Origin of the sequence: Nocardiopsis sp. NPDC006832 (assembly GCF_040635885.1) — a bacterium.
Taxonomy (GTDB): Bacteria; Actinomycetota; Actinomycetes; order Streptosporangiales; family Streptosporangiaceae; genus Nocardiopsis.
This window is the reverse complement of record NZ_JBEYLC010000004.1, coordinates 113,414-171,084: the sequence shown is the minus strand read 5'-3', so window position 1 is coordinate 171,084 and position 57,671 is coordinate 113,414. Positions and strand designations below refer to the sequence as shown.

General features: G+C 69.5%; 48 protein-coding genes and 3 pseudogenes (2 of these 51 running past the window's edge). 32 read left to right on the top strand and 19 right to left on the bottom strand.

Annotated features, from left to right (window positions below):
• Positions 1-976: the 5' portion of a GNAT family N-acetyltransferase gene (locus tag ABZ717_RS03560; RefSeq protein ID WP_358504944.1), read on the bottom strand. Its footprint begins 14 nt before the window's first position; the window shows 976 of its 990 coding nt (coding positions 1-976); it begins with the start codon at positions 974-976; its stop codon lies beyond the left edge, outside the window.
• A 192-nt stretch (positions 977-1,168) separates the two neighbouring features.
• Here ABZ717_RS03560 and ABZ717_RS03555 point away from each other — a divergent pair, with 192 nt between their 5' ends.
• From ABZ717_RS03555 to ABZ717_RS03545, 3 genes are read left to right on the top strand one after another with little or no spacing between them, the layout of a single operon-like run.
• A complete protein-coding gene (locus tag ABZ717_RS03555; RefSeq protein WP_358504942.1) occupies positions 1,169-2,539 on the top strand; it encodes a nitrate/nitrite transporter in 1,371 nt (456 codons plus the stop codon).
• The gene (locus ABZ717_RS03550; protein WP_358504939.1) at positions 2,536-4,653 is read left to right on the top strand and encodes a molybdopterin oxidoreductase family protein; all 2,118 of its coding nucleotides are present in this window, start codon (positions 2,536-2,538) and stop codon (positions 4,651-4,653) included. Before ABZ717_RS03555 ends, ABZ717_RS03550 begins: the two co-directional genes overlap by 4 nt.
• The gene (locus tag ABZ717_RS03545; RefSeq protein WP_358504936.1) at positions 4,650-6,107 is read left to right on the top strand and encodes an FAD-dependent oxidoreductase; all 1,458 of its coding nucleotides are present in this window, start codon (positions 4,650-4,652) and stop codon (positions 6,105-6,107) included. Before ABZ717_RS03550 ends, ABZ717_RS03545 begins: the two co-directional genes overlap by 4 nt.
• Before the next feature lie 53 nt (positions 6,108-6,160).
• Here the strand turns inward: ABZ717_RS03545 and ABZ717_RS03540 are convergent, their stop codons facing one another.
• Complete coding sequence (locus tag ABZ717_RS03540; RefSeq protein WP_358505037.1) at positions 6,161-6,649, bottom strand: anthrone oxygenase family protein; 489 nt, start codon at positions 6,647-6,649, stop codon at positions 6,161-6,163.
• A gap of 305 nt (positions 6,650-6,954) precedes the next feature.
• On the opposite strand from ABZ717_RS03540, the gene ABZ717_RS03535 reads away from it, so the two are divergent.
• On the top strand, positions 6,955-8,556 hold the full coding sequence (locus ABZ717_RS03535; protein WP_358504933.1) for an OmpA family protein: 1,602 nt from the start codon (positions 6,955-6,957) through the stop codon (positions 8,554-8,556).
• Positions 8,557-8,722: 166 nt separating this feature from the next.
• On the opposite strand, the gene ABZ717_RS03530 is transcribed toward ABZ717_RS03535, so the two are convergent.
• Genes ABZ717_RS03530 through ABZ717_RS03520 form a run of 3 tightly spaced genes read right to left on the bottom strand, consistent with a single transcriptional unit; the run spans position 8,723 to position 9,897 of the window.
• The gene (locus ABZ717_RS03530; RefSeq protein WP_358504929.1) at positions 8,723-9,361 is read right to left on the bottom strand and encodes a DsbA family oxidoreductase; all 639 of its coding nucleotides are present in this window, start codon (positions 9,359-9,361) and stop codon (positions 8,723-8,725) included.
• 12 nt (positions 9,362-9,373) lie between these two features.
• Positions 9,374-9,622, bottom strand: a complete 249-nt coding sequence (locus ABZ717_RS03525) for a hypothetical protein (protein ID WP_358504926.1) — start codon at positions 9,620-9,622, stop codon at positions 9,374-9,376.
• A 53-nt stretch (positions 9,623-9,675) separates the two neighbouring features.
• Positions 9,676-9,897 (bottom strand): DUF6194 family protein, encoded by a 222-nt coding sequence (locus ABZ717_RS03520; protein WP_358504923.1) that lies wholly within the window; start codon positions 9,895-9,897, stop codon positions 9,676-9,678.
• Between the two features lie 157 nt (positions 9,898-10,054).
• On the opposite strand from ABZ717_RS03520, the gene ABZ717_RS03515 reads away from it, so the two are divergent.
• Entirely contained in the window at positions 10,055-13,093 is a 3,039-nt protein-coding gene (locus tag ABZ717_RS03515) for a Tn3 family transposase (protein WP_061081151.1), read from the top strand.
• Between the two features lie 267 nt (positions 13,094-13,360).
• Positions 13,361-14,386, top strand: a complete 1,026-nt coding sequence (locus tag ABZ717_RS03510) for an L-threonylcarbamoyladenylate synthase (RefSeq protein ID WP_358504919.1) — start codon at positions 13,361-13,363, stop codon at positions 14,384-14,386.
• Here ABZ717_RS03510 and murF read toward each other — a convergent pair.
• From murF to ABZ717_RS03485, 5 genes are all read right to left on the bottom strand, one after another.
• Positions 14,373-15,761 carry a UDP-N-acetylmuramoyl-tripeptide--D-alanyl-D-alanine ligase gene (gene murF / locus ABZ717_RS03505; protein WP_061081149.1) on the bottom strand — a complete coding sequence of 463 codons (1,389 nt, stop codon included), beginning with the start codon at positions 15,759-15,761 and terminating at the stop codon, positions 14,373-14,375. The two genes, ABZ717_RS03510 and murF, sit on opposite strands and share 14 nt — an antisense overlap.
• Before the next feature lie 138 nt (positions 15,762-15,899).
• Entirely contained in the window at positions 15,900-16,199 is a 300-nt protein-coding gene (locus tag ABZ717_RS03500; RefSeq protein WP_061081148.1) for a winged helix-turn-helix domain-containing protein, read from the bottom strand.
• 443 nt (positions 16,200-16,642) lie between these two features.
• Entirely contained in the window at positions 16,643-17,662 is a 1,020-nt protein-coding gene (locus ABZ717_RS03495; RefSeq protein WP_061081147.1) for a TerC family protein, read from the bottom strand.
• Positions 17,663-17,746: 84 nt separating this feature from the next.
• Positions 17,747-18,619 carry a DUF6671 family protein gene (locus ABZ717_RS03490; RefSeq protein ID WP_061081146.1) on the bottom strand — a complete coding sequence of 291 codons (873 nt, stop codon included), beginning with the start codon at positions 18,617-18,619 and terminating at the stop codon, positions 17,747-17,749.
• Positions 18,616-18,924, bottom strand: a complete 309-nt coding sequence (locus ABZ717_RS03485) for a MarR family transcriptional regulator (protein WP_358504913.1) — start codon at positions 18,922-18,924, stop codon at positions 18,616-18,618. The genes ABZ717_RS03490 and ABZ717_RS03485 overlap by 4 nt, the downstream gene beginning before the upstream one ends.
• Positions 18,925-19,041: 117 nt before the next feature.
• Between ABZ717_RS03485 and ABZ717_RS03480 the strand changes: the two genes are divergently transcribed.
• The 5 genes and pseudogenes from ABZ717_RS03480 to ABZ717_RS03460 all read left to right on the top strand — a co-directional run.
• Positions 19,042-19,368, top strand: a complete 327-nt coding sequence (locus ABZ717_RS03480; protein WP_358504910.1) for a hypothetical protein — start codon at positions 19,042-19,044, stop codon at positions 19,366-19,368.
• 5 nt (positions 19,369-19,373) lie between these two features.
• Entirely contained in the window at positions 19,374-20,945 is a 1,572-nt protein-coding gene (locus ABZ717_RS03475) for a proton-conducting transporter membrane subunit (protein WP_358505034.1), read from the top strand.
• 140 nt (positions 20,946-21,085) lie between these two features.
• Positions 21,086-23,707: a DUF2309 domain-containing protein gene (locus tag ABZ717_RS03470; RefSeq protein ID WP_061081144.1), complete on the top strand. Its 2,622-nt coding sequence runs from the start codon at positions 21,086-21,088 to the stop codon at positions 23,705-23,707.
• A gap of 49 nt (positions 23,708-23,756) precedes the next feature.
• Positions 23,757-24,278 carry a hypothetical protein gene (locus tag ABZ717_RS03465; protein WP_358504906.1) on the top strand — a complete coding sequence of 174 codons (522 nt, stop codon included), beginning with the start codon at positions 23,757-23,759 and terminating at the stop codon, positions 24,276-24,278.
• A gap of 517 nt (positions 24,279-24,795) precedes the next feature.
• Positions 24,796-25,344, top strand: a pseudogene (locus tag ABZ717_RS03460) (IS30 family transposase); the annotation flags it as partial.
• A gap of 48 nt (positions 25,345-25,392) precedes the next feature.
• Here the strand turns inward: ABZ717_RS03460 and ABZ717_RS03455 are convergent.
• Both ABZ717_RS03455 and ABZ717_RS03450 read right to left on the bottom strand, forming a co-directional pair.
• Positions 25,393-25,512, bottom strand: a pseudogene (locus ABZ717_RS03455) (hypothetical protein); the annotation flags it as partial.
• A complete protein-coding gene (locus ABZ717_RS03450) occupies positions 25,509-26,162 on the bottom strand; it encodes an ABC transporter ATP-binding protein (RefSeq protein WP_106247094.1) in 654 nt (217 codons plus the stop codon). The gene ABZ717_RS03450 and the pseudogene ABZ717_RS03455, both read right to left, overlap by 4 nt.
• A 104-nt stretch (positions 26,163-26,266) precedes the next feature.
• Here ABZ717_RS03450 and ABZ717_RS03445 point away from each other — a divergent pair, with 104 nt between their 5' ends.
• The 6 genes from ABZ717_RS03445 to ABZ717_RS03420 all read left to right on the top strand — a co-directional run bounded on the left by ABZ717_RS03445 (position 26,267) and on the right by ABZ717_RS03420 (position 31,099).
• On the top strand, positions 26,267-27,232 hold the full coding sequence (locus tag ABZ717_RS03445; protein ID WP_358504903.1) for a DUF1259 domain-containing protein: 966 nt from the start codon (positions 26,267-26,269) through the stop codon (positions 27,230-27,232).
• A 49-nt stretch (positions 27,233-27,281) separates the two neighbouring features.
• Entirely contained in the window at positions 27,282-27,497 is a 216-nt protein-coding gene (locus tag ABZ717_RS03440; protein WP_168443873.1) for a DUF378 domain-containing protein, read from the top strand.
• On the top strand, positions 27,494-27,991 hold the full coding sequence (locus tag ABZ717_RS03435) for a Chromate resistance protein ChrB (protein WP_358504899.1): 498 nt from the start codon (positions 27,494-27,496) through the stop codon (positions 27,989-27,991). The genes ABZ717_RS03440 and ABZ717_RS03435 overlap by 4 nt, the downstream gene beginning before the upstream one ends.
• Positions 27,988-28,419, top strand: a complete 432-nt coding sequence (locus ABZ717_RS03430; RefSeq protein WP_061081138.1) for a chromate resistance protein ChrB domain-containing protein — start codon at positions 27,988-27,990, stop codon at positions 28,417-28,419. The genes ABZ717_RS03435 and ABZ717_RS03430 overlap by 4 nt, the downstream gene beginning before the upstream one ends.
• A complete protein-coding gene (gene chrA / locus ABZ717_RS03425) occupies positions 28,416-29,843 on the top strand; it encodes a chromate efflux transporter (RefSeq protein WP_061081137.1) in 1,428 nt (475 codons plus the stop codon). Before ABZ717_RS03430 ends, chrA begins: the two co-directional genes overlap by 4 nt.
• Before the next feature lie 299 nt (positions 29,844-30,142).
• On the top strand, positions 30,143-31,099 hold the full coding sequence (locus tag ABZ717_RS03420; protein WP_358504894.1) for a tyrosine-type recombinase/integrase: 957 nt from the start codon (positions 30,143-30,145) through the stop codon (positions 31,097-31,099).
• A gap of 103 nt (positions 31,100-31,202) precedes the next feature.
• On the opposite strand, the gene ABZ717_RS03415 is transcribed toward ABZ717_RS03420, so the two are convergent.
• Entirely contained in the window at positions 31,203-31,484 is a 282-nt protein-coding gene (locus ABZ717_RS03415; RefSeq protein ID WP_358504891.1) for a DUF6194 family protein, read from the bottom strand.
• A gap of 336 nt (positions 31,485-31,820) precedes the next feature.
• On the opposite strand from ABZ717_RS03415, the gene nirB reads away from it, so the two are divergent.
• The 10 genes from nirB (at position 31,821) to ABZ717_RS03365 (ending at position 45,933) form a co-directional block, all read left to right on the top strand.
• On the top strand, positions 31,821-34,328 hold the full coding sequence (gene nirB / locus ABZ717_RS03410) for a nitrite reductase large subunit NirB (RefSeq protein ID WP_358504888.1): 2,508 nt from the start codon (positions 31,821-31,823) through the stop codon (positions 34,326-34,328).
• Positions 34,325-34,687 carry a nitrite reductase small subunit NirD gene (gene nirD / locus ABZ717_RS03405; protein ID WP_358504885.1) on the top strand — a complete coding sequence of 121 codons (363 nt, stop codon included), beginning with the start codon at positions 34,325-34,327 and terminating at the stop codon, positions 34,685-34,687. Before nirB ends, nirD begins: the two co-directional genes overlap by 4 nt.
• Positions 34,684-35,796: a uroporphyrinogen-III synthase gene (locus ABZ717_RS03400; RefSeq protein ID WP_358504882.1), complete on the top strand. Its 1,113-nt coding sequence runs from the start codon at positions 34,684-34,686 to the stop codon at positions 35,794-35,796. The genes nirD and ABZ717_RS03400 overlap by 4 nt, the downstream gene beginning before the upstream one ends.
• Before the next feature lie 375 nt (positions 35,797-36,171).
• Positions 36,172-37,305 (top strand): dual specificity protein phosphatase family protein, encoded by a 1,134-nt coding sequence (locus ABZ717_RS03395; RefSeq protein WP_358504879.1) that lies wholly within the window; start codon positions 36,172-36,174, stop codon positions 37,303-37,305.
• Between the two features lie 265 nt (positions 37,306-37,570).
• Positions 37,571-38,317, top strand: coding sequence for a septal ring lytic transglycosylase RlpA family protein (locus ABZ717_RS03390; RefSeq protein WP_358504876.1), 747 nt, complete (start codon positions 37,571-37,573; stop codon positions 38,315-38,317).
• 212 nt (positions 38,318-38,529) lie between these two features.
• Positions 38,530-42,099 (top strand): TM0106 family RecB-like putative nuclease, encoded by a 3,570-nt coding sequence (locus ABZ717_RS03385; protein ID WP_358504873.1) that lies wholly within the window; start codon positions 38,530-38,532, stop codon positions 42,097-42,099.
• A gap of 173 nt (positions 42,100-42,272) precedes the next feature.
• Positions 42,273-42,596, top strand: coding sequence for a hypothetical protein (locus ABZ717_RS03380; protein ID WP_358504870.1), 324 nt, complete (start codon positions 42,273-42,275; stop codon positions 42,594-42,596).
• Between the two features lie 10 nt (positions 42,597-42,606).
• On the top strand, positions 42,607-43,140 hold the full coding sequence (locus ABZ717_RS03375) for a hypothetical protein (protein WP_358504868.1): 534 nt from the start codon (positions 42,607-42,609) through the stop codon (positions 43,138-43,140).
• Between the two features lie 53 nt (positions 43,141-43,193).
• Entirely contained in the window at positions 43,194-44,432 is a 1,239-nt protein-coding gene (locus ABZ717_RS03370; RefSeq protein WP_358504866.1) for a site-specific integrase, read from the top strand.
• Between the two features lie 115 nt (positions 44,433-44,547).
• A complete protein-coding gene (locus ABZ717_RS03365) occupies positions 44,548-45,933 on the top strand; it encodes a hypothetical protein (protein ID WP_358504864.1) in 1,386 nt (461 codons plus the stop codon).
• A gap of 78 nt (positions 45,934-46,011) precedes the next feature.
• Here the strand turns inward: ABZ717_RS03365 and ABZ717_RS03360 are convergent, their stop codons facing one another.
• Together ABZ717_RS03360 and ABZ717_RS03355 are read right to left on the bottom strand one after the other, a co-directional pair.
• Entirely contained in the window at positions 46,012-46,551 is a 540-nt protein-coding gene (locus tag ABZ717_RS03360) for a hypothetical protein (RefSeq protein WP_358504861.1), read from the bottom strand.
• 212 nt (positions 46,552-46,763) lie between these two features.
• Entirely contained in the window at positions 46,764-48,197 is a 1,434-nt protein-coding gene (locus tag ABZ717_RS03355; protein WP_358504858.1) for an amino acid permease, read from the bottom strand.
• Positions 48,198-48,455: 258 nt separating this feature from the next.
• On the opposite strand from ABZ717_RS03355, the pseudogene ABZ717_RS03350 reads away from it, so the two are divergent.
• A pseudogene (locus tag ABZ717_RS03350) lies at positions 48,456-48,638 on the top strand (LuxR C-terminal-related transcriptional regulator); the annotation flags it as partial.
• Between the two features lie 94 nt (positions 48,639-48,732).
• Positions 48,733-49,515 carry a class I SAM-dependent methyltransferase gene (locus ABZ717_RS03345; RefSeq protein WP_358504855.1) on the top strand — a complete coding sequence of 261 codons (783 nt, stop codon included), beginning with the start codon at positions 48,733-48,735 and terminating at the stop codon, positions 49,513-49,515.
• Positions 49,516-49,582: 67 nt separating this feature from the next.
• Here the strand turns inward: ABZ717_RS03345 and ABZ717_RS03340 are convergent, their stop codons facing one another.
• The 3 genes from ABZ717_RS03340 to ABZ717_RS03330 are packed head-to-tail and all read right to left on the bottom strand — an operon-like array spanning position 49,583 to position 52,239.
• Positions 49,583-50,386: an alpha/beta hydrolase gene (locus ABZ717_RS03340; protein WP_358504852.1), complete on the bottom strand. Its 804-nt coding sequence runs from the start codon at positions 50,384-50,386 to the stop codon at positions 49,583-49,585.
• A 14-nt stretch (positions 50,387-50,400) separates the two neighbouring features.
• Positions 50,401-51,222: an exodeoxyribonuclease III gene (locus ABZ717_RS03335; protein WP_358504849.1), complete on the bottom strand. Its 822-nt coding sequence runs from the start codon at positions 51,220-51,222 to the stop codon at positions 50,401-50,403.
• 30 nt (positions 51,223-51,252) lie between these two features.
• Positions 51,253-52,239, bottom strand: a complete 987-nt coding sequence (locus ABZ717_RS03330; RefSeq protein ID WP_358504845.1) for a tyrosine-type recombinase/integrase — start codon at positions 52,237-52,239, stop codon at positions 51,253-51,255.
• 139 nt (positions 52,240-52,378) lie between these two features.
• On the opposite strand from ABZ717_RS03330, the gene ABZ717_RS03325 reads away from it, so the two are divergent.
• Positions 52,379-53,311: a phosphotransferase gene (locus ABZ717_RS03325; protein ID WP_358504842.1), complete on the top strand. Its 933-nt coding sequence runs from the start codon at positions 52,379-52,381 to the stop codon at positions 53,309-53,311.
• A 1,305-nt stretch (positions 53,312-54,616) separates the two neighbouring features.
• Here the strand turns inward: ABZ717_RS03325 and ABZ717_RS03320 are convergent.
• Positions 54,617-55,630 carry an acyltransferase domain-containing protein gene (locus ABZ717_RS03320; RefSeq protein ID WP_358504839.1) on the bottom strand — a complete coding sequence of 338 codons (1,014 nt, stop codon included), beginning with the start codon at positions 55,628-55,630 and terminating at the stop codon, positions 54,617-54,619.
• A 97-nt stretch (positions 55,631-55,727) separates the two neighbouring features.
• On the opposite strand from ABZ717_RS03320, the gene ABZ717_RS03315 reads away from it, so the two are divergent.
• Positions 55,728-57,350 carry an AMP-binding protein gene (locus ABZ717_RS03315; protein ID WP_358504836.1) on the top strand — a complete coding sequence of 541 codons (1,623 nt, stop codon included), beginning with the start codon at positions 55,728-55,730 and terminating at the stop codon, positions 57,348-57,350.
• A 144-nt stretch (positions 57,351-57,494) separates the two neighbouring features.
• On the top strand, positions 57,495-57,671 hold the 5' end (the start) of the coding sequence (locus ABZ717_RS03310) for an excinuclease ABC subunit UvrA (protein WP_358504833.1). 2,196 nt of this gene lie beyond the right edge of the window; the window shows 177 of its 2,373 coding nt (coding positions 1-177); its start codon is at positions 57,495-57,497; its stop codon lies off the right edge, out of view.

Here is a 57,671-nt window from a genome sequence, read left to right as displayed (position 1 = left end):
GGCACTCCTCCACCAGCAAACGCTCGGCCACCCGCTCATACATCAACGACCGGTTGACCGCGAGCATCGCCGCGTTCTCCTGGTTGATGGTCACCGCCAGCGCCCGCACGTGCGGGAACAGATCGTGCACCCGCAGCGCCTGGGTGGCCTTGACCCGGCTGGCCAGCTTCCGACGACGATGGGCCGGCATCACCGCGGTGTCGTGCTGATCGGCCACCACACCACCGGTGACCGTGCACACGGTGGCCGCCACCACCTGATCCGACATCCGATCCAGCGCCGCGCCCACCACCAGACGTGAACCGTCCTCGGTGATCTTGCGTTCCCACTCGCGCACCTGCGCCGGCCCCCAGGACCGGGCCACCATCTGCAACGCCGCTCCGGGCGCGTCCAACAGATGCCCCATCACCCTCCCGAACGAGCGCACCAACTCCTCGGGGGCGGGCCCCTCCCAATGGGTGAGCCGATAACCGCGTGCCGGGGTGGCCGCCAGCGACCAACAGCGCCGCAGCGTGGCCTCGTCCAGGTACTGCTTTTGCAACTCCAACCGCAACAGGGTGCGCAGGTAGGGGCTGGCCCGAGCGAAGGGCTCACCCGGCTCACCGGCCAGCACGGTGCTCTGGAGCCGCTCCATGCCCAACGCCCGAGCCCGCTCGACCACCGTCTCGCGCAGCTCGCTCCCCATACCCATGCGGCGGGCCAGGGGGGCCACGAACAGTCGCAGGAACCCGATCCGCTCATCGTGGGGTTGTCCTCGCAGCTCGGCCACCCCCACCACCGGATCCCCCGCCGACAGACGCGAGGCCCACCGCCACCCCTGACCGGCCCGCCGCGAACGCAACCGCACCGCCAGGTCCTCGGCCCGAGGGGCCCCACCCGACAGCTCGCCCTGCCCCGCGGTGAAGATCGCCGTCCAAGCGGCCAGGTCAGGGTGGGAGGCCGTGACGGGGTCGAAGGATTCCACGAATGGGCTCACCCCGACACCGTTTCACATCCGGCCCCGCGCTGTCCCCCTCCCACAAGGGGCACGCCACCACCGTTCTCACCACCGGCGCCCAGACCGGGTGAGCCCACTGTTTCCCGCGCGTTACCTCACGACACGTCCCGGTAACCCCCGCTTCCTACCGTCGGCCACGACAAGCAGCCCTCGCACAGGAAGGCACCGATCATGAGCGCTCACACCGGCGTGCGAGCCCCACGCATCGGACCCGGCCCGATCACCCACTGGGACCCCGAGGACCACACCTTCTGGGAGAGCGCCGGCCGCAGGGTGGCCCACCGCAACCTGTGGGCCTCCATCGCCTCCGAACACGTCGGCTTCTCGGTCTGGTCGATCTGGTCGGTACTGGTGCTGTTCATGACCCCCGAGCACGGTTTCTCCACCACACCGGAGCAGAAGTTCCTGTTGCTGTCGGTGGTCACCCTGGTCGGCGCCCTGCTGCGGGTGCCCTACACCCTGGCCGTACCCCTGTTCGGTGGACGCGACTGGACCATCGTGTCCACCACACTGCTGATCGTGCCCACCACGGCCGCGTTCTTCCTCATCCAGGCCCCGAACACCCCGTTCTGGCTGATGTTGACCCTGGCCGCCACCGCGGGGCTGGGCGGCGGCAACTTCTCCTCCTCCATGGCCAACATCAACTCCTACTTCCCCGAACGCGAAAAGGGGCGGGCCCTGGGGTTGAACGCCGGAGGCGGCAACATCGGGGTGGCCACCGTCCAACTGGTGGGACTGGCGGTCATCGCCCTGTTCACCACCTCGGCCGCACACCTGGTGCCCCTGTTCTACGCCCCGCTGATCCTGCTGGTGGCCTGGTGGGCACTGCGATCGATGAACAACCTGCCCCACGTCCCAAGCCACACCCGCGCCCGACTCTCGGCCATCCAGGACCGCCACTTCTGGATCATGTCGGTGCTCTACATCGGCACGTTCGGATCCTTCATCGGCACCGGCTTCGCCTTCGCCCTGCTGTTGCAGACCCAGTTCGGACTCACCCCCCTCACCTCGGCCGCGATCGCCGTCCTGGGCCCGATCATCGGCTCCCTGCTACGCCCGGTGGGCGGCAGATGGGCCGACTCCCTGGGCGGAGCCCGCCTCACCCTGTGGGTGTTCACCGCCATGGCCGTGTGCGCCGGAGTGCTCCTGCTCGCCGCCCAGGGCTCCCACCTCACGCTCTTCGTCGGCGCGTTCGCGGTGATGTTCACCCTCACCGGCCTGGGCAACGGCTCCACCTACAAGATGATCCCCACCATCCACGCGGCCAGGGCCAAGGACGCCATCGCCGCCGGAGAACCCCGCGAACAGGCCCTGGAACGCACCAGGGACACCTCCTCCTCCATGCTCGGACTCATCGGAGCGGTCGGCGCCCTGGGCGGGGTGGGCGTCAACGTCACCTTCCGCGAGTCCTTCGCCGCCACCGGATCCACCGCACCCGCCTTCGCGGCCTTCGCGGTGTTCTACCTGGTGTGCGCGGCCCTGACGTACCTGGTCTACTTACGCCCGCACACCACCTCGCCCACCGGAACGGCCACACGATGACCGCCCCCTCCGACCAGGCCACCCGCACCCACTGCCCCTACTGCGCCCTGCAATGCGCCATGGACCTGAGCCCCACCCCTCAAGGGACCCTGACCGTGCGACCCGCCCCCTTCCCCACCAACCGGGGAGGCCTGTGTCGCAAGGGTTGGACCTCCACCGAGGTCCTCAACACCCCCGACCGACTCACCCGCCCCCTGATGCGCAAGGACCGCACCTCACCCCTGCGCGAAGTGGACTGGGACACCGCCCTGGACCACATCGTCCAACGACTCCTCTCGTTGCGCACCGAATCGGGCCCCGACAGCGTCGCGGTCTTCGGCAGCGGAGCACTGACCAACGAGAAGTCCTACCTCCTGGGCAAGTTCGCCCGACTGGCCCTGGGCACCTCCCAGATCGACTACAACGGCCGCTTTTGCATGTCCTCCGCGGCGGCCGCCGGCAACCGCGCCTTCGGTCTGGACCGCGGCATGGCCTTCCCCCTGACCGACCTCGCCCACGCCGACGTGGTCCTGCTGGCCGGCGCCAACCCGGCCGAGACCATGCCACCGATGATGGGACACCTGAGCGCACCCCGCCTGGTGGTCATCGACCCGCGCCGCACCGCCACCGCACGCACCGCCCTGGACAACGGCGGACTCCACCTGGCCCCACGCCCGGGAACCGACACCGCCCTGGCCCTGAGCCTGCTGCACGCCACCCTCACCAGAGGATGGGGCGACCCCGACTTCGTCCAGACCCGCACCAGCGGCTTCGACACCGCCTGGCAGCGAGCCGCCGCCTGGTGGCCCGAACACGCCGAACCCGTCACCGGGGTACCCGCCGCCCAGATCCGCGCCACCGCCGACCTGCTCGGCCGAGCCGCACGCGAGCGATCGGCCTACGTCCTGACCGGACGCGGCACCGAACAGCACACCAAGGGCACCGACACCGTCTCCGCCTGGATCAACCTGGCCCTGGCCCTGGGCCTACCCGGCCGCACCGGCTCCGGCTACGGGTGCATCACCGGCCAGGGCAACGGCCAAGGCGGCCGCGAACACGGACAAAAAGCCGACCAACTACCCGGCTACCGTCACATCGACGACCCCACCGCACGCGCCCACGTGGCCCAGGTGTGGGGCATGGACCCCCAAGACCTGCCTGGAGCGGGTCGCAGCGCCTTCGAACTCCTCGACGCCCTGGGCACCCCGGGCGGACCCCGCGCCATGCTCCTCTTCGGCGCCAACCCGGCCGTGTCCGCACCCCACACCACCCACGTACACCAACGCCTACGATCCCTGGACCTACTGGTCACCGCCGACTTCGTCCTGTCCGAGACCGCCGCCATGTCCGACGTGGTCCTGCCCGTGACCCAATGGGCCGAGGAATCGGGCACCATGACCAACCTCGAAGGACGCGTCCTACGCCGACGCCGCGCCACACCGCCACCACCGGGGGTACGCACCGACCTGCACGTCCTCAACTCCCTGGCCACCCGTCTGGGCCACCCCCACACGGCCTTTCCCACCGACCCCGACACCATCCTGAGCGAACTGGGCGCCGCCTCCGCCGGCGGAGCGGCCGACTACTCCGGGCTGAGCCCCCAACGCCTGGACGGCGAGCAGGCACTCTACTGGCCGCTTCCCCAAGACGGCTCCACCACCCCCCGCCTGTTCCTGGACTCCTTCGCCCACCCCGACGGGCGCGCCCGTTTCACCCCCGTCGATCACCGCCCACCGGCCGAGGAACCCGACCAGGACCACCCCCTCATCCTCACCACCGGCCGCCTCATGGGCCACTACCAGTCCGGCGCCCAGACCCGCCGCGTTCGCGAACTCACCGACGCCGAACCCTCGGCGTATGTGGAGGTGCACCCCGACACCGCGGCGCGCGCCGGACTCACCCACAACGACTGGGCCCACCTGACCTCCCGGCGCGGCACCACCCTGGCCCGGGTACGCCTTGACCCCACCGCCCGCCTGGACACGGTGTTCATGCCCTTCCACTACGCCGGGGCCCAGGCCGCCAACAACCTCACCCACCCCGCCCTGGACCCCACCAGCCGCATGCCCGAGTTCAAGGTCGCCGCCGTGCGCCTGGAACCGGCCCCGACCCCACCGACCGGAGGAACCCCGTGAGCCCCCACCCGTCCCCGCGCCGGATCGTGGTCATCGGCAACGGCATGGTCGGCGCACGTCTGGCAGAGGAGATCGCCCGCCTGGACCCCGACGGCACCCGGGTGGACCTGCGCGTGGTGGGCGCCGAACACCACCCCGCCTACAACCGGGTCCTGCTCCCACAGGTCCTGGCCGGCACCCACACCCCCGAACAGATCCGACTGCCCATACCCCACACCCCCGGGGTGAACGTGCGCACCGGCGTGACCGCCACCCGCGTCGACACCACACGAGGACGCGTGGAACTGGACGAGGGCACCCACCTGGACTTCGACGACCTGGTCCTGGCCACCGGAGCCCGCGCCGCCCTGCCACCCATCCCAGGCGTCAACACCCCCGACAACACCCCCGGCACGGGGGTGTGCGCCCTACGAGACCTGGACGATTGCGAACGCGCGCTGTCCCTGGTCCGCCCGGGCGCACCCGTGGTGGTCCTGGGCGGCGGCGTCCTTGGATTGGAAACCGCCCGCGGCCTGGTCGAGCGCGGCGCCCGGGTGAGCCTGGTGGAGTCCTCGCCCTGGATCATGCGCCGCCAGATCGACCGACCGGCCGCCCACATCCTGGCCCGCCTCTACCAGGATCTGGGCGTGAGCGTGCACTCCTGGCGGGTGGCCCACCGATGGATCCCCACAACCGGCCTGGAACTGGACGACGGCCGTGTCCTGGCCGGTGACGCCCTGATGGTCACCGCGGGGGTGCGCGCCAACGTCGAACTGGCCAAGGACGCCGGTATCGAGGTCGAACACGGTGTCGTGGTCGACGACCACCTGACCACCTCGCACAGCCGTGTCCACGCCATCGGCGACTGCGCCCAGCACCCCGGGGGAGGGGCCGGGCTGATCCGACCGGGCTGGGAACAGGCCGCGGTACTGGCCCATCGCCTCACCGGAGCCGAACCGGGCGCCCGCTACCGGGGCGCCCGCCCACAGACACGCCTCAAGGCCCAGGGCATCGAACTGACCGCGTTCGGCCGCGTCCAAGAAGAGGACGAGGGCCCCCAGGTGGAGACCGTCACCGTCAGCGACCCCCACGGGGGCCGCTACGCCAAGTTGTCGGTGCGCCACGAGCGTGTGGTGGGCGCGGTCCTACTCGGCTTCCCCGAGGCCGCGGCCACCCTGTCCCAGCTCTACGACACCGCCGCGCCCGTACCCGCCGACCGCCTCGCCCTGGTCCAGGGACGCCCCCTGCCGACCACCGATGAGCGAACCCCCGCCCCGGCCCCGGTGTGCCGGTGCAACGCGGTGGGAGCAGAGGAGATCGAACAGGCCTGGTCGCAGGGGGCCCGCACCCGCCAGGCCATCGCCGAACACACCCGTGCCACCACCGGCTGCGGAGGCTGCGTGCGCGACGTCGACGCCCTGTTGGCGGGGCTGGGCCGGGCCGGCCCCATCCCCACTCCCGCCTCCGTGCCCTGAACGACCACACCCCCGGGGTTTCGGTCCACTCACGCAACTGTTCAGGGCCCACCTCAGCGCAGGGACAAACCCACCACACAGCACACCAAAGCGACCACCGACATCAGGGTGCGCACATTGTTCCAGCGCACCCACACCGGCTCGAAGGCGGACCGCGCCGCCGCCACATCCTCCGCCTTGGCGGCCGGCCCCACGGCGTCCAAGGCATTGTTGCGCGGAACGTTCACCGTGAAGGTGACGGCCACCGCCACCACCAACGCCGCCAACCCCACCCCCGTCCAAAGCGCCGAGTGGTGCGCGCCGGCCGCGAACAAGAGCGCCGTAGAGCCCAGCACCGCCACCGGCGCACCCACGAACACCAGCGCGAACATCGGATTGAGGATGGCGGAGTTGATGCGCTGCATCGACTCCACCATCGCCTGGTCCCGCGCCCTGGCCAGGCCGGGCATCACCGCCATCGAAAAACCCAGGAACAACCCCGCGAACAGGCCCGTCAACACCACGGCCAGCACCGGAACGAACCCGAACACCACCTGTGTCACATCCACACGCCCACCCTCCCTCGCCGGGGACGACCCACCCGGGGGAACCGCCCCACAACATCGAAGCACCTCCCCGCCCGGCGCGCCATGGCCCACCACCACCGCCCACCCCAAGGCCGCGACCGAAACCGGTCACCCTCCCAACCGAATACCGTGTCTTCGGTGCGGGCCCCGGGGCCACCATCGGCCCGAGCCCTTTTGCCCGCTTACCGAACCAGAATCGGCTCCCAAGCGTCTGAGCGGCAAAGCGATCCACAACCCCCGGCCCTCCCCAACGGCCGAAGACGCACAAGGAGCCCCCGCACATGTCCCAACGAGCCCTCGGCGCGATCGGCGCGGCTCTGGCGCTGAGCCTGGCCCTGAGCTCCTGTGGTCTGGTCCGCGACCTCACCGACGGTGAGGACGGGCCCCCGACCCAGGAGAGCCCCGAACAGGCCCAAGAGAGCCCCGCACCGGAACTTCCCTACACCCGCCAGGGCCGCATGTTCGTCGAAGACGGCAACGACGTCGCCTTCGAGGTCGTCATCAACGCACTCGAATCCAACGGCGAGTACATGATGATCGACGTCACCCACAACATCCTCGAACCCCTGCCCGGCACCGTCACCAGCGCCGTGGCCCCCATCCGCATGGTCGACCCGCTCTCCGGCGAGGTCCTTCGGGTGTTGAACAACGAAGAGCACGGCGAGAACTACGGCACCTACTTCGAGGAGGGCGACCCCTTCCTGCCCACCCACGAAGGTCTGCCCCTGCCCATGCGCCGCTACTTCCCCGCCCCCAGCGAGAACGTGCGGACCCTCACCTTCACCGGCGCCGGACTGGGTTACGTCCCCGGGGTCCCCATCACCCACGTCGACGAGTTCACCGAAGCACCCGAACCCAACGTCTACGACCACATCGACCCCGACACCTGGGAACAGGGCGAGCTGCCCGAGGAGATCTTCTACCCCGAGGACGTACCCGAACCGGGCCTGGACGTGGACGCCTACCGCCAGTCCATGGAGAGCTTCGTCGACAGCCCCATCGCCTCCACCACCCGCTCCGGTGACCAGGAGACCATCGCCCTGCACTCGGACAACATGTTCGAGGTCGATGAGGCCGACCCCACCGACGAGGCGGCCGAGACCATCCGCCAGACCGCGGCCTCCCTGCGCGAGAACCTGGCCCAGGGCACCGAGATCACCGTCATCGGCCACACAGACTCCACCGGCTCCGACAGCCACAACCAGACCCTGTCCCAGGAGCGGGCCCAGGCCGCCCGTGAACTCATCGAAGAGGAACTGGGGCAGGGCTTCACCTTCGCCACCGAGGGGCGCGGCGCCGACGAACTCCTGGCCCAGGAGGGCGGGGACGACGACGAGGAGGCCCGCGCCCGCAACCGCCGCGTGGAGTTCTTCTACGAGGTGCCCATGGACGCCACCGACAGCGAGGACACCGAAGGCCTGGACGCCGCCCAACGCCACGTGGCCGACCCGGCCCCCTACTTCGAGGAGATGGACGTGCACACCACCGTCTCCCACAACGACATCGACCTGAACGTCTACCCGCTGGTGCGCGACGGCGCCTACCTGTTCCAGGTGGTGGGGTTCCAGAACTCCACCCTGAGCGATCTGGAGGCGGACCTGGAGGGTGACGAGGCGCGCCTGCCGGGCAGCCCCGCCCAGTACGCCGAGGGCACCATGGGCGGTTTCCGTCTGGAGGAGGCCGACTCCGGACTGATCCGCTACGTGATCCGCATCAGCACCGGCGAGGAGGAGTACGAGGACTTCGCCGACGAGATCCACACCCTCAGCCCGGGCGAGGAGTACCTGGCCCTGGCGGTCTTTCCCGCCCCGGCCACCGACGTCGCCGAGATGACCCTGTACGCGGGCGCCTTCGGTGAGATCCCCCAGATCCCCATCCAGTAGGGACCCGGGCCACATGGTCCGGTGCCCCGCCTCCCCGCACGGGGACGGGGCACCGCCCCCATCCGAGCGAAAGCACCCTCGCCCCCCGGGACCGGATACGACGAAGGGGGCCGCCGCCCTGCCCGGGACGCCGGCCCCCTCACGCGTTCGCAGGTGAACCCCTCGATCAGCCCTTTTGGGCGTAGGCCTTGTCCAACGCCGCGCTGAAGACCTCCAGCGGCTGGGCTCCGGAGATCCCCAAGGCCCGGTCCAGCACGAAGAAGGGCACACCCGTGGCGCCCAGGCGGCGGGCCTCCTCGATGTCGGCGCGCACCTGGTCGGCGTATTGGTCGCCCTCCAACACGGTGCGGGCCCGCTCGGTGTCCAGACCGATCTCGCCGGCCAGCTCCACCAGGGTGTCCACGTCGTTGAGCACACGCCCCTGCACCAACTGGGCGTTCATCAGCCGCTCGTGCGCCGCATCACCCAGACCGTGCTCACGGGCCAGGTGGGTCAACCGGTGGGCGTCGAAGGTGTTGACCATGACCCCGCCCGCGAAGTCATAGCGCAACCCCTCCTGGGCGGCCACCTGCTGGACCTGCTCGGTCATGGCCTGAACCTGCTCGCGTGGGGCGTTCATCTTCTTGGCCAGGGAGTCATAGACCGGCTCGCTCACCCCCTGGGGGAAGGTGGGGTCCAGCTGGAAGCTACGCCAGAGGATCTCGACCTCCTCGGCGTGCTCGAAGTCCGCCAACGCCCGCTCCAGACGACGCTTGCCGATGTAGCACCACGGGCAGACGATGTCGGACCATACTTCGATTCTCAATGTCATCCCCGCTCAGAGACAGATTCCGTCCGAGCACACCGGCGCGTCCTCGGAACCCAACGTCACCAGACCCTCGACCAAAGGCAGGGCCAAGACCCGCTCCCTGTCCTGGCCCCGGTCCCGGGGGAGCGTTTCATCCGGGACCCGCTCATCCTGTTCGGGCTCGCCATCGTTCAACTCCAAGGCCCCTTCCCGGTCGATGAGCGCCGACTTCGACGACGCCGGACGACCACCGCCGCACACACTCGATTCGGCGATCACAACACCGAGCGAAGCCGGTTACTTCCCACCACTCACCCCATTTGTAACTTTTCCTAGGGTACCTGCCCAGTGGTTCGCGCCTGATGGCGCGCCACCGCCCGCCGCCAGGCCGCACCCACCAGTTCACGCAACCGGTCACCGGTGCGCGGGCCCGGGCACACCACCGACACCCACCCCTGCACGGCGTAGACCGGATGCGGCAACAACCGATCCGACTCGGTGAAGTCGACGTCGGCGCCGACCGCGGCGTGCTCGGCGGGGGAGTGGCCCACCACCTCGGTGAACAGGGGGGGCGACCGGAATACGTGACGGATCGGCAATAGGCCCTGGGCTTGAACCTGATGGTGACGGTTTGACTACTTCCCGGACACGCTGCACCGAGTAGCGCTAGGTTGTCCGCGCCACTTCCGCTTCGTAGTCAAGGCAGGACCGATGGCGTCGATCGACCGCACCGCCTACCCCCGGTTCAAGAAGAGCGTGCCGCCCCAGGAGCTGTACGACGTCTTCACCCCCTCACCAAAGGAGATCGAGTGGGCCCAGCGCGCCACCCGCTCCGATGAGCACCTGCTCGCGCTGGTGGTCCAGCTCAAGGCCTTCCAACGGCTGGGGTACTTCCCCCGCATGGACGAGGTCCCCGACGCTGTAGTTGGTCATGTGCGCAGCCGCCTGGACCTGGCCGCCGATGTGGAGTGTGCCCACGATTCGGACCGGACCCGGCGCCACCACCGGGCACTGGTCCGCGACCGCCAGGGCGTCAACAGCGACCGCGAGGCCGCACGTGTCCTGGCCGAGGAGACCATGCGCGCCGAGGCGCGGGTCAAGGACAACCCGGCCGACCTGATCAACGTCGCCTTGGAGGAGCTGACGCGCAACAGCTTCGAGCTGCCCGGGTTCACCGTCTTGGACAAGATGGCCGCGCGGGTGCGAGCCGAGGTCAACTACGAGTTCTTCTTCGGCATCACCAAGCGCATGGGGGACGACGACATCGCCCGGATGGAAGGGCTGCTCCAGGTCCCTGCGGGACGGCGCACCTCCCCGGCCGACGACCTCAAACAGTCCGCGCGCCGCCCGTCGCTGTCGCGGTTCAAGCAGCACCTGCGGCACCTGCGCGACCTGGACCTGCTCGGGCCGACCCAGGTGTGGCTGGAAGAGGTTCCCAAGGCCAAGGTCGAGCACTTCGCCGCTGAGGCGCGGGTGCTGGATATCTCCCAACTGCGCAAGTTCAACGATGACAAGCGGATCGCGTTGGTGGTCAGCCTGGTCCACGTGGCCCGGGTGCGGGCTCGCGATGAGGTCGCGGGCATGTTCTGCCGCCGGATGGCGGCGATCCACAAGAAGGGGCGCGAGCGCCTGCAGGAGATCCGCGAACGCCAGCGGGCCGAGACCGAACGGCTGTGGGGCGTGTTCGGCCGTATGCTCTCGGGAGCCCGGGAGGCCCACGCCCACGGCGAGGCCGCCGCGTGGGCGGAGTCGGCGGTGTGCGAGCGGGCCGGGGAGCTGATGCTCAAACCGCTCGCCGACGCCGGCGGCGTCGCCAAGGTCTCGCAGGAGCACGAGGAGATCTCCGCCCACCACGGCAACAACTACACGGGCCTGATGGCGGGGTTCTACCGCTCCCACCGGGCAGCGCTGTTCGAGCTGCTGGAGGTGTTGGAGCTCAAGCCCACCAGCGCTGATGACTCGGTGCTGCGGGCGGTGGCGTTCATCCGCGCCAACCGGCACCTACGCGGTGAGTATGTCCCTGACCATCTGGAGGGCTGCGAGGCGTTGGATACCTCCTTCGTCTCCGAGCACTGGGCCAAGACGATCCGCGAGCGCGGTCGGCCGGGGGTTTTCGTGCGCCGCCAGTTGGAGGTGTGCGTGTTCTCCTACCTGGCCTCGGAGCTGCGCACGGGGGACGTGGCTGTGGTGGGGGCCGACTCCTACGCCAGCTTCCTGGACCAGCTCATGAGCGCCGAGGAGGCCCAGGGCAAGATCGCCGCCTACTGCGCCGAGGCGGGCATCCCCGACACGGCCGACGGGCTGTGCGACATGGTCCGGGGCCTGCTGGACGCGCACGCCGCGCGCACGGACGCCGCCTACCCTGACAACGCCGACCTGGCGATCGACGAGGACGGGGTGCCCACGCTCAAGCGGCGCCGCGGCCGCGAGCGCACCGCCTCCGCGCTCGCGCTGGAGGCCGCGGTCACCGAGCGCATGGACGAGGTCGGGCTGTTGGACATCGTCACCCGGACCGCGCACTGGATCGGCTGGTACCGCCACTTCGGGCCCTTGTCGGGGTCGGACCCCAAGATCAAGGACCCGTTGGGCCGCTACTCGGTCATCGGCTTCACCTACGGCACCAACCTGGGGCCGCACCAGATGTCGCGTCACCTGCGCGGCGGGCTCTCGCCGCACGAGATCGCCGGGCCCGCCCGCGAGCACGTCACCGCGCACAAGCTGAACCGGGCCAGCGCCGATGTGGTCAACGCCTTCAGCTGCCTGGACGTCACCTACTGGTGGGGCGATGGCTCACGGGTGGGGGCGGACGGCACCCAGATCGACACCTGGGACGACAACCTCCTGGCGGAGACGAGCGTGCGGTATGGCGGGTACGGGGGGATCGCCTACCGGCACATCGCCGATTCCTATATCGCGCTGTTCTCCCACTTCATTCCGTGCGGGGTGTGGGAGGCCGTCTACATCTTCGAGGGACTGCTGCGCCAGGAGAGCGGCCTGGAGCCCGAGACGCTCCACGCCGACACCCAGGGCCAGTCCCTGCCGGCCTTCGGACTGGCCGCTTTGCTGGGGGTGGAGCTGCTGCCCCGTATCCGCAACTGGAAGGACCTGGTCTTCTACCGCCCCAGCGCCAACGCCCGCTACCGCCACATCGATGCGCTGTTCGGCGAGGACGCGGTCATCAACTGGAAACTCATACGCACCCACTGGATCGACCTGATGCGCACCGTGCTGTCCATCAAGGAGGGACGGCTGTCCAGCTCGGTGCTGCTGCGCCGCCTGAGCAACGAGTCCAAGAAGAACCGGCTGTACCGGGCGTTCCGTGAGTTGGGGCGGGCGATGCGCACCACCGTGCTGCTGCGCTACCTCAACGAACCCGAGCTGCGCGAGGGCATCACCGCCGTCACCAACCGGGTGGAGGCCTTCCACGGGTTCTCCTCCTGGCTGCGGTTCGGCAACAACGGCACCCTGGCCGACAACGACCCCGACCACATGGAGCTGCTGGTCAAGTTCAACGAACTGCTGGCCAACTGCGTGATCTTCTACAACGCCGTGGCCATCACCGCGGCCCTGACCCAGCTCAGGAACGAGGGCCACCGCGTCTACGGGCCCGACGTGGCCTGTCTGGCCCCGTACATGAGCGCGCACATCCGCCGCTTCGGCGACTACGTGCTCGATGTGTCCCCGCCCGGCGCGGCCCAGGCCCACCTGGAACTGGACGAGACCGACCAGACACAAGAGAGCACGCGGTGAAGACTCACACCCCGAAGATGCAGGGCTCCCCGAGTCGTGAGGCGGCCCGACAGGTCGGCGGCCCCCGCGCGGCCTCTGTCACTTCTTGGGCGCGTCGGCTTCGGTGTCGCCGGAGCGCAGGGGCGGGGCCGTCGTCCGTCTGGACGCTGCAGCGCCCAGCGAGGATAGGCTGAGAGCGCTACTCCCCGGGAGAGCCGACGGCATACAGCACGGTAACCGATCACGCTGAATGTCGGTGTGTCAGATTGTTGTTACGAGGGGTGAACGGTGATTTCGGACCAACCCGAACTCGTACTCGACCACATCGAGTGCGCCGCTCGCACCTTGGGTGCGGGCGGTCTGGTCGCGTTCCCCACCGAGACGGTGTACGGGCTCGGCGCCGATGCCGAGAATGTCGGCGCCGTGGAACGTGTCTTCACGGTGAAGGGGCGGCCGACGACGCATCCGCTGATCGTGCACCTCGGCGGCGCGCACCAGCTCGCTGAATGGGCGGCCGACGTGCCCGACACGGCGCACCTCATCGCCGAACGCTTCTGGCCGGGCCCGCTGACGCTGGTGCTTCGGCGGGCGGCCCGTGTTCCCCGTGTGGTCACCGGTGGCCTCGACACCATCGCGCTGCGGGTGCCGAACCATCCGGTCGCCTTGAAGATGCTGACGGCTTTCGGCGGCGGGGTGGCGGCGCCCTCGGCCAACCGCTTCGGCGAGGTCAGCCCTACGACGACCCGTCATGTCCATGCGGGATTGGGCGCGGACGTCGACTATGTGCTCGACGGTGGCCCGTGCTCGGTCGGCGTCGAGTCCGCCATCGTCGATCTCACGGGTGAGCCGGCGATCCTGCGCCCCGGTGGTGTGAGTCGAGAGGACCTCGAGCACGTACTGGGCCGTGCCGTGTCGGTGCGGGCCAAGAGCGCTGTCCGGGTTCCAGGCCAGTTCCCGTCGCACTACGCGCCGCGGGCCCGGGTGCTCCTGGTCGAACCGGACCGGGTCCTCGACGAAGCCGAACTGCTGGCGGCGCAAGGGCAACGGGTCGGTGTCCTTCTTCCCCCCGAGTTCGCGGGTGATGCCGTGTCGTCTTCCGCGCAGCACGTGATCGCGGTACCGGACTCGGCCGCACAGTACGCGCAGCGGCTCTATGGGTTCCTCCATGACTTCGACCGGCACGGATGCGAGGTCATCGTGGCATCACTTCCCGCCCTGGAGGGGATCGGATCGGCGATCGCGGACCGGCTCGGCCGGGCGGCCGGGCCCCGCGATCAGGCGAGTCGTGGCTCCGGCCGGTTCAGCGGTCGTTGAGGGCGGCGACGAGGTCTTCGAGGCGGGCGGCCCGGGAGGCCTTGATCAAGACGAGGTCGCCGGGGTGAAGGCCGCGGTGGAGGACGTCGTGGGCCTGCCGTGCGTCACGGACGGAGACGATGTCGAGGTGGTCGCATGCGGCGCGGGCGGCGTCGGCGATCAGGGCGGCGTGGTCATCGCCGACCACGACCAGGAGGTCGAGAGCGGCCTGTGCGGCGAGCACGCCCAGGTGGCGATGGGCTTGAGCGGCGTGCTCTCCGAGCTCGGCCATCTCTCCCAGGACCGCGATGCGGCGACGCGCGGTCACCGAGGTCAGCGCGGTGAGAGCGGCCGACATCGAGTCCGGATTCGCGTTGTACGCGTCGTGGATGAGGGTAATACCGTCATCCCGGACGATGGTCTGCATACGTCCGGCGGACCTGGGCCGTGCCTCGGTCAGCGCCTGGGCGATCATCGCGGTGTCCAGACCCAGGCCATGAGCGGTCGCCGCGACGGCGAGTGCGTTGCCGATGTGATGCCGACCGGTGAGCGAGAGCGTGACGGGCGCGGTGCCCTCGGGGGTGCACAGGGTGAATCCCGCGCGACCGTCCTGGGTGAGGCGCACGTCGCGGGCGTGCACGCGCGTCGGATGGGGGTGGTGGCTCCACCACAGAGGGCGGGCACGGGTGCGGTCCGCCATGGCTGAGACGAGCGGATCGTCGGCGTTGAGGACGGCGAGGCCGCCGTGGTCGGCGTCGGGGAGTCCGGCGACCAGTTCGCTCTTGGCCACGGCGATCCCGGCCTGTCCGTCGGGGTACTGGCCGATGTGGGCGGTGCCGACGTTGAGCACCAGGCCTACATGGGGCGTGACCAGGTCGCACAGGTAGCCGAGGTGCCCGCGGCCCCGGGCACCCATCTCCAGGACGAGGTAGCGCGTGTCGGGGGTGGCGTGCAGGATCGTGAGGGGGAAGCCGAGTTCGTTGTTGTACGAACCGCCGGTGGCGGTGACGGGTCCGTGGTGCGCCAGCACCTGGGCGGCGAGATCCTTGGTGCTGGTCTTGCCGTTCGATCCGGTGATGCCGATGACGGTCGCCGACAGGTGGCCCGCCACGTGGCGGGCCAGCGCGCCGAGCGCGACGGTGACATCGGCGACCTGGACGGCCGGGGCGGCCACCGGCCGTGAGGCGAGCACCAGCGCCGCGCCCGCGGCGATGGCGGCCGGGGCGTGGTCGTGCCCGTCGGTGTGCCGGCCGGAGAGCGCGGCGAACAGGCCGCCGGGGTGGACCCGGCGTGAGTCGATGCTTGCGGGTGCCGTGACCCACAGGAGGGGGTCGGTGCCGGCGGTCAGGCGACCTCCAGTGGCCTCGGCGATGGCGGTTGCGGTCAGAGGTATCACGTGGTTGGACTCCTGCGCGCGAAGGCTCTTGCCCGTCGGTGTCGACGTCGTCGGCGAGGACCAGGCCCGGGGTCCGCTGTTCGGCGTGTCCGGTGGCCAGTGCGACGCGTGCGTCCGTACAGGGGTGGGCGGTGGCGGTCACGCCACCTGGTCAGGGTCGATGCGGGTGCCGATGAGCACGGCCAGGAGTTCTCCGATGGCGGTGTCGCGGTCCATCGGATGGCGCAGCGGCAACTCCGCGTGCATCCGGTACCGGTTGCGGCGCCCCTCGCGCTCTCGTTCCAGGTACCCGGCTTCGACGAGATCCGCCACGATGCGCTGTGCGGCCCGCTCGGTGATGCCCACCTGCTCGGCGACATCCCGCAACCGGGCCTGGGGATCCCGCACCACGCACAGCAGTACGTGGGCGTGGTTGGTGAGAAACGTCCACTCCTGCATGCCAGTACCTTACCCCACCTTCCCGTAGTGCGTATCGCGTTTTTCGGCACGCGTATTTCATGTCGTATAACTCGTCCGGCTCTGTGGTCGCCCTCGGCTGGGCCGCCGCGGAGGTCCGTTCGCGTCGCTCGAATCTGCGCCTGATGAACGCCTCGCATGTGCCGCGCACCATCCGCTCCTTCGGTGAACCGGACGTCGTGCCATCTTCGGCTGTTCTTCGGGAACGTGCGAAGACCGCACTGGCGGAGGCCCGTCGTCGGTCGCCCTTCAGGAACCCGGGGTCGAGGTCGAGACGTCGGTGGCGTCGCCGCCCGTGTTGGATGCCCTGGAATTCGCGCCCCACGACGCCGGACTCGTGGTGTCGTCCGCGCCGGCTCGGGCTCGTGACCGCGCCGGCGGCAGGCCTTGGCCGGCGATGGATGTTCTTTGACGCTCGGCCCGGCTCACGGCTCTTCGGTGGTGTCCTCGCGCCCGGCCTCGGCGTCGTGCGCGCGAAGTGAGCCCGCGTGGGCCTTGGCCGTAGGGTCGCGGCGGGTCTTGGCCAGGCTCGCCACGGTGACCACGACCAGGATCACGATGATCACCACCAGGCTCGCCAGCGTCGGGATCTCCGGGACCCGTTCGTCCAGGTCCACGTGGGCCCAGTGCAGAAGCAGCTTCGCGCCGATGAACATCAGGATGAGCGCCAGCCCGGTCGAGAGGTACACCAGCCGGTCGAGCAAGCCCTTCACCAGGAAGAACAGTGCGCGCAGCCCGAGCAGGGCGAACGCGTTCGCGGTGAACACGATGTAGGGCTCCTGGGTGATCCCGAAGATCGCCGGGATCGAGTCCACGGCGAACAGCAGGTCGACGGTGCCGATCGCGATCAGCACGATGAGCATCGGCGTGACCACACGGCGGCCGTCGACCCGGGTGAAGATCCTGCCACCGACGAACCCGTCGGTGACCGGCAGGACCCGCCGGGCCAGACGCACCACGGAGTTGTCCTCGATCGCGGGGTCCTCGTTGCGGTGCCGGAACAACTGGATCGCCGTGTAGATCAACAGCAGGCCGAACACGAGGAACATGAAGGAGAACAGTGCCAACAGCGCGGCTCCGAGTGCGATGAACACCGCCCGCATGGCCAGGGCGAGCACGATGCCGAACGTCAGCACCTTGTGCTGATGCTCGACCGGTACCGCGAAGGTGGTGATGATGATGACGAAGACGAAGAGGTTGTCGACGGACAGGCTCTTCTCCACCAGGTAGCCGACGAAGTACTCGGTGCCGAGCTCACCGCCGTGAGCCAGGGTGAACCACACGCCGAAGATCAGGGCCACCGCGATGTAGAAGACCGACCACGCGGTCGCCTCCCGGAACCCGACGCGGTGCGGTTTCAGCGCGGCGATGGTCAGGTCTGCGGCGAGCAGGGCCACGATGACGGCGATCGTGACGATCCACGTGGTAAGGCCGATGTCGAGCACGTCAGTCCTTTCGTGCTGGGGTCTGGTCTGCGCCGGTGGGCCCTGCCGACGGTCGCGTCGGTGATGTCGGACCGCGGGGTTCGATCACGGATTGCACCCGTCGCAGAACGTGGGGTCGGTGCTGACCCGACCGTCGTCTCTGGGGTGGCTGCTGCGATGAGGACACCGCTGGCATCCGTGGATGACGGCGAGGGTCTGTGATGTGGGCTCAGAGCAACTGTCGCACGGAAGGCCGGGTTCTCGGTCGACCTGGCCGTATCCGGGGGTGCCGCAGGCGGGGCACAGCGTGGCGAGGCGGTCGGTGAGCCGGTCGGCGAGCAGGCCGATCTCGCGCATGCGCGTGGGATTGAGGTGGGCGCGCATGTCGGTCTCCAGCCGGGCCAGGCCGTCCGCCGACCGTAGGGCGCACTCGTTGATCGCGGCGGCCAGTTCGGCGCGGGTCCGGATGCCTTTGCTGATAGGGCCGGGGTCCTGCGGATCGATTGGGGTGTGGGGGCGCACGATCATCGCGTGGGGGCCGAAACCGGTTCGGCCCAAGAACGCCTCGGTGGTCTCATCGAGGCGTCGGGCGGTGGTGTGGGCGAAGTTCGTGAGGCCCAGGCGGCGCTCCACGATGCACAGGTCCCGGGTGGTGTCGAGGAAGGCGAGGATCTCGTCGCCGGCACTGAGCATCGGAGCCATGGGATGCGGACCGAAGGAGCCTTCGCTGGCCACGGCGAGCCCGAGGCCGGTCGACCGTAGACCGAGGCGTGCCTTGCGCACGGCGGTCACGGACGGCGATGCCGCGCGTGGGACCTCACCGGTGAAAGTGCCCAGCTCGTCGGTGTCGACGTCGTCGGCGAGGACCAGGCGCAGACCCGGGATGCGGGCCAAGGCCGGGCCCAGGACCCTCTCCTTGGCGTGTCTGGTGGCCAGTGCGACGCGTGCGTCCGCGTAGGGGTGGGCGGTGGTGGTCACAGGGCCTCGTCAGGGCCGTTGCGGGTGCCGATGAGCACGGCCAGGAGTTCTCCGATGGCGGTGTCGCGGTCCATCGGATGGCGCAGCGGCAACTCGGGGTGCATCCGGTACCGGTTGCGGCGCCCTTCGCGCTCTCGTTCCAGGTACCCGGCTTCGACGAGGTCCGCCACGATGCGCTGTGCGGCCCGTTCGGTGATGCCGACCTGCTCGGTGACATCCCGCAACCGGGCCTGGGGATCCCGCACCACGCACAGCAGTACGTGGGCGTGGTTGGTGAGAAACGTCCACTCCTGCATATCCACCATGGCACCCCGTGGCAGGTGACTGATAGCACGATTTTCATTACGCGCTATTGATGTCGTACGATCCATGTCGTGTATACTAACACGCGTTATCAGTGACGTGTTTGGGAGGTGAGTGTCATGGGTGGCATCGAGATGGCGCGTGTGCCGACCGGTGGTGAGCCGACGGCCGACGAGGCTTCGCGGGGTCGGATGCGCCGGTGGTCCCCGTCACCGGACGCGACGATCAACACCGGCTCGCCGGGCTCCATCGGTGCCCTCGGAGCGGGACGGGGACGGCCGCTCCGCCGCGTGACCCGCGGTGAGTCGGCACGGGTGCGGATCAGTGGTTTCCACGGACGTGCCCTGCCCGCACATTCCTCGGAAACCATCGCCATCGACGTCACCGCGGCCCCGGTCTCGGGTCGCGCCGCGAAGGGCGCTGAGACGGAAGGTGCGGCCGCGTGACGGGGATGATGCTGGTGGCCTTGGCGGCCCTTCCCGCCGTCGCGGCGATGACCGGATCGATCCGGAGCCTGCGACCCCTGGCACCCGCGCTGGGCGCGGGCGCGGCACTGTCGACGACCGCACTGGCCGGGGCTCTGGCCGTGACGGTGGCCCTCGGCGGACCGGTGGCGATGGTGTTGGCCGCTCCGGACGGGCACGTCTGGACCGGGTTGGCGGCCGACCGCCTCGAGGCGATCGTGCTGTTGTTGGTGTGCGCGATCAGCGCGGTGGTCCAGGTGTTCGCCCTGCGCTACCTGCGCGGCGACCCGGCCGCGGCCGGGTTCGCCATCACGGCCGGGGCGCTGACCGCCGCGACCGCGGTGATGGTGGCCGCGGTCACGATGGTCACCCTGGCGGTGGCGTGGTCGCTGACCGGTGTCGCCCTGTGGCGACTCGTGGGGATGTACCGACCCGCCCCTTCGGCCATCGACGCCTCCCGCCGTACCGCACGTGTGGTCATCATCGGAGACGTCGCATTGTGGTCCGGGGTGGTTCTCGCGGTCGCCGCCTGGGGCGATCTCGACTTGCGCGACCAGAACGGCGTAGCCTTCGGCGGCGCGGTGGGCACGGCGGTGGCCTGCTCGCTGGTGATCGCCGCAGCCGCACGGTGTGCGCAGTTGCCTTGGCACCGGTGGCTGTCGGCGACTTTGGCGGCGCCGACCCCGGTCTCGGCGCTGCTGCACGCCGGCGTGGTCAACGCGGGCGGAGTGCTCCTGGTGAAGCTGTCGCCGATCTTCGGTGCAGCCCCGGCGGCGACACACCTGGCGTTCGCCATCGGCGCCGTCAGCGCTGTGGCCGCCACGGCGATCATGCTGACCCGCCCCGACGTCAAGGGCTCGCTGGTGCACTCCACGATCGGGCAGATGGGGTTCATGCTCATGACCTGCGCGCTCGGCCTCTACGCGGCGGCGGTGGTGCACCTGGTGGCGCACGGACTGTTCAAAGCCACCTTGTTCCTGGGCTCGGGGTCGGCGGTGCAGCGCCACACCCACCGCATCCTGGCTCCGCCCGCGCCCCGGTCGACCCCCGCGCGTTCGGCGCAGGTGGCCGTCCTCGCCGGAGTCGTCGCGGTTGCGGCCGTGGCCGTCGCGATCTGGTGGCTGCCTCCGCACGCCGGAGGCTCGGCGCTACTGATCTTCGCCGCGGCCACCGCCGCACGGCTGGCGTGGGGATGGCTGCGGCGCCACCCGACCGTGGGGGCGCTGGCCACCGTGGTGGTCGTGCTGCCGGGTGCGGTGATCGGCTACCTGGGCGTGGTGGCCGTGGTTACGGAGTTCCTGGCCCCGAGCGTGCCCGTTGCCGCCACCGCCGCAGTTCCGGCCTGGTTGCCGGCGATCGTGGTGGCGGTGCCGGTGATCGGAGCGCTGTTGGTCCACCGGGCATCCGCACTCGGTCTCGGCCGCTGGCGCGACCGCCTCTACGTGTTGGCGTTGTCCGCCGGACAGCAGCGCACGCACACCACTCCGGGTCTCCCGTCACGTGCGGTGCCCGCACCGCACCCACGGCCGGTGCCCCTACCTGAGGGAGCCGGGGCGTGATCGCCGGCCCCTCGACGGGACCGCCGGACGGCGTCCGGCGCTCTGACCGGAGCCACCCGGGCCTCCCGGAAGCGCGGACCCAGGGCTTCACGCGGTCGCGCGTTCCGCCACCGTCATCACAGCAGGAGGAGTCGCAACCCATGACCATCGGACCCATCACCAAGGCCGCTCCCGAGACCGCCACCTCGGCGGCCGCCGTGCGTGCCGTGATCGCCGATGCCGCCGCGTTCTTGGCGCCGACCTGGCCGCTCGCCGACTTCATCGCGGTCAACCCACTGTCCGGCCTGGTGGACCGCCCGTTCGCGGACGCGGCCATCACCGCCGCGGACCTGCTCGGAGCGCGGGTCACCCCGGACGAGAGCTGGCTGCGGGCGGCCTGGCGGCACGGGCGGATCACCGACGACGACGTGCGTGCCGCGCTGATCCGCCGCCACCCCGAGGTGCTGCGATGCCGACCGCTCACCCTCGGCGGCCGGCCCTACGACCCGGTCGAACTCCTGTCGGCCGATCTGCACCAGGGCATCACCAACCCCCCGCCGATCCGCCAGGCACGCACAGCGACTGAAGCGCTGGCCCCGGACATGGCCGCCCTCCTCGACACCCACACGATCCAGTGGTGCTCGGCCTATTTGGACGAGGGCCAGTCCACCTGGCGGATGCCCGGCCGCGACCGAGGCTTCTACCACGCGTGGCGGGCTCTGGCCGCACACGACACGACCCTGCCGCGGCGCGTGCGTACACGTCTTCGGGACCTGCCCGAACGGGCCGAGCAGGCCGTTGCGGAGGCTCTGGCCGCCCTCGGTGTCCCGGACGACCAGCGCACCCGCTATCTCCAGGCCCATCTGGCATGCCTTCCCGGATTCGCCGCCCACATCCGCTGGCGGGGCGAACTGCAGGGCAGTGGTATCGACCTGGTCGCCTACCTCGCCCTGCGGTTGACCACCGAAGCCGCCGCGCTCACCGAGACCCATACCCACGGTACGGCGTGGAACTCGGCCTCCGCCGACCTGCTCGACACCGGGCAGGCCACCACCGAACCCGACGATCGGGCCCGCCACCTTCTGGCGGCCCTGGAGATCACCGACACCGACGCGGCACAGCGCACCGAATTGGCGCGGTTCCTCGACCGACTCCCGGTGGAGCAACGAGCCCTCGTCTGGCTGGACGCCTACGAAGACCACTACCGGAGCCGACTGCTGCGCACCCTGAGCCGCTCGGTGCCCGAGTGGACCGACGCCCCTCCGCGGGCACAGGTGGTGTGCTGCATCGATCCCCGTTCCGAGGGACTGCGTCGCCACCTGGAAGCGCTCGGTGACTACCAGACCCTGGGCTTCGCCGGATTCTTCGCCGTCGCCATGCGCTACCGCGACCTCGCCGGAGGAACCGCTCGTGCCCAGTGCCCGGGCCCGATCACGCCCCGGCACACCGTCACCGAACGCCCCAGCGAGGGTCGACGGCGCGCGGCCGAACGGTCGCTGACCGGCCGCCGGGTACTGGCCGCGGCCGACCACTCCCTGCACGCCGCCAAGGACGACCTGGTGGCGCCGTTCGTGCTCGCCGAATCGGCCGGTTGGCTCCTGGGCCCGTTGGCCGCGGCCAAGACCTTCGCTCCCGGTGCCGTCGGCGCCGCCCGCGCGTGGTGGACCCGCCGTATCACCCCCGACCCTGCGACCGAGATCTCCCTCGAGGACGCCTTCACCTCCGAGGAGCGCACCGCGACCGCCGAAGGCATTCTCACGTTGATGGGTTTGACCCAGGGGTTCGCACGCCTCGTCGTATTCTGTGGGCACCGTGCCCACACCGACAACAACCCCTACCAGGCCGCGCTGGACTGCGGTGCATGCGGGGGGCACCCCGGCGGTCCCAACGCCCGCGCCGCCGCCGCCCTGCTCAACGATCCGCAGGTTCGCCGACATCTCGCCGAACGCGGCATCGGCATTCCCGACGACACCCGGTTCGTTCCGGCCGAACACGACACCACCACCGACACCGTGCGCCTGTTGGACACCCACCTCCTGCCCGACACCCACCGCCGGGACGTCGACCGGCTCACCGCCGATCTTCGCACGGCCGGCGCACACCTGGCCGCCGAGCGCTGCGCCACCCTACCGGGCGCACCTTCCCGGCCCCGCCCACGGCACGCGGCGCGCCACACCCGCACGCGCGCCCGTGACTGGGCCCAGGTCTTCCCCGAATGGGGTCTGGCCGACAACGCGGCCTTCCTCATCGCACCCCGCGCCCTCACCCGGGGCATCGACCTGCACGGCCGTCTGTTCCTCCACGACTACGACCCCGACCTCGACCCGGCCGGCACCGTCCTGGAGACCATCCTCACGGCGCCGCTCGTCGTCGCGCACTGGATCAACAGCCAGTACTACTTCGCCGCCACCGACCCCCAGGCCTTCGGCGCCGGCAGCAAGGCCCTCCACAATGTCGTCGGCGGTGGCCTCGGTGTCATGACCGGTCACACCGGCGACCTTCGGTCCGGCCTGCCCTGGCAGTCCCTCACCGACGGCCACCACACCAGGCACGAACCGCAACGCCTGCTCGCCATCGTGCAGGCACCCTTGCAGCGGTTGGACACCCTCATTGCGCGTCACACCGTGCTGCGCCACATGTTCGACCACGACTGGGTCGGTCTCGCCGCACGCGAGCGCCCCGATGAACCCTGGCTCCGTTACACCTCCACCGGTTGGCGGCCCTGGCTTCCGGCCACGGTCACCCCCGAGGGCAGCTGTCCGTCCGCACCGCTGAGCACATGACGATCGGGCACGTGCAGCGCCACTTCACTCCAGGAAAGGGAAGTACCCGATGAACATGCTCCTGTTGGTTCGAAGCGTGGACGACGTCAGGTCCGCGGTCGAGAACGTGAGCGACTATCTGGTCAACCATCGACGGCAGTTCGGGGATGAACCGGGATCGAACCGGCTGCTCGGACTGTGGATCCGCCCCGAGCTCGAAGCCGGGCTGCCCGTCCTGCTCCCTGGCGCCGCTGACGTCACCCCCTCTCAACCGCCCTCTGAAGCGGTGGGGATCGAGAGGTCGTTCTCGCTGGCGGGCATCTGGACCCTGTGCTGGACGGACGGGCCCGCCCTGCGGGAAACACAGGACCCGTTCGAGCTGCGCAACCGGATCCTCGATGCCCTGGTGGCGGACGCAGCGCCCGAACCGGCCGTTCCGGAGGCGTTCGTTCCCGTATTCGCCGAGGACGATGCCGTGGAGACGAGCATGGCGGCGCTACAGGCCCGGTATCCGCGGCTGATCACCGAGCACTGGTACGTCGATGACCGAGAACGAGGAATCGTCGGGCCGCTGAAGACCACGGAAGGGTGATCGCCTTTCCGTGCACCGCATCACCCAGCGCATCAGGGCAGGCGACCGGGGTGCCCGTCCCGGTCATCGATCACGAGTCGAGGAGATTCCCGATGGAGTTGTCAAGCCGGAGCGGTGACACGCCGTGAGGCCCTCAGGCCACCGCGGCCAGCTTCACAGGTCCTTGACCTTCAGTCCACGTCCCGCTGGCCTGAGGGAACGTCACCGCCTAGAGAAACGCCCCCTAGCTGGCCCTTGAGTTCTAGTGGTCGTTGCAACACCCCATCTCTGAAGGGGTGCGATGGACGACGAGATCCGCAAAGAACGCCGGATACCGCAGGGGCGCAAGAAGCTCGTCCGTGAGCGGGAGGAATACTTCCGGCTCACGGACCAGGGCTACAGCAGCAGAGAGGCCTGCCGGATCGTCGGCATCAACCGGCGTACCGGCAAGGTCTGGCGCAACGGTCGCAGAGCGCACAAGAGCTTGGAGAGGCCCGTGGCACCCCTCAGGGGCCCCGGGGCCTCTCCGGGCTCTTCGCGTTTCCTGAGCCAGCAGGAGCGGACGCAGATCGCCGACATGTTGCGTCTGCGGTCCTCGATCCGCTCGATCGCCGCCGAGCTGGACCGGGCCTCGTCCACGATCAGCCGCGAGGTCCGCCGCAACCGCTCCTACTACGCCTCCATCAAGAAACACCGGTACGGCCCCTACGCCGCCCAGGTCCGCACGGACGAGCGCAGGAAGCGACCCAAGACCCGCAAGCTCGACGCCAACTCGCGGCTGCGCGAGTATGTCCAACAGCGCCTGGATCAGCGCTGGAGCCCCGAGCAGATCGTTCACCTGCTCCGCCGGGACTTCCCCGACGACCAGGAGATGCGCGTGGGCCACGAGACGATCTACCAGGCCCTCTACGTCCAGGGCCGCGGCCAGCTGCGCCGCGACCTGGCCAAGCTGCTGCGCACCGGACGCACCATGCGCCGGCCCCGCCGCTCCGCTTGCACCCGCCAGCCCCGCATGTCCAAGAACATGGTGATGATCAGCGAGCGCCCGGCCGAGGCCGCCGACCGGGCGGTGCCCGGCCACGGCGAACAGCACACCCAGCACCGCGCCGACAGCGGCCAGTTGCAACGCGGCGCGGACCGCCGCCCACAGCAGATCCCGGCTCAGGGCCAGACGCTGGGCATGGGCCAGTGCCAGGGCCAGCGCGACGAAGACGGTGCACAGCGCGACCACGCCCCATGACGGTGCCGCGGTCATGGTCCCTCCATCAGGTAGTCCAGGCTCTGGGGTGGCCCGTGTGCGGCCAGGCGGCCGTGGTCGAGGACGAGTACGGCGTCGGCGGCGCGGATCCAGGAGCGGCCGTGGGTGGCGGCGAGCACACTGGTTCCGGCAGCCGTGAGGGTGCGGGCCACCTCGGGCACGACCCGGGCGGCGGCCCCGTCCAGCGCGCTGGTGGGTTCGTCCAACAGCAGCACCTCGGGCTGCAGGGCCAGGGCACGCGCCAGGCACAGGCGCTGGGCCTGGCCTCCGGACAGGCCCGCGGTGGGGCGGTGGAGAAGACCGGTCGGCAGGCCGAGGCGACCCAGAAGATCGGCGGCAGCCGCCTGGCCGAGGTCGGGGCGCCCGACGCGCAGTTCGGCGGCGACGCTGTCGGTGAGCAGTACCGGGTGCTGGGCGACCAGCACCACACGGCGGCGCGGGGCGAGCACGTCGGTCTCGGCCAGCGGGCGGCCGTGGAAGGCGAGGTGCCCGCGGGTGGGCTCCGCCAGACGGTTGAGCAGGCGCAGCAGTGTGGTCTTCCCGGCGCCGCTGGGGCCGGTGACGATGGTCAGGCGCCCCTGGCCGACCTCGGCGTCGATCCCGTCGAGGAGGGGAGCCCCCTGCTGGTCGAATCCGACACCGGTCATGGAGAACACCACGCCCGCACACTCCCTGTTTCCTACACCCCACATACGGATAGTTATGAAACCATGGTTACATGTTCGGTGGAGGTACGGGGGAAGGAGTGGATGTGATCACGCACCACAGCAGGTCGAAGGCGGCCCTGGCGCTGGGGTTGGTGGTTGTGCTGAGTGCCTGCTCGGCGGGCCAGGCGGACCAGCAACAGCAGGACCAGCAATCGTCCGAGGCCCTGGTCGAGCCGGCCACCACACAGGCCCAGGACTGGGCGCAGGTGGCCGACGCGCTGGGACGGGAGGGACAGCTCTCCGATGACACGGTCTACCGGGTGGGCTTTCCCCGCTCCGACCTGGACGTGACCTCCCGGGGGGTGCAGATCGGAGCGGGGTTCGCCCTGGGCTCCTACGCGGCCTTCACCCGCTATGAGGACGGCACGACGATGATGATGGGCGATCTGGTGGTCACCGAGGAGGAGCTGCCCGGGGTCACCGACGCCCTGCAGGACAACGGCATCGACCAGACCGCGGTGCACCAGCACCTGCTCGACCACGAGCCCGCGGTGTGGTGGACCCACTTCCACGCCCACGGCCAGGACGCGGCCGCGCTCGCGCGAGGGGTCGACGAGGCGTTGGAGGCCACCGCCACCCCGCGCGAGGCCCAGGACGGGCCGTCGCAGGAGCTGGATCTGGACACCGCGGCCGTGGATGAGGCGATGGGCACCCAGGGCCGCGCCCAGGGCGGGGTGTACAAGTTCTCCTTCGCCCGCACCGGCCAGGTCACCTCCGGTGACCACGTGCTGCCCTCAGGCATGGGGGTGGCCACGGTGATCAACTTCCAGCCCACCGGCGGGGGTAAGGCGGCGGTCAACGGCGACTTCGTCATGACCGCTGACGAGGTCCAGGGGGTGATCCAGGCGCTGCGGGAGGGCGGCATCGACATCGTCGCGCTGCACAACCACGCCCTCAACGACCAACCGCGTCTGTTCTACATGCACTTTTGGGCCAACGATGACGCGGCCACGCTCGCCAGGGCGTTGAGGAACGCGGTGGACCAGCACCAGGTCGAGCCCACCGGCTAGCGGCCACTTCCGATCGATCGAGGACCACACCAGGAGAGGAGTCCCTGCGTTGCGACCGCAAAACGCGCTGGACTGGGTTGCTTTCGTGTTGCTGTTGATCGGCGCGTTCGCCTGGGGGGCGTTCGTCACCGACGTCAACGTGCTGGACCGCCTGCTCGAACCCATCGCCGACCCACTCGACGACACGGTGTTCATCCTCATCGCCGCAGCCGGACTGTACTGGATCGCCCGCGTGATCGGTGTGGGCAGACGGGCCCGGCAATGAACGCTGAGCCCGCCGCGCAGGGGCCGGGCGAGTGGGTGCTGTTGAGCTACCGGATCCCGCGCGAGCCCTCCACCCCCCGCATCAGCGTGTGGCGCAAACTCAAACAGCTCGGGGTCGCCCAGATCAGCGACGGCCTGGTCGCGCTGCCGGCCGATGCGCGCACCCGCGAACACCTGGACTGGATCGCCGAGGAGGTCGTGGAGGCCGGAGGGACGGCCACCGTGTGGCTGGCCCGGCCCACCGCCCGGGCCCAGGAACATCACCTGGCCCAGACCATGGCCCAGGCCCGCGCGGCCGAATACCGCGCCGTGCGGGCCGAGGCCGCCCACGCCCGTAGCCTGCCCGAACCCGAACGCCTCCGGGCGATGCGCCGGCTGCGTACCCAACTGCGCCGCATCGCCCGCCGCGACTACTTCCCCCCGCCCGAGCGCCGCACCGCACGCGAGGCCGTCGAGGCCCTACATCCAGACCACACCGAACAGGAGAGCGCATGAAGTGGTCCACCCGCGCCGGTATCCACATCGACCGAGCCGCCTGCGCCTGGCTGATCCGCCGCCGCATCGACCCCGAGGCCGAGTTCGTGTTCGTCACCGACCCCGCCGACGTGCCCGAGCAGGCCACCGCCTTCGACATGCGCGGCGTCGAGTTGGGCCACCACGGCGGCGACTGCAGCTTCGAGACCATCCTGCGCCGCTACGACCTCACCGACGCGGCGCTGTGGAAGATCGCCGAGGTCGTCCACGAGGCCGACCTGGACGACGAACGCTACGACGCCCCCGAGGCCCCCGGCTTGGACGTGGTCCTGCGCGGTTTGTCGATGACCGGTAGCGACGAGCGCACCCTGGCCGTCACCGGTCCCCTCTTCGATGGCCTGTACGAGTACTACCGGCGCCAGAGCCTCCTGGGACGGGAACCCGCATGAGCACCGACCCCCACCACCCCACCACCGAATCCGACGACGCCCCCGGCGGCGCCGGGGAAGCGCGGAGAGACGCCGCGCCCGTGGGCGACCTGGTCCCCTTCCGCACGGCCCTGCGCGTGTGGTTCCTGGTCTCCCTGCAGACCTTCGGCGGCCCGGCCGGGCAGATCGCCGTCATGCAGCGCACCCTGGTCGAGGAGCGGCGCTGGATCGGCCAGCAGCGCTTCAACCACGCCCTCAACTACTGCATGCTGCTGCCCGGCCCCGAAGCCCAACAGCTCGCGATCTACCTCGGCTGGCTGCTCAACGGCACCCGCGGCGGCATCGCGGCCGGCACCCTGTTCGTGCTGCCCGGCATCCTGGCCCTGGGCGCCCTGTCGGCGATCTACGTCGCCTTCGGCGACACCACCGCCGTCACCGCCACCTTCGCCGGACTCGCCCCGGCCGTGCTGGCCATCGTCGCCCAAGCCGTCCTACGGGTGGCCAAACGATCACTCACCCACCCGGCCCTGATCACCCTGGCCGTGGCCGCCTTCGCCGCACTCGCCCTGTTCGCCGTGCCCTTCCCACTGGTGATCGCCCTGGCCGCCCTGGTCGGCTGGCTGCTCTCACGCCGCGACCCCGACTTCGCCCGCCCCGCCCGCGTGGGCGACGCCGCTGACGGGCCCGCGCCCCTGATCTCCGACGAGGCCCTGCACCACGACCGGCCCACCGCGAGCCGTTTCACCAGGATCCTGGCCATCGGGTTGGGGCTGTGGGCGGCGCCGGTAGCCGTAGTGGCCCTGCTGTTGGGATCCGAGAGCATCTTCACCACCCAGGGCCTGTTCTTCTCCCTCACCGCGGTGGTGACCTTCGGCGGCGCCTACGCGGTGCTGTCCTTCATCGCCCAGCAGGCCGTGCAGACCTTCGGGTGGTTGGCGCCGGGAGAGATGGTGCGCGGCCTGGCCCTGGCCGAGACCACCCCGGGCCCGCTGATCATGGTCGTGCAGTTCGTGGCGTTCCTGGCCGCCTACCGCGACCCCGGCACCCTGGACCCCTGGGCCGCCGCGACCCTGGGGGCGCTGTTGACCACGTGGGTGACCTTCGTGCCCTGCTTCCTGTTCATCCTGCTGGGCGCCCCCTACGTCGAACGCCTGCGCCACAACACCGCGATCTCGGCGGCGCTGACCGGTATCACCGCCGCCGTGGTCGGCGTCATCGCCAACCTCGCCCTGTACTTCGCCCTCAACACCTTGTTCACCACCACAGGCACCTGGGACTGGGGCCCCCTGCACATCACCGTGCCCGAGGTCGCCTCGGTGAGCCCGGTCGCGGTGGTCATCACCCTCATCGCGCTCATGCTGACCTTCGCCCTGCGCTGGCCGATCCTGCGGGTGCTGGGCGTATGCGCCGCCCTGGGCCTGGCCAGCACCCTGCTGCCGCTGTGAACCGGGCCAGACGGACTCCACCGACGGCTGCGCGTGCACCGGCAGAGACGTCCTGGCACGTGGAAGTCAGCGCACTGACCTGAAATCCCGGAGGCGCGACGAACCGCAAAGACATGTGAGCATGACGGCACGCACTTCCAGCCCTGATGCTGCATCGCTGACACCGACAAGCCGTGTGACAGAGAATCAAATATTCTCTGTCACACGGATCCGGGTGTGCCCGGCGCGGCCTGCGTCGAGGTGTTCGCCGGCCGCAGGTGACTCCGTAACATTCTCTGTCACACCAGCCGGGAGGTGTTGTGACCGTCCACCCCCTGCCCCGCCCCGGCGCCCTCACCCTCGCCCAGGCGAGCGCCGAGTTCCTGGACCGGTTCCGCGGCCAGCCGCACACCCGCCGCGCCTACGCCCAGACCCTTGTTGCCCTGGAGCAGGCGGCCGTGTGCGGACCCTCCGCGCCGGTCGAGGTTGCCTTCACCCCCGACGCGGCGGCCGCCGCCCTGGCCCGCTGGGAGAGCGCGGCCCCGGCCACGTGGAACAAGCACCTGGCCGCCCTGCGCTCCTTCGCCTCCTACTGCGCGCGCCGGGAGTGGCTCACCACCGACCCCACCCATCTGTTGGAGCGGCGCAAGGAGCCCCGCCGCGGTGACAAGTCCGTCCCCGCCGCCCGGCTGGAAGCCCTGTTCACCGACCCGGACGTGAGGCTGCGCGAGAAGGTGCTGTGGCGGATGCTGTACGAGACCGCGGCCCGCGCTGAGGAGATCCTCACCCTGGACGTGGGTGACCTGGACATGGCCATGCGCCGGGCCCGGGTTCGCTCCAAGGGCGGTGCGATCGAGTACGTGCACTGGGCCACCCCCACCGCCCGCCTGCTGCCCCGGCTGTTGAACGGGCGCACCACAGGCCCGGTGTTCTGCTCCGAGTACCGCTCCCCTGCCGCCGGCGCCCGAGCCCGCGCCCTGGGCGACGTCGACCCCGCCACCGGCCGGGGACGGCTGTCCTACCCGCGCGCGGAGTACCTGTTCAAGCAGGCCTCGAAGAAGTACGACCCGCACGGGCAGGGGTGGACGCTGCACCAACTGCGCCACTCCGCCCTCAAGCACCTGGCCGCCGAAGGCCGCAGCGCCCCCGAACTCCAGGCCAAATCACGCCACGCCCACCTGGCCACCCTGGGCAAGTACGTGCGCCTGGGCGAGGAGACCGCTGCCCGGATCACCGCCGAACACGACCCGTACAACCGGCGCGCTCCACGCCGCTGAACAGCGATCAACGTCGTGCCCTTCTCACCGTCGTCGACGGCCAGCCGGACGGCGTGCCGGTGGAGGAGCCTCACCAGGGGACATAAGCTCTGTTGCCGCTTCGTCACGTATTCCGGTCGCCCCCCAACAGGGCCCTTCCCACCGCGACGTTGACCCGGAACACCCCTTCCCGGTCCAGGTCGGAGACGGTGTCAAAGCCCGGATAGTCCTTGGTCACCACCGTCACGAACGGCTGGAACCCCCGCCCACCGGCCCGCCCGTGCGGCTCATAGGTGAGGAAGGTATCGCCCCAGGCCACCTGGGGCGCCCCACTCTCCTTACTCGCCCGATCCACCCGCACCGACCCCAGAGCGGCCACCAAAGCGATGACCTCCTCCTCGTTCATCGCACACACCCCTTCCTCGGCACACAGGGCCGACCCGGACGCCCGCCCCACTCCTACCTTCGAGTGTGTCATTGAACTGCTTTGTGAGACCTGGAGCAGAAAAACCACGCACCATCAGCGATCAGGGGAGAACAACCCTCAAATCACTTCACCCGACCCGCGCTCCACAACACCCACCCCCGGCGCACCCACCCTGTCCACGCCACCGATCACACACCCCCGGCCCTGCACCGACAGCACAACGAAACACCCACGAAACCACCATCTGACCCCGGGGAAACACCCGACCGGTTGCCTGAAAAACACCTCCCACCCCGACCACGCAGGAGACCACCCGTGGAAGAACTCGTCGTCATCGGCAACGGCATGGTCGGCCACCGACTCATCGAAGCCCTCAACGACCGCGACCACGACCACCGATGGCGCATCACCGTCGTGGGCGAGGAACCCCACACCGCCTACGACCGTGTGGCCCTGTCCACCTACCTCGAAGGCGCCACCACCCAAGACCTGTCCCTGGGCCGAGTGAGCGGCCCCCACGTCCACGTACACGTCGACGAACGCGCCACCGCCATCGACCGCACCCAACGCACCATCACCACCCACACCGGCCGCACCCTGCCCTACGACCGCCTCGTCCTGGCCACCGGCTCCAGCCCCTTCGTGCCACCCATCCCCGGCCACGACCTACCCGGCTGCCACCTCTACCGCACCATCCAGGACCTGGACGACCTCACCACCGACGCCCAAGGCGCCCACACCGGCGTGGTCATCGGCGGCGGCCTCCTGGGCCTCGAAGCCGCCAACGCCCTTCGCCTACTGGGCCTTGAGGCCCACGTGATCGAACTGGCACCCCACCTGATGCCCACCCAAATCGACCAGGGAGCCGGAGCCCTCCTCCAACGCCTGATCACCGACCTGGGCGTGCACGTACACACCAACACCGCCACCACCGCCATCGAACCCGGACCCAACGGCCGCGCACAACGCCTCCTCCTGGACGACGGCACCCACCTGGACACCGACCTGGTCGTGTTCTCCGTCGGCATCCGCCCCCGCGACGAACTCGCCCGAGCCGCCGACCTGCGCCTGGGCCCACGCGGAGGCGTGGACATCGACCACACCTGCACCACCAGCGACCCCACCATCCACGCCATCGGCGAGGTCGCCCACCACAACGGCACCATCTACGGCCTCATCGCCCCCGGCAACGCCATGGCCGAAGTCCTCACCGACCGCCTCCTGGGCGGCGACGCCACCTTCACCGGCGCCGACACCTCCACCAAACTCAAACTCCTGGGCGTGGACGTGGCCAGCTTCGGCGACGCCCACGCCGGCGCACCCCAAGCCCTGGACGTGGTCGTCAACGACGCCGCCAAAGGCCGCTACGCCAAACTCGTCCTGTCCGACGACGCCACCACCCTGCTCGGCGGCATCCTGGTCGGCGACGCCTCCGCCTACGCCACCCTGCGCCCCCTGGTCGGACAACCCCTGCCCGGCGACCCACTGGCCCTGATCAGCCCCTCGGGCGAGACCGGCCCGGGCACCCACCAACTGCCCGACCACGCCCAGATCTGCTCCTGCAACGCCGTCACCAAAGCCCAGGTGTGCCAGGCCATCGACGACGGCGCCCAAGACGTGCCCGCGCTGAAGTCCCGCACCCGCGCCGGCACCAGCTGCGGCTCGTGCGTGCCCATGCTCAAGCAGATCCTGGCCCGCTCGGGCATCACCCAATCCAGCGCCCTGTGCGAACACTTCACCCACTCGCGCACCGAACTGTGGGAGATCGTCCGCTCCACCACCATCACCACCTTCTCCGAGCTCATCGCCACCCACGGCACCGGCCGCGGCTGCGACGTGTGCAAGCCCGCCATCGCCTCCATCCTGGCCTCCCAAGGCCACGGCCACATCCTCAACGGCGAACAGGCCACCCTGCAGGACACCAACGACCGCTACCTGGCCAACCTGCAACGCAACGGCAGCTACTCGGTGGTGCCACGCATCCCCGGCGGTGAGATCACCCCCGACAAACTCATCGTCATCGGCGAGGTCGCCCGCGACTTCGACCTCTACACCAAGATCACCGGCGGCCAACGCATCGACATGTTCGGCGCCCGCCTGGAACAACTCCCCGCCATCTGGACACGCCTGGTCCAGGCCGGTTTCGAGTCCGGACACGCCTACGGAAAGTCCCTGCGCACCGTCAAATCATGCGTGGGCACCACCTGGTGCCGCTACGGCGTCCAAGACTCGGTGGGCCTGGCCATCCGCCTGGAGGAGCGCTATCGGGGCCTGCGCTCACCCCACAAACTCAAGGCCGCCGTGTCCGGATGCGCCCGCGAATGCGCCGAAGCCCGCAGCAAGGACTTCGGGGTCATCGCCACCGACACCGGCTGGAACCTGTACGTGGGCGGCAACGGCGGCTTCACCCCCCACCACGCCGAACTGCTCGCCACCGACCTGGACACCCACACCCTCATCCGCCACATCGACCGGTTCCTGATGTTCTACGTCCGCACCGCCGACCGTCTCCAACGCACCGCCACCTGGATCCAGGCCATGGACGGCGGCCTGGACCACCTGCGCGCCGTCATCGTCGACGACCACCTGGGCATCGCCGCCGACCTGGAAGCGGCCATGGCCGACCACGTGGCCTCCTACACCGACGAATGGGCCGCCGTGCTCTCCGACCCCGACAAACTCGCCCGCTTCGTCTCCTTCACCAACGCCCCGCACACCCCCGACCCCACCATCGCCTTCACCACCACCCGCGACCAACCCGTCCCCACACCCACCCCCCTGGGCATGCCCACCCTCCCACCCACCAAGGAGACCACCCCATGACCACCCTGGCCCCACCACCGACCTGGATCGACGCCTGCCCCACCCACCACCTCGAAACCGAGATCGGCCTGGCCGTCCTGCTACCCGACCACCACCAAATCGCCCTGTTCCGCACCCACGACGGCCACCTGTACGCCGTGGACAACCTCGACCCCCACACCGGCGCCGCCGTCATCTCCCGCGGAATCGTCGGCGACCGCTCAGGCGAACCCACCATCGCCTCACCCATGCTCAAACACGTCTTCAGCCTGCGCACCGGCCAGGGCCTCGACAACGACAACATCCGCCTGTCCACCTGGCCCGTACGCCAACACCACGGCATGCTCCAAATCGGCACCACACCCCAAGGAACACCGTGAGCACCACCGCACCCCTGGCCGGGTTCACCGTCGCCGTGACCGCCGCACGCCGCACCGAGGAACTCACCGCCCTACTCCACCGCAAGGGCGCCCAGGTCATCGCCGCACCCACTCTGCGCATCGTCCCCTTGAGCGACGACCAACGCCTGGCCACGGTCTCCGAACAACTCACCCGCACCCCCGCCGACATCGTCGTGGCCACCACCGGCATCGGCTTTCGCGGATGGGTCGAGGCCTGCGAGACCTGGGGCACCGCCCAACCCCTGCTCCAGGCCATGCGCTCCTCACGCCTACTGGCACGCGGCCCCAAAGCCAAGGGCGCCATCCGCGCGGCCGGCCTCACCGAGGAATGGTCACCACCCTCGGAATCCTCCGCCGAGGTCCTGGACCACCTGCTGAACCTCGGTGTCCAAGGCCTGCGCGTGGCCGTCCAACTACACGGCCAACCCCTCCCGGACTTCACCGCCGCCCTACGCCTGGCCGGCGCCGAGGTCATCGAGGTCCCCGTCTACCGGTGGACCCCACCCGAACACACCGCACCCCTGGACCGCCTCATCGAGGCCATCACCACCGGGGGAGTGGACGCGGTCACCTTCACCAGCGCCCCCGCCGCAGCCGGCCTGCTCACCCACGCCCACACCACCCACACCGGCCCCGCCCTGGTGGGCGCCCTACGCCACCACGTCATGGCGATGTGCGTGGGACCGGTCACCGCACGCCCCCTCATGGCTTACGACATCCCCACCCTGTGGCCCGAACGCGCCCGCATCGGCGCCCAGGTCCGCACCCTGGCCCAGGCACTACCCGCCCGATTCCCCACCCTGACCATCGCCGGCCACCGACTGCGCCTGCGCGGCCACGCCGTCCTGGTCGACGGCACCGTCCACACCCTCTCGCCCACCCTGATGCGTCTCATGCGCGCCCTGGCCCACCACCCCGGACAGGTCCAAAGCCGCACCCACCTACTCACCTGCCTGGGCCAGGACGCCGACACCCACGCCGTCGAAACGGCCGTGGCCCGCCTGCGCACCGCCCTGGGCGACCCCAAGATCATCCAAACGGTCGTCAAACGCGGCTACCGCCTGGCCCTGGAAACCCACCCATGCTGAAACCCGCCCTCCTCCCGACCCTGGGCGCACGCGAGCTCCTTTGCGTCCGCCCGACCTTGGTCGCCGAACCTTTGGTGGCGCACGCCCACCTTGACCAAGCCGCCCGGGGCCACCGGCCTGTTCCATGGCCACCTCCCGGCCGCGCGCTCGAACGTGGCCCGCGCACCCCCGTGCCCGGCCCCGGCCATCGTCCACCCCGCCGTGGACCGCCACCCCCAAGCCCTTCCCACCCCGCCCGAGCGCACCCGAGAGAGTCCCGCACAAGGAGTGGCCACAACCGGCAAGCCCCGATCGAGCGATCCCACCCCAGGGCACACACCCCAAGGGGCCGGCCCACCCGGACCGGCCCACCCCACCTCCGAAACGAGGACGGCCGTGCCCTCACCACCCGACCCCCGACACCCCGAACCCGACCGTGCGGCCGGCGCCCTGCTGGGCCCCCTGGCCGCGGCCGCCATGGTGAGCACCCCACCCACCAAGGCCACCACCGACCCGACCCTGAACCACCTGATCCACACCGCCCTGCAAGGCGCACTCACCACCGCCGCCCCCACCGACCCTCCCCAAGACCCCACCGCCCGCGCCTGGGCCCACACCCTGCGCACCCTGGTCCGTACCGGGCACACCCCCGACCACCCCCGCGCCCTGGAACACACCCCCGACCACAACCCTTACGGCGCCTCCTGGCGGGCCCTGACCCACACCCCACTACCGGCGAACGCCCCCTCCCGCGGAACCTTCGCCTGCACCCATCTGGTCGACGCCATCACCGCCGCCCACCGCACCGGCGGCCACACCGCCGCCCTGTACACCGGCGCCCTGGCCGGAGCCCGCTGGGGCGCCTCGGCCCTACCCCTGCAAGCGATGCGCCACCTCAGCGAACACACCGACCCCCACACCCCCATCACCACCGCCCTCCAAGCGATCACCACCCACTCCGACCCCGCCCAATGGCCACAAGCCCCCCTGAACCAAGAGGACCGTCAACGCTTCACCCCCTTCGCCGTCCCCCACCCCCTGGACCCCCACGTACTACTGGGCAACCTGGCCCACCTACGCCGCCACCCCACCGCCACCGACGCCGTGGTCTCCCTGTGCCGCACCCACCCCCACGACGCACCCCACCTGCCCGGCCCCGACTGGGTACGCGTATGGCTGCACGATTCCCCAGGCGCCAACCCCAACCTGCACTACACCCTGGACCAGGCCGCCGCGGCCGTGGCCACCCTGCGCGCCGAAGGAAAAAGCGTCCTGGTGCACTGCTGGGCCGGAGCCTCCCGCACCCCCGCGGTGGCCGCCCGCTACGCCATCACCACCCTGGACGCACCACCCCTGCCCACCATGACCACCCTCATCACCGCCGTGGGCGGACACCTGGACAACCCCACCATGTCCCAGGCCGTGGCCCACCTCAGCGGCATCGACCTACCCGATCCCGCCCACACCCTCTTCAACGGACACCCACCCCCACGACGCCCCGACCTGCGCCCCCACACCACCCACCCCTGAAAACCCCCACCAGACCCTCTGCCCACATCGGTGAGAAGTTCCACAAACCTCCCCTTTCCGGTACCGTTACCCTCGCGTTACTCCTAAGCTCTGCGCTCAGACCCCGTGCAACGCCATTGACACCGGCGGCCCCACTCCACCCGTGCCGCCCCCACCCCCCGGGGGGCCCACGCGGGCAGGCGCACCACGCACCTGACCCTGACCGTGCCCCGCAAGCACCAGGAGAGGGCCCGCCCTGAACTGTTCCCGTTCGAAGGACTGCGTCGTGGGCAAACACCAGCCCCAGAACCCACCGGTGGACGACCACCTCGACGACGGCACGGCCACCTACGCCGACGCCTACACCCCAGCGGCCCCCGCGCCACTGGGCCCACGTCGAGCAGCCGCACGCTCACGCAAAAAGCGCGCCCTGATCGTGGCCTCGGCCGCCGGCCTGACCCTGGTCGTGGGCGGCGGCGCCGCGGCCGCCGTCATCTCCTCCGGCGCCGGCCCCGAAGAGGCCACCACCGCCGTGGGCGTCCCCCAGGCCCAACCCGACCCACTACAGGCCTCCACCGACGACGAAGAGGTCACTCCCGAACTACGCGAGCGCGCCGAAAACGCCCGCCAGGGGGCCACCCAATCCCAGTCGGCCGCCGGCACCACCATCGCCGAAGAACCCGAGCCCGAAGAGGAGGAAGAGCAGGACACCACCACCGAATCACCCTCCGAAGGCTCCGGCGAGGGCGGCACCTGCCAGGCCTCCTTCTACGGCGACGGCTTCCACGGCGCCACCACCGCCAACGGCGAAACCTTCGACACCAACGCCATGACGGCCGCACACAAGACCCTGCCCTTCGACACCATGGTCCAGGTCACCAACCCCGGCAACGGCAAATCGGTGACCGTGCGCATCAACGACCGCGGACCCTACATCGACGGACGCTGCCTGGACCTGTCCACGGCCGCCTTCGACGAGATCATCGGCACCGGCTCCGGAGTGGGCACCGTCTCCTGGCAGGTCGTCGGCTAAAACACCCACCACCCACACACACCAAAGGGGCGCCCGGGACCACATCCCGGGCGCCCCCATCCATGTCACCACCCACCCCACCCACCCCCGGCGGCGTACAATTCCCGCCCAGGGACCCCACCCCACCAGCGGGCGAACCCCACACGTCACCCCCACGTGACACAATCCCGCACCACCACGAACACCGAAACACACAAGGGGAGCGCAGGGCCTTGTTCCGCACCACCTCCGGATGGGTCATCTCACCCACCGACCTGGTCGACACCCTCGAATGCGACCACCGCACCACGCTCAAGAGCGCCCTGGCCGCCCACGTGCCCGGCGCACCCCGACCCGAACCCGTCGACGCCCTCATCGCCCAACACGGCCACGCCCACGAAAAGGCCGAACTCGACCGCCTACGCCAAGTCTTCGGCCAGGTCACCACCATCGCCGACCCCGAACCCGACGACCACGACCTGGCCCGCGCCGCCCACCAGACCGCCCAGGCCATGGCCGCCGGCGTCCCCGTCATCTACCAGGGCGTCTTCCACCACCGCCTCACCGATCGCGTCGCCTTCCACGGACGCGCCGACTTCCTCATCCGCTCCGACCTGGACACCAACACCGGCCGACCCCGCCCCGACCACACCGGTCAAAGCACCTACGAACCCTGGGACACCAAACTCGCCCGCCGCCCCGGCCCCGCCGCCATCGTCCAACTGGCCGCCTACGCCCAGGCCGTACCCCACCTGCACGGCCCCGCCCCCCACCACATGCACCTGCTCACCGGCGACGGACACACCCACACCCTGCCCACCGCCGACTTCACCCCCATCCTGACCACCATCACCACCCGCCTACTCGACCACCTGGCCACCGAACCCGCCCTGCCCACCCCCACCTGGGGACAACCCCGCCCCACCTGCGAGGGCTGCGGCTACAACACCTGGTGCTCCCAAGGACGCGTGGTGGCCCGCCACCTGTCCCTGGTCGCGGGCCTGCGCACCGACCAGGCCACCAAACTCACCGACGCCGGCCTGAACACCATCGACGCCCTGGCCGCCGCCACCGAAGACGACCGGCCCACCACCCTGCCCCGCCGCTCCTTCGACCAACTACGCGCCCAAGCCCTACTCCAAGTACGCCAGGACACCACCCGCACACCCACCGACCCCCAGGGCACCGTCACCGCCGAGGTCTTCTCACCCGAGGGACTGGCCACCCTGCCCGCACCGGCCCCCGGCGACCTCTTCTTCGACATGGAGGGCTACCCCTACCACTCCACCCAGGGCGGACGAGGCCTGGAATACCTCTTCGGCGCCACCACCGAAGACCCCCAGGGCAACGAGACCTTCCACGCCTTTTGGGCCCACGACCGCGCCCAGGAGAAAAAGGCCCTACAGGACTTCGTCGACTTCGCCCTGGCCCGTATCGACGCCGACCAGGGCGCCCACATCTACCACTACGCCTCCTACGAGGTGGACCGCCTCAAACACCTCAGCTCCGAGTACAACACCCACGAGGAGGAAGTCGACCGGCTCCTGCGCGAACACCGCCTCATCGACCTGTACACCGTGGTCCGCAAGAGCCTGCGCGTATCCCAACGCTCCTACTCCATCAAGTACCTCGAACCCCTCTACCTGGACACCACCCGCTCCGGCGACGTCAAAACCGCCGCCTCCAGCATCGACGCCTACGCCGCCTACCTCGCCGCCCGCCAAGAACACGACCCCGCCACCGCACAACGGGTCCTGGACGACATCGCCGCCTACAACCGCGACGACTGCCACTCCACCGCACGCCTACGCGACTGGCTCGAAGAACACCGCACCCACCAGGGCATCACCACCCGCCCCCTGATCCAGAGCGAACTCACCGAGGAAGAAGCCGAACGCGCCCGCAAAAGGGCCGAGAAGGCCGCCCGCCACGCCGCCCTGACCGGCCCCCTCCTGGAGGGGGTGTCCCAAGACCCCGACCAGCGCACCGAGGACGACCACCCCCGCGCCGCCCTGGCCGCCCTGGTCGGCTACTACCGGCGCGAGAACTCCCCGCCCTGGCGCGAACACTTCCAACGCCAAAGCGCACCCCTGCCGGAACTGGAGACCGACACCAACTGCGCCGTGCCCTGGCAGGTCCACGTGGGCGGATGGCAAGAGCCCACCGGCCGCCAAAAAACCGCACGCCGCGAAGTGACCATGCGCCTGGACCGCGCCCACCCCAACCCCTTCGGTGTCGGCGACAGCGTCCACCTACTGCACCCCGGAGCCCCCGGACAGGCCGCCACCACCCACCCCGCCAAGGTCCTGGCCGCCGAACCCGACTCCCTCGAACTGTTGGAGAGCGCCCCACCCGAGGACACCATCTCCGCCGCCCCCGTGGCCGCCCTGCCCGGATCGCCCATCGACCCCAAACCCAAGGACGGCGCCCTGGAAGGGGTCGCCCACACCGCCGCCCAAGAACTGCCCACCTGGCCCGCCCACCCCGGCCTGGACGCCCTACGCCGCATCCCCCCACGCCTGAACCCCCCGGGCCCCCTGCCACAACCCACCGGCGGCGGCGACCTCATCGACGCCGCCATCAGCGCCGTGGACCGCCTGGACCACTCCTACCTGGCCGTCCAAGGCCCACCCGGAGCCGGCAAAACCTACCTGGCCGCCCAACTCATCACCCACCTGATCAAACAAGGACGCAGCGTGGGCGTGTGCTCCACCGGCCACAAAGCCGTGGAGAACGTCATGTCCGCCGCCCTGCGCGCCGCCCGGGACCAAGGCCTGACCCTGGCCGCCGCCAAACGCCCCCGCGGCGGCAAGAAGGACCCCGACGCCCCCTGGTACCAACCCTCCAGCCAACAGGTCCTGGCCAACTGGCGCACCAAACACACCACCAAGGGCGAACCCGTCCTCATCGGCGGCACCGCCTGGGGCATGTCCGGCGCCGACACCATCGCCGACCCCCTGGACGTACTCATCATCGACGAGGCCGGACAATTCGCCCTGGCCGACACCTTGGCCGTGTCCGCCTCCGCCCACAACCTCGTCCTACTGGGCGACCCACAACAACTACCCCAGGTCGTCCAAGGCGTGCACACCGACGGCGCCGACGCCTCGGCCCTGCAACACCTGATGGCCGACCAGGCCATCATCGACCCCGCCCTGGGCTACTTCCTGGACCAGACCAGGCGCATGCACCCGGCCGTGTGCGCCCCCGTCTCCGCCCTGTCCTACCAAGGACGCCTCCAAGCCCACCCCACCACCACGACCCGCACCCTGGGCACCCTGCACCCCGGGGTGTACTCACAACCCATCACCCACACCGGCCGCACCACCCACAGCCCCGAAGAGATCGACGCGGTCCTCCAAGCCGCCCTGCGCCTGACCCACGAACACCTCACCACCGACCCCGAACAAGGACCACGCCCCCTGACCGGCACCGACATCCTGGTCGTGGCCCCCTACAACCTGCAGGTACGCGCCCTACGCCGCGCCCTGGCCCGAGCAGGCCAAGACCACCCCGCCCTGGAAGGGGTACGCGTGGGCACCGTCGACAAGTTCCAAGGCCAAGAGGCAGCAGCCGTCATCTGCTCCATGACCACCTCCAACGCCGCCCAGACCAGCCGCGGCCCCTCCTTCGTCCTGGACCGCAACCGACTCAACGTGGCCCTCTCCCGCGCCCAACTCCTCGCCCTGGTCATCCACTCACCCGACCTGCTCACCACCACCCCCCGCACCGTGGACGAACTACGCCTTTTGGCCTCCTTCACCGGCCTGGTCACCACCGCCCGACCCTGGCCGGCCCAGTGAGGCACACGCCCCTCCCAGGTTTCGGACACATCCCTGGTGGAGTACGTTTTAGATGGCACACCACGACCCCGGCTCACCCCCGTGACGGGTACCCGGTATGCCCGCGGGCCGCGACGCCGCGCGCCCCTGACCCGGACCACCACCCGCATTTGTCGAAAGGCCGAACGGCCCCCGTGTCTGAACGACCCTCCGCCCCCGAGGGCGGCCGCAACACCCGCCACCCCACCGGGATCCGCGTCGTCATCGCCATCCTGGCCCTGCTCGCCCTGACCCTTGGCCCCCTGGGATACCTGATGGGGCTGGACGCCCAAGCCCACGCCGGATCGGCCGCCGAATGGTTCACCCTGGCCTTCGGCGCCGCCGTCGGCCTGCCCTTCCTGGCCGCCGCCGTGGCCACCGTCGCCGGCGACCGCCGCGCCGCCCTGTGGTCCCTGGCCCTACTGGCCTGGCCGGTGGTGTTCGTGGTGGTCGTTCACCTGCTGGGCATGGCCGGGTAGGCTCCGGCCCGTGTCACCCAAGAAGCGCAAACGCCGCAAACCCCAGGAACAACCGGCCACCACCCCGGCGGGGGAGGCCGAACAAGGACGCGTCCCCGCGGGCACCACACCCGAAAAACGCACCCTCAAACGCACCCCCGTGGTGGTGGGCTCCCCACCCGACCGGCGCCTCACCGCCCTGTGGGTGATCCTGTGGATCGCCTGGGCCCTGGGCACACCCCTGGCCCTGGCCGGACTGCTCTTCGCCGGACTGGGCACGGACCCGGCCCCCGGCGACCCCCGCATGGACGACCCCGAAACGGCCGCCCAACTGATGGCCGAACAACAACGCCAAGCCGTGCGCGCCATGGGCAACGCCCTGGTATGGCTACTGATCATGGCCTGGGGGATACCCGCACTGGGCACCACCCTGGCCCTGCTCACGCGCCGCAAGATGGCCGCCCTGTGCTTCGCCGTGGCCCTGGCCCTATCCCTGACCCTGCTGTTCCTGGTCTCCCCGCCCACCGAGATCTGGGACGCCCTGAGCGCCCACCTGTTCGGCTGAAACCCCTCCCACCCGGCCACGCCTGACACGACCCCGAACCACCACCGGCCACAATGGAACACGTGGACACCACCCAAGCACCCACCATCGACACCGACGGCGCACTCCCCGTCACCGTACGCAGCCGCCTGCGCCACCACGACCACGGCGTACTCGTGGACACCCGCGCCCTGGAACGCGTACGCGAACGCTTCGACGCCGACCAGGCCCACCTGCTGGGCACCTTCCTGGCCGGCGCCCAATCCCCGGCCACCCTGCGCGCCTACCGCGCCGACTGGACCTCCTTTTGCGCCTGGTGCCTGGCCGAGGGCCGCACCTCCCTGCCCGCCGACCCCACCGACGTGGCCGTCTACCTGGCCGTGTGCGCCCGCGCCCGCACCCCCGACGACACCGACTGGGCCCTGGCCCCCTCCACCCTGGAGCGACGAGCCGCGGCCATCGCCGCCGTCCACGGCGCCCACGGCCTGGACTCACCCACCCGCGCCGAAGTCGTACGCATGACCCTGCGCGGCATCCGCCGCACCCGCAAAAGGCGCCCGCGCCGCAAGGCCCCCGTCATCCTGTCCACCCTGGAAGGGCTACTGGCCGCACGCCCGGCCGAAGGCCACCCCGGGGGAGTGGCCCGACGCCGCGACGCCCTACTGCTCCTGACCGGGTTCGCCGGAGCACTGCGCCGCTCCGAACTGGCCGCGCTCACCTTCGACGACCTCACCCTGGCCACCGACCCCACCACCGGCGCCCCCACCGTGGTGGTGGCCCTGCACACCACCAAGACCGACCAAGAGGGACGCAAACACCAACAGGTGGCCCTACCCCAAGGGCGGCGCCGCACCACCTGCTGCGTATGCGCGCTGACCGACTGGTCACACCTGGTGCGCGTGCACGCCACCCACGGCGCCCACGCCCTTCGCTCCCACCTGCAAGGGCTACAAGGCGCACCCGAGCCCACCGCCCACAGCTGCACCACCCTCGAAAAACTGGACCTGGCCGATGGCACCGGTCGCCCGCTGCTGCCCTCGGTGGACCGCCACGGCCGTATCGGTGAGCGCTCCATGTCCCCACGCGCCGTGGGCGACCTGGTCAAACGCTACGCCCAGCGCGCCGGACTGGATCCGGACGACTTCGGTGGGCACTCCCTGCGCGCCGGGTTCGCCACCCAGGCCGCCCTGAGCGGGGCCGCCGACCGCGAGATCATGCGCCAGGGCAGATGGACCAACCCGGCCACGGTGCACGACTACATCCGCACCGCCAACCCCCTGGACGACAACGCCGTCACCCGACTGGGGCTGTGAGGACCCCATCTCGAATCACCAACAAACCCACCAATAACACCCGAAATAGCCCGTTAACGTGCGATCCTTCCCTGATGAAACATTAGGTTGGTTGCGTGAGAAAGGGGACGTAGCCATGGTCGACGAGTTTCGCACCGCATTCCAAGAACTGATCGACGCATCCGTCGCCACAGACCCCCACCGCTTCCCACCGGCCGTCCACAAGGTCTACCTCCTGGCCTCCCAAATCCCCGCCTCCGAACGGGAACTGGCCCTGGAAGCCCTCACCCCCCTGCTCGCCGGCGAACACGCCGCCCCCGGAGTCCTGGCCGACCTGGCCGTCGTCGCCGGCGCCCTGGTCGAAATGGACACCGACCCCGGCCCCGCCGGCATCGAAATCCTCCACCTACTGCGCACCATGGGCAACGGCGCCGTCGCCTTCCTGGACGCCTGGGACCGCACCGGCGGCGGCACCCCACCCGACCCCGACCACGTCACCGCCGACGCCGAAGCACGCGTGGCCGCACACCTGGGCAACGACGCCCCCGCCGCCACCATGTGCTGGTGGACCAGCCGCCGCCTGGGCCTGGCCGGCAAAACCATGCTCAGCCACCCCGAGGTACGCTCCCACCTGCGCCGCGACCCCATCCTGCACGTCCAACTGGTGGCCATCACCAACCAGCTCAGCGACCAACTCTACGAATTCGACGAGGTGCGCACCCTGCTGCGCATGGCAGAGGCCACCTCCGCCCTGATCATGGACCGCGCCTCACACCGGGCCTTCCGTGTCCTCTTCGACGGCATCGGCGACAACTTCCAACTCCACACCCTGCTCGCCGCCGCCCTCATCGGCCCCAACGCCCAAGGCCTGGCGGGAACACCCCCCGACCCGCGCTGGGCCGCCGCCTACCGCTCCGCGGAGACCGACCCCCAAGCCCAAACCGTGTGGGGCTGGTGGAACCTGGTGGCCCACGACGGCTCCTGGGTGTGGAACGAGGGCCTACCCGCGGAGATCCCCAGGATCGACGGCGAACACGTCATCATCTTGGACGAACAGCCCTACCCCCGCTCCTGGAACGCCGAACGTCGCCACCCCCAGGTGAGCGGCTGGCTGGAAGTGGACTCCGAACTGGAGCCCGAGGAGGCACTCCTGTGGTGGAAGCGCGTCGCCCCGGCCGAGACCCTGCCCTCACACACCCCTGATCAGGGTGAACCACCCCTGCCCCAACCACTCGTGCTGGAACCCGACACCGAATCCGCCGGTCGGGTGCGCGGCTTCGTGCCCCCACCCCAGGTCACCGACACGCCCACGCCCGAGCCCCAGGACGTGCAGGCCGACCAGGACGAGCGAGCGGGCCAAGACCCCGAGCCGGCCCCGACCGACGTCGAAGCAGACCCCGAACCCGAACCCGAGGCGCCCCGGCCCGCGCCCGAGCCCCAGCGCCCCACCACCGGACCGGACCTGCCACCACTACCGCCCGGAGTCTCCCACTCCAAGGGGTGGGGACCCACCTGGCGCTGAGAGGACCCGCGGCCCCCGCACCCGAGAAGATCGGATGCGAGGGCCGCAAGAATCGTGGGGCGGGGGCCAGGACTCCTCTCAGTCGTCCTCCAGGCGGTGCCGAGGCTCATGCACGGCCGCGACCGGCTCCGAACGCAGCGCACTGCGCCGATCGGAGCGACCCTCACCGTCCTCATAGAGCCCCTCGAAGTACTCCTCCTTGCTGAGACCGTCCTCATCCGAGCGCACCCAGCGACCGCCCACGAACAACGGGGCGAACAACACCAGCGCCAAGGGGACGAACACGCCCAAGGGCAGCAGCGCCAAGGCGCCCTCACTGCCCGGAACCACGGGCAAACGCTCCACCAGGTGCGGGCGCACCAGGGAGAGCACGCTCAACCCGGCCAACACCAGGGCCGCACCGAAGGGCAACATCGGGGTCAAACGCGGGGGCACGGCCACCAGGGCCAGCAGGAGCCCCACGCCCACCAACCCGGCCAGAGCGACCGGTCCGGTGCCCGACAGCACACTCAGGTCGGCGGCGTACAGGCCCCGCAGATGCGCGAAGGCCCAGCCGCACACCAGCAGCAGGACCGGGCCCAAAATAAGGCCCGACAGGAAGCCGACGAAATGTCGCACGGGGGTGCTCCTCTCAGGGGTTGGCAGCACGATAGCGACAAAAACCGACCAAGGCACCCTCGCCCCCCACCCGGACAAACCACCCACCCCGCCGTCAAAGACCCCTCACCAGCGACGACACCCCCACACCCCTGGCCCCACAACAACGGTGGCGTCCCACCCCCAAGGGCAGAACGCCACCACAACCGAACAATCACCCACCGTGAGCGCGATCACTCCGACTCAGAGGACTCACCCCCGCTCGAACCGGACCCCGCACGAGACACCGAACCCGGACCCACGAGCGCGTCCAACTCCTCCGGCCTCGCCCGACCCGGCACACCCAACACCCGACGACTGGGCTCAGGACCCAACCGACGACGCACCTCATACACCAACACCGCGACCACGACCGCACCCACCGACGCCCACAACGCCTGACGGTGCTCGGGCAACGCCGCCATGGACACGAAGACCGCCCCCAACCCCAACAACGTCGCCCACGTCAGATACGGAAAACCCCACATCCGCAACGTCAACCGCTCAGGAGCGTTACGACGCACCCGAGCACCCAACACCAACTGCGAAGCACAGATCACCAAGAACAACACCAACAGGATCGCCCCGATGGAGGCCACCAAGAACCCGAACACCCGACCCGGGAACAAATAGTCGGCCACCACCGCCGCATACCCCACCACGGTGCCCAACAGAATCGCCCGCACCGGAACCCCACGCCGATTGGTGCCACGCAACACACGCGGCGCGTCCCCCTGACGAGTGAGCGTGAACAACATCCGCGAAGAGGTGTACATCGCCGCGTTGAGCACACTCAACACCGCGATCAGCACCACGACCTCCATGATCAACGCCGCACCCGGAACACCCACGGTCTCCATGACCACCACGAACGGACTACGGTCCAACTCCGTGGAATTCCACGGCACCACCATCACCACCACCACGATGGAGGCCACATAGAACAGACCGATCCGCCAGAGCACATTGGTGATCGCCGAGGCCACCCCACGCTCGGGCTCATCACTCTCCCCGGCCGCCACCGTGATGATCTCCACCCCACCAAAGGCGAACAACACCACCACCGTGGCACCCAGAACCGCGACCCACCCATTGGGAGCGAACCCACCGATCTGCCACAGGTTGGCCACCGACGACCCACCCGAGCCACTCCACAACCCCAACGCGTACAACCCGCCCACCAACAAGAACGCCACAATCGTGGCGACCTTGACCAGCGAGAACAACGACTCGGTCTCAGCGAACACCTTCACCGAGATCAGGTTGGCCACCGTCATGGCCAACAACACCACCAGCGCCAACGCCCAACCGGGCACATCCACCCATTGCCCAAGGATCGTGGCACCGGCCACCGACTCCGCGGCCACCAACACCGCGTACATCCACCAGTACACCCACCCGATGGTGAACCCCGCCCGCGGACCGAACGCCAACCGCGCATAGTCGGAAAAAGACCCACCCGCCGGCACCGCCACGACCATCTCGCCCAACGCGCGCAAGGTCAAGAACACCAAAGCCCCGGCCAACGCATAGGACAAGATCGCCGCCGGACCCGCGGTCTGGATCACCGCACCCGAACCGATGAACAGCCCGGCCCCCACCGAACCGCCGATCGCGATCAAAGCCATGTGCCGGCGGCGAAGCGAATGCGCCAGCCCCGACCCGTCCTCGTCCTGTGTCGTCTCTCGCGACGATCTCTCACTGCCTCTCACACGCCCCACCATAGGACGAAAGGATCACCACCCTTCCCCCAAACCCCGCGCCCAACGACCAACGAACCCACCACCACGATCCCGTCTCCCCCCGCCATCACCCCCAAGAGGGAGGCGCACACCCGCCCCCTGTGCAACCATCCCCACCATGGGCCACCTCACCGCGCCGCTTCGACCCTCACCCTCATCGCACAAGGCCTCACCAACACCGAAATCGCCGCACACCCGTACCTGGGCCTACAAACCATCAAAACCCACGTGTCCAACACCCTGACCGAACTCGGCGTACGCGACCGCGCCCAAGCCGTCATCGCCGCCTACGACTCCGGCCTCATCCAACCCGCCCGACCCACCTGAGAACACGACACACCCCACACCACCACCAACAGAAAGTAACAACACTGCTACGTTCGGCACTCAAAAGGGCAGCACATCACCGGGGGAGACCACCATGACCACACCAGCGGCCATCGACCTCGACCTCATCACCCACCTGTACCGAACACACCACCACGACCTGGCCCGCGTACGCGACCAACTGCGCCGCCACCACCAACAGGCCGACCCCACCATGACCCCCCAACTCGACGACCTCGAAGCAGAGATCACCTACCTGCTCCTACGCCACCACCGCCCCGCCAACGTCGTAGAGATCGGCACCTACTACGGCTGGTCCACCACCTGGATCCTGTCCGCCCTACGCGACAACGGCACCGGGCACCTGCACTCCTTCGACATCGTCGACCACGCCACCCGCCACGTACCCCAAGACCTGACCCAAGACCGCTGGACCTTCACCCAAGGCGACGTACGCGCCAAGATCACCCACATGCCCGCCCGCACCGACTACCTGTTCCTGGACGCCGCACACAACGGCTGGTTCGCCCGCTGGTACATCCACCACCTACTGCCCACCCTGCCCGCCCACATCCCCATCAGCGTCCACGACGTCTTCCACCAGCGCTACGCCCTGCCCTTCACCGAAGGCGCCGTCGTCCTCAAATGGCTCGCCGACAACACCACCGACTACTTCACCGCCTCGGCCGCCCGCGCACCCCACCACCACCGGGCCCTGAGCGACCTCAAAGACGAACTCGACCTGCACACCCCCGTACACGAGTCCACCCACAACCCCATGATCTTCTTCCGCCTACCCGAGCGCCCAAGGCCCGCGGCCCTGTTCAGCCCACCACGCCAACGCACCTCCAACGACGACCCCGCCCACCGCACCTGAACACACAAAAGAACGGGGGAGTGGACCCACCCGGGCCCACACCCCCGCACCCCCGCGCCCCCACACCTCACATCCCGTCGGACTCCAGCTCCGCGCGCTCCTGCTCGGCCTGCGCCCGAGCACGCTCCTCGGTGCCCGCCTCCACCACCGAACGCCCCTGCCCGACCGAGACCACATCGGCCGCATCTCCCACGATCCGCGAGAAATTCACCGGCTGATCCAAACTCACCATGTGACCGGCCCGCGGAACGTTCACCAACCGCCCATCACCACAAGCATCAAAGAACTGCTTCTCATGGATCCGGAAATGATCACGCGCCCCATTGATCAACCACACCGGACCCTCATAAGCACGCAACGCCGCGATCGCGTCCATATCAGAGATCTCATCGATCACCGCCGTGGCCGCCTCCACCGCCAACCCACCATCCAACACCGCATCGACCGCACCATCACGCAACGTCAACCGATGAAAACGCTCATTGAGCGTGGCCCCCTTATCGGGCAACCGATCCATCAACGCCGCCGGAATCCGATACACCTGCGCAAGCGACTGCGCCGGCTTGGCCGTGCAACTGGCCGCCACCAACCCCGCCACCCGACCCGGCCCCAGCACCCCCGCCGTGGCGATCGAAACGAACCCACCCAAACTCAAACCCACCAACAAGGCACCACCACCCACCTCATCGATGGCCTCCGAAACGGTGTCCACCGCACGCCCCAGCGAGAACTCCTCACCCCGCCGCGACCCGTGCCCGGGCAGATCCGGTGCCACCACCGTGCGCCCTTGCGCACGCAACAACTCCAACTGCGGCCGCCACATACTCGACGACAACCGCAACCCGTGCACCAACACGATCGGCACACCCATCACCGAACCCCCCTTCATCCCCGTACCGCGTAACGCACCGTCACCGGCGCGTGATCGGACCAACGCTCCTCACGCGAGGGATAACGCTCCACCACACCCTCACGTGCCCCACCCGCCAAACCCGGCGTGGCCACCTGAAGATCGATCCGCCACCCGGTGTCATTGTCAAAGGCCCGACCCCGATACGACCACCACGAATACGGGCCCTCCTGGTCAGGGAAGAACGAACGCACAACGTCCACATACCCCGCCTCATCGAAAACCCGCGACAACCAAGCACGCTCCTGCGGCAAGAACCCAGAATTCTTCCGATTCCCCCGCCAATTCTTCAAATCCGCCTCAGTGTGCGCGATATTCCAATCCCCGCACACCACCAACCCACGCCCCGACGCCTCGACCTCCGCCCGCCGCTCCACCAAAAAGGGCAGGAACATCTCCATGAAACGCTCCTTCTCCTCCTGACGCGGCGTACCCACCTCACCCGAGGGCAGATACAAACTCGCCACCGTCACCGAACCGAAATCAGCCTCCACATACCGGCCCGCGTCCTCGAACTCCGTGCCCGGAAAACCCACCCGCACCGCATCGGGCACCACCCGCGAATAGATCGCCACCCCCGCACGACCCTTGGCCACCGCAGGACACAACACCACATGCCACCCATCCGGCTCCACCACATGAGCCGGCAACTGATCGGCCTCGGCACGCGTCTCCTGCAAACACACCACGTCCGCCTCCGTGGCCCCCAACCACGACACGAACCCAGGATCCTTCCTGGAGGCCGCACGCAACCCGTTCACGTTCACACTGGACACAACAAAACTCGACTCGTTCACGCCCAACAGAGTAGCCACCACGCCACCCCCTCAAGCCCCCTCCTGAGCCAACCTCCGCAACACCCCATAGGTGCGATTGGACCCGGCGGCCTCCCGCTGGGCCCTGGACGTCACCTCGATATAGGCCTGCGACGACGTCACCGACGCATGCCCCAACAAATGCATGATCTCGGTGACCGAGGCCCCGTCCTCGGCCAACCTCGTAGCGAACGTGTGCCGCAACGCGTGCACCAACGTCCCCCGCGCCACCCGATCATGCACACCCGCATGCCGATAACACTGCTTCACCAAGTACTGCAACCCACCCCGACGCAACCCCTGACCCCGGTTGTCCACCAACAACGCGTCCGACCCCCGCACCGGACCATCGAACCTCGCCCGCCGCGAAACCAAATACGCCTCCAACAACGCCTCCAACGGCACCTCGATCGGCAACACCCGCTCCCCACCCCCCTTGCCCACCACCCGAATCCGCCGCTCCCCAGGGCGCCCACCCAACGACTCCACCCGAAGCGACAACATCTCCGCCGACCGCATCCCCGTCAACAACGCCAACGCCAACACCGCCAGATCCCGCTCCGGCCACGGATCCCGCGCCCGACGCGCACCCCGCGCCAACGCCTCCAACAACCGCTCCGGGGTGTCCTCACCCATCAACGGCTTGGGAGTCGAAGGACGCACCCGCGGCCGCGGCACCGCCGACATCGGATTACCCGCCACCACCTGCTCGGCCACCCAGAACGAAAAGAACCCGTTCCACGTCGACCACGCCCGCAACACACTCGAAGCCGCCCGCTCCTCGGCGAAATCCGCGAACGCCTCCCGCAACACCTGCGAGGTCAACGACCCCAACACCACCCCATCGACACCACACCCCAACACCCGCGCCGCACACCCCGACACCGCCACCAGATCCCGCCGGTAGGCCGCCACCGTGTGCGGCGAGGGCTTGGCGGCCCGCCGCGCCACCAAATACCGCTCGATCGCCTGCTCCACCAACACAGCATCGCCACTCATACCCCACATCCTGCCCGCTTCGGCACCGGTGTGCGCGCACCACCCACCCCGAACGGCGAGGGCCCCCGATCCCCTTCCATACCGGGGGAGCGGCGCACACCCACGGCCCCCGAACACAGGAACTAACCTGATCCCCACCATGACCACAAAGACCACCTACGCCCAATGGGGCCACCACCACACCCGCCCCCTCGGCCAAGGCATGGAAGGCACCGTCCACCACCTGGGCCCGGGCCCCCTGGGCGACGACCTCATCGCCAAGGCCTGGCACACCCGCACCAGCACCGACCTGCTGCCCCTCCAAGCCTTCTACGACGAACTCGCCGCCCAACACCCACCCTTCGCCACCCCCCGCATCCTCCACATCCGCCACCACCACGACACCACCATCACCATCGAACCCCACCTGAGAGGAACCGCCCTGGACACCCTGCTCACCCAAGGCACCCTCACCCACGCCCAAGCCCAGAACACCTTCACCGACGTCCTGGCCGCCCTGGCCCGCACACACGCCGGAGCCGCCACCCGAGCCCTACCGGTCCTGGACGAGACCCGCCCCCTCTGGGAGGGCCACACCATGTGGGGCCAGGCCCTGGCCGCCCTGGTCCAACGCCGCACCAGGCGCTTCGCCCCCTCCCTGCGCGCCGCCCTTCCCGACCTGGACACCCTGCTGGGCGCACTGACCCAACGCCTGCACCGCATCCCCGACCCACCCGCGCGCATCGTGCACGGCGACCTGTGCCCGCCCAACATCCTGGCCACCCCCCAAGGCGAGCCCACCGCGGTACTGGACTGGGGTTTTCACACCACGGCGGGCGATCCGCTGTTCGACACCGCCACCGCCGCCGGGTTCTACGACATGTACGGGCCCCGAGCCCGCGAGTTCGACCAGACCCTGTTGGCCCGATGGGTGGGGGAGTCGGGCATCGAGCGCGAGCGCGCGCTGGTGTATCGGGCCGCCTATGGGCTGGCGGGCGCCAACGCCTATTCGGAGCGGGGCGAGGACGGCCACTTCGCCTGGTGTGTACGTACGTTCGAACACCCTCAGGTGCGTGCCGCCCTGGGGTTGTGAGCGCCGGCGCCGGGGGAGCGGGGGCGTGTATTCACCCGACCGGCCCTGCGCATTCAGTCGAAATACGGGCGGATGCCGGCTCTTGGGCCGCCGAGGCGGGGGAGAAGGGGCGATGGTTCGTGCCTACGCGAGGAGGCCGGCCCCCATCAGCCAGGCGCACATCTGTTCGAAGGCATGGGGAGTAGAGGGGAGTGGCGCCGGCGCCTGCCCGACCACAAGGCAAGAGGGGGCGTGCAGTGCCTGCTATGCCCCTTCGTCACTCGCACGCTAAAACGGTCATGTGTCGCCAAAACACCTCAAAATGATGCATAACACCGTTTATGCATGAAACATGGAGATATCGCCCAGCGAGAGTGGTCACCCGGAACCACCCACCACCGGCCCAAGCCACGAACGGGGAGACCCACGGCCCCGAGCGCTCACCCGTGCCGGCGAGGGTGCGGTCGGGGCCGCAGCGCACGAACACCCAGGCCACTCCGGGTGAGCATCAGGACGCAAGCCGCCGACGACCCTTGCGCGACCCACACACCGGACAACGCCGTCGTCCACAGGCCACAGACCAACGACTTGCCCGAACACCCACACGTGCGCCAAGCTCGAACTCGGGGCATCACGCTCGACCATCAGGCACACACGACGCCCCCGAATCGACGATCACCCGACAACACCCCTCGACGCCGGCCCGAGCTCGCCGACCCGTGGACGACCCACCGCGCTCAGCACCACACACCAGCCCGCCACAAGACCCACCTCGACGGACGCACAGCCGGCCCACGCCGCGTTCCCTCACACCCACACAGACACAAGAACCCCTTCCCCACAGGCCTCCCCAAAACGCCGATAATGCACATTATGTCAAGTTGAATGGTCGCGGGCCTCCCCACGACCACCGACACACACCCACCTCGGCGCCCAAACCCCATCACCCGACCCGACAACAACGCCCGCCCCGGCCCGACCACTCGCTCCGAAAGCTCCAGCACGCCCAGCTCCGGCAGCATCCTCCCGTCAGCGCCCTCGGCATCGGAGGTACCGGTGGACAACACCCGGACGAACCCCTCCGCGCACAACAAAGCCCCCACCTTCCGCCACACAGCCCTCCCACCGAGACGGCCACATCCAACATCCCTAAGGACCACACCCCACAGGACCCACCCCGCACCCGAGTCGAAGAACCCCACCAGGGAACCGACCACCCGCCCAGGGCTCCCATCATTGGCGGCGGCCAAATGCCCCGACCCACAACCCCCAAGCACAAAGAAAAAAGGGGGCCACCCACACCAGGCGACCCCCACACCACACACCTCACGGCAACGGCAACCAGCCCGTGCACACCCTCAAACCCTCACCCGACTCCAACCGCTCCACCACCGCCCGATCCAACCGGGTCCGCCGCGGCGCCGCCCCCACATCCACCCGCGCCATCCCGAACACGAACCGGAACACATCCCCCTCACCCGGAGACCCCTCACCCACCAACGTGAACCTGCGCTGGAACCGCACGATGTTGGACCCCTCCCCCAACACCTCACCCCAATAAGGATCCAACAACCACGACGTACACGTGGCCACCACCGGATCCATCCCCAAATGCTCCCGAGCGAACCCACGCGCACGCGCCAACGCCCCATCCACCGAAACCGGATCCAACCCACCCGTGGGGATGTGCAACCGCAACACCGGATCGCCCACACCCATCCCCGGACCCGACCCCGCCGCCTCCTGCGGCGAATACCACGTCACCGGCCCCTGATCACCCAAACGAGCCGGCTCCAACTGCAACCCGCCCACCCAATACAACCGACCCCGGAACTGCGCCGCCACCCACGCCGCCGTCTCCACACTCAAACGCCCGAACAACCACCGCGACCGGGCCACCTGCACACCCACATCCGCCAACGTCGCCACCGTCACCGACTCCTCGATCCCCAACGAGGCATGCCGGGCGAACTGCTCGGGCACCATCGCGGCGAACGCCACCAGCGACGCCATCCGCACCCGCGCGTCCTCCACCTCCACCAACTTCGGCCAAGGACGCCACTCCCCCATCGGCAGATCCCGATCGGCCCACAATCGCCGACACATCAAATCCACCAAGTACCACAACTCCGGCGGCCAACCGCCATCACCCTCACCCGGCCACAGGTCCGCCACCTCCACACGATCGGCCTCGGCCAAAGCGAACAACTCCCACACCCGCTCCGCCCCAGCACCCACCGGCACACTCAACCCCGCACCCGGCAACGCCTCAGCCTGCGCCAACCACCCCCGAACATCCTCACCCAAACCGAAACGTTCCACCACAAGAGCACTGTCCATGACCACATCCTGCACCCACCCACCAGTGAGACGCGACCCACAGATGCACATAGTGTTGAAACACCACCCACCACCCGAAGAACAAGGAACACCACCGATGTCGGACCCGGCGCAACTCCTACGCGACTGGATCGCCACCTACCACACCCCCACCACGTCGGTGGCCCACCTCCTCTGCGAACGCCACAACCCCCACACCACCGCCACCACCGAAATCGGCCCCACCCTGGAGGCCACCACCCTCACCTTCGGCGAACTCCACCAACGCTCCACCGCCCTGGCCGCCGGCCTGGCCACCCTCGACATCAACCCCGGCGACCGCATCGCCACCCTCATGCCCAAAGGCATCGACCTGACCATCACCGCCCTGGCCACCTGGCGCCTAGGAGCGGTCCTGGTCCCCCTCCTGTCCTCCCTGGCCCCCCACGCCATCACCCAACGCCTCACCGACTCAGGCGCCCACCTGGTCATCTGCCAAGACGAATACCGCACCAAACTCGACCCCGGCCCCCACCACCCCACACCCCCCACCTGGCACATCGCCACCACCGGCACCCACCCCCTACGCCCCGGCGACCACACCCTCACCACCCTCACCACCCACCCCAACCCCACACCACCCCCACCCACCACCACCGCCGACACCACCCTGGCCCTGCTCTACGTCTCCAACCTCATCGGCCCACCCCGCGGCGCCCGCGTCCCCGTCCGCGCCCTGGCCGCCATGCACGCCTACCACCACCACGGACTCGGCCTCACCGACCACGACACCTACTGGAACACCGCCGACCCCGGCTCCGCCTACGGCCTCTACCACGGCCTCATCTCACCCCTACTCGCCGGCCACAACTCCCTGGCCCTACGAGCAGGCTTCTTCGACCCCGAACTCACCCTCGACGTCCTCGGCCTACACCAAGTCACCAACTTCGCCTCAGACCCCACCACCTACCGCACCCTGCGCGCAGCCACCAAAACCCTGCCACCCGAGATCATCGTCCAAAACCTGGCCAGCGCCGGCGAACCCCTCGCCCCCGACGTCATCGACTGGGCCACCGACCTCTTCGGCGTCCCCATCCGCGACCACTACGGACAAACCGAACTCGGCTGGTGCGCCGGCATCCCCAACGACCCCGAACTACCCGAACACACCCACCACCTACCCCCAGGCGCCATCGGACCCGCCCTACCCGGCTGGAACATCCACGTCCTGGACCCCATCGACGACCAACCCGCACCCGCCGGCGTCTTCGGACGCATCGCCATCCACCACCCCACCAGCCCCCTGGACTGGTTCGAGGGCTACCACGGCTACGACAACACCATCGACATCCGCCACAACCCCGAGCACACCCACCACCTCACCGGCGACACCGGCATCATCGACCGCCAAGGCAACCTCCACTTCAACACCCGCGACGACGGCGCCATCATCACCCGCAGCTACCGCATCGGCCCCACCGAAGTCGAAGCCGTCCTGACCACCCACCCGGCCGTGGACGAAGTCGGCGTCTACGCCATCCCCGACGACATCGCCGGACACCTCGTCGGTGCCCGCATCGTCCTGCGACCCCACACCCACCCCACCCCCGAACTCGCCGACGAACTACGCGACTGGGTCGCCACCCACTTCGCCCCCCACGCCACACCCCACAAAATCGACTTCGTCAACGAACTCCCCCGCACCGCCTCAGGCAAAATGCGCCGCTCCCACCTACGCTGACACCCCCACCCTCACACCCCGGCCACCACCCCGACCGGGGCCACACCCATACCCAAAACCCACCCGACACCCATCACGAACAAAGAAGCCTCACCCCCACCCCCGGCATAGCCTGACCAGCACAGGCACACACCGGGAGCACACATGAACACCACCCACCCCGCCGACGACCACCCCACCATCGACATCCACGGCGCCCGCGCCAACAACCTCCACAACGTCGACCTCACCCTGCCCAAACGCCGACTCACCGTCTTCACCGGCGTCTCCGGATCCGGCAAGAGTTCCCTGGTCTTCGACACCATCGCCGCCGAATCACGC

Coding starts and splice junctions, on each gene's coding strand:
- ABZ717_RS03555 (WP_358504942.1), top strand. CDS start 1,169: ATGAGCGCTCACACCGGCGTGCGAGCCCCACGCATCGGACCCGGCCCG.
- ABZ717_RS03550 (WP_358504939.1), top strand. CDS start 2,536: ATGACCGCCCCCTCCGACCAGGCCACCCGCACCCACTGCCCCTACTGC.
- ABZ717_RS03535 (WP_358504933.1), top strand. CDS start 6,955: ATGTCCCAACGAGCCCTCGGCGCGATCGGCGCGGCTCTGGCGCTGAGC.
- ABZ717_RS03515 (WP_061081151.1), top strand. CDS start 10,055: ATGGCGTCGATCGACCGCACCGCCTACCCCCGGTTCAAGAAGAGCGTG.
- ABZ717_RS03500 (WP_061081148.1), bottom strand. CDS start 16,199: ATGCAGGAGTGGACGTTTCTCACCAACCACGCCCACGTACTGCTGTGC.
- ABZ717_RS03485 (WP_358504913.1), bottom strand. CDS start 18,924: ATGGTGGATATGCAGGAGTGGACGTTTCTCACCAACCACGCCCACGTA.
- ABZ717_RS03480 (WP_358504910.1), top strand. CDS start 19,042: ATGGGTGGCATCGAGATGGCGCGTGTGCCGACCGGTGGTGAGCCGACG.
- ABZ717_RS03475 (WP_358505034.1), top strand. CDS start 19,374: ATGATGCTGGTGGCCTTGGCGGCCCTTCCCGCCGTCGCGGCGATGACC.
- ABZ717_RS03470 (WP_061081144.1), top strand. CDS start 21,086: ATGACCATCGGACCCATCACCAAGGCCGCTCCCGAGACCGCCACCTCG.
- ABZ717_RS03465 (WP_358504906.1), top strand. CDS start 23,757: ATGAACATGCTCCTGTTGGTTCGAAGCGTGGACGACGTCAGGTCCGCG.
- ABZ717_RS03450 (WP_106247094.1), bottom strand. CDS start 26,162: ATGACCGGTGTCGGATTCGACCAGCAGGGGGCTCCCCTCCTCGACGGG.
- ABZ717_RS03435 (WP_358504899.1), top strand. CDS start 27,494: ATGAACGCTGAGCCCGCCGCGCAGGGGCCGGGCGAGTGGGTGCTGTTG.
- ABZ717_RS03430 (WP_061081138.1), top strand. CDS start 27,988: ATGAAGTGGTCCACCCGCGCCGGTATCCACATCGACCGAGCCGCCTGC.
- chrA (WP_061081137.1), top strand. CDS start 28,416: ATGAGCACCGACCCCCACCACCCCACCACCGAATCCGACGACGCCCCC.
- ABZ717_RS03415 (WP_358504891.1), bottom strand. CDS start 31,484: ATGAACGAGGAGGAGGTCATCGCTTTGGTGGCCGCTCTGGGGTCGGTG.
- nirD (WP_358504885.1), top strand. CDS start 34,325: ATGACCACCCTGGCCCCACCACCGACCTGGATCGACGCCTGCCCCACC.
- ABZ717_RS03370 (WP_358504866.1), top strand. CDS start 43,194: ATGGAACACGTGGACACCACCCAAGCACCCACCATCGACACCGACGGC.
- ABZ717_RS03365 (WP_358504864.1), top strand. CDS start 44,548: ATGGTCGACGAGTTTCGCACCGCATTCCAAGAACTGATCGACGCATCC.
- ABZ717_RS03355 (WP_358504858.1), bottom strand. CDS start 48,197: ATGGCTTTGATCGCGATCGGCGGTTCGGTGGGGGCCGGGCTGTTCATC.
- ABZ717_RS03345 (WP_358504855.1), top strand. CDS start 48,733: ATGACCACACCAGCGGCCATCGACCTCGACCTCATCACCCACCTGTAC.
- ABZ717_RS03340 (WP_358504852.1), bottom strand. CDS start 50,386: ATGGGTGTGCCGATCGTGTTGGTGCACGGGTTGCGGTTGTCGTCGAGT.
- ABZ717_RS03330 (WP_358504845.1), bottom strand. CDS start 52,239: ATGAGTGGCGATGCTGTGTTGGTGGAGCAGGCGATCGAGCGGTATTTG.
- ABZ717_RS03325 (WP_358504842.1), top strand. CDS start 52,379: ATGACCACAAAGACCACCTACGCCCAATGGGGCCACCACCACACCCGC.
- ABZ717_RS03320 (WP_358504839.1), bottom strand. CDS start 55,630: ATGGACAGTGCTCTTGTGGTGGAACGTTTCGGTTTGGGTGAGGATGTT.
- ABZ717_RS03315 (WP_358504836.1), top strand. CDS start 55,728: ATGTCGGACCCGGCGCAACTCCTACGCGACTGGATCGCCACCTACCAC.